This is a genomic window from Candidatus Pelagibacter communis (assembly GCF_001179845.1).
Classification (GTDB): domain Bacteria; phylum Pseudomonadota; class Alphaproteobacteria; order Pelagibacterales; family Pelagibacteraceae; genus Pelagibacter; species Pelagibacter ubique_Q.
This window is the reverse complement of record NZ_CVSB01000057.1, coordinates 1-45104: the sequence shown is the minus strand read 5'-3', so window position 1 is coordinate 45104 and position 45104 is coordinate 1. Positions and strand designations below refer to the sequence as shown.

The 45104-nt window shown below is 28.8% G+C and carries 37 protein-coding genes, 1 tRNA gene and 1 pseudogene; 12 read left to right on the top strand and 27 right to left on the bottom strand.

Translation table 11 applies throughout. The features are described 5' to 3' along the window. Nucleotides 1-55: 55 nt before the first annotated feature. From AMN81_RS05845 to AMN81_RS05830, 4 genes and pseudogenes are all read left to right on the top strand, one after another. A pseudogene (locus tag AMN81_RS05845) lies at nt 56-724 on the top strand (2,3,4,5-tetrahydropyridine-2,6-dicarboxylate N-succinyltransferase); the annotation flags it as partial. A gap of 4 nt (nt 725-728) precedes the next feature. Beyond that, nucleotides 729-1871: a succinyl-diaminopimelate desuccinylase gene (gene dapE / locus AMN81_RS05840; protein ID WP_072091151.1), complete on the top strand. Its 1143-nt coding sequence runs from the start codon at nt 729-731 to the stop codon at nt 1869-1871. After that, on the top strand, nt 1868-2797 hold the full coding sequence (locus AMN81_RS05835; protein WP_072091149.1) for a histone deacetylase family protein: 930 nt from the start codon (nt 1868-1870) through the stop codon (nt 2795-2797). Before dapE ends, AMN81_RS05835 begins: the two co-directional genes overlap by 4 nt. A 33-nt stretch (nt 2798-2830) precedes the next feature. Beyond that, nucleotides 2831-3322: an SET domain-containing protein gene (locus AMN81_RS05830; protein WP_023854413.1), complete on the top strand. Its 492-nt coding sequence runs from the start codon at nt 2831-2833 to the stop codon at nt 3320-3322. On the opposite strand, the gene truA is transcribed toward AMN81_RS05830, so the two are convergent. From truA to AMN81_RS05805, 5 genes are read right to left on the bottom strand one after another with little or no spacing between them, the layout of a single operon-like run. Then, entirely contained in the window at nt 3302-4042 is a 741-nt protein-coding gene (gene truA, locus AMN81_RS05825) for a tRNA pseudouridine(38-40) synthase TruA (RefSeq protein ID WP_072091147.1), read from the bottom strand. The two genes, AMN81_RS05830 and truA, sit on opposite strands and share 21 nt — an antisense overlap. Next, the gene (gene fmt, locus AMN81_RS05820) at nt 4042-4965 is read right to left on the bottom strand and encodes a methionyl-tRNA formyltransferase (RefSeq protein ID WP_072091146.1); all 924 of its coding nucleotides are present in this window, start codon (nt 4963-4965) and stop codon (nt 4042-4044) included. The genes truA and fmt overlap by 1 nt, the downstream gene beginning before the upstream one ends. A 3-nt stretch (nt 4966-4968) precedes the next feature. Continuing rightward, nucleotides 4969-5487, bottom strand: coding sequence for a peptide deformylase (gene def, locus AMN81_RS05815; protein WP_072091137.1), 519 nt, complete (start codon nt 5485-5487; stop codon nt 4969-4971). Nucleotides 5488-5508: 21 nt separating this feature from the next. Then, on the bottom strand, nt 5509-7272 hold the full coding sequence (locus AMN81_RS05810; RefSeq protein WP_072091135.1) for a hypothetical protein: 1764 nt from the start codon (nt 7270-7272) through the stop codon (nt 5509-5511). Then, nucleotides 7247-7429, bottom strand: coding sequence for a hypothetical protein (locus AMN81_RS05805; protein WP_072091133.1), 183 nt, complete (start codon nt 7427-7429; stop codon nt 7247-7249). The genes AMN81_RS05810 and AMN81_RS05805 overlap by 26 nt, the downstream gene beginning before the upstream one ends. A gap of 57 nt (nt 7430-7486) precedes the next feature. On the opposite strand from AMN81_RS05805, the gene AMN81_RS05800 reads away from it, so the two are divergent. Both AMN81_RS05800 and aroB read left to right on the top strand, forming a co-directional pair. After that, entirely contained in the window at nt 7487-7999 is a 513-nt protein-coding gene (locus AMN81_RS05800) for a shikimate kinase (RefSeq protein WP_072091131.1), read from the top strand. Beyond that, nucleotides 7986-9092, top strand: a complete 1107-nt coding sequence (gene aroB / locus AMN81_RS05795; RefSeq protein ID WP_072091129.1) for a 3-dehydroquinate synthase — start codon at nt 7986-7988, stop codon at nt 9090-9092. Before AMN81_RS05800 ends, aroB begins: the two co-directional genes overlap by 14 nt. Here the strand turns inward: aroB and AMN81_RS05790 are convergent. Further along, on the bottom strand, nt 9081-9341 hold the full coding sequence (locus tag AMN81_RS05790) for a BolA/IbaG family iron-sulfur metabolism protein (protein ID WP_072091127.1): 261 nt from the start codon (nt 9339-9341) through the stop codon (nt 9081-9083). The genes aroB and AMN81_RS05790 overlap by 12 nt on opposite strands. A gap of 17 nt (nt 9342-9358) precedes the next feature. Here AMN81_RS05790 and AMN81_RS05785 point away from each other — a divergent pair, with 17 nt between their 5' ends. Genes AMN81_RS05785 through AMN81_RS05775 form a run of 3 tightly spaced genes read left to right on the top strand, consistent with a single transcriptional unit; the run spans nt 9359 to nt 12649 of the window. Continuing rightward, a complete protein-coding gene (locus AMN81_RS05785; protein ID WP_072091125.1) occupies nt 9359-9892 on the top strand; it encodes a J domain-containing protein in 534 nt (177 codons plus the stop codon). Continuing rightward, on the top strand, nt 9876-10850 hold the full coding sequence (gene cobS / locus AMN81_RS05780; RefSeq protein ID WP_072091123.1) for a cobaltochelatase subunit CobS: 975 nt from the start codon (nt 9876-9878) through the stop codon (nt 10848-10850). Before AMN81_RS05785 ends, cobS begins: the two co-directional genes overlap by 17 nt. Next, nucleotides 10850-12649: a cobaltochelatase CobT-related protein gene (locus tag AMN81_RS05775; RefSeq protein ID WP_072091122.1), complete on the top strand. Its 1800-nt coding sequence runs from the start codon at nt 10850-10852 to the stop codon at nt 12647-12649. Before cobS ends, AMN81_RS05775 begins: the two co-directional genes overlap by 1 nt. Here the strand turns inward: AMN81_RS05775 and AMN81_RS05770 are convergent. The 5 genes from AMN81_RS05770 to AMN81_RS05750 all read right to left on the bottom strand — a co-directional run bounded on the left by AMN81_RS05770 (nt 12646) and on the right by AMN81_RS05750 (nt 18152). Further along, nucleotides 12646-13926 (bottom strand): ActS/PrrB/RegB family redox-sensitive histidine kinase, encoded by a 1281-nt coding sequence (locus tag AMN81_RS05770; RefSeq protein ID WP_072091121.1) that lies wholly within the window; start codon nt 13924-13926, stop codon nt 12646-12648. The genes AMN81_RS05775 and AMN81_RS05770 overlap by 4 nt on opposite strands. 2 nt (nt 13927-13928) lie before the next feature. Next, nucleotides 13929-15998: an ATP-binding protein gene (locus AMN81_RS05765; RefSeq protein WP_072091120.1), complete on the bottom strand. Its 2070-nt coding sequence runs from the start codon at nt 15996-15998 to the stop codon at nt 13929-13931. 162 nt (nt 15999-16160) lie between these two features. After that, nucleotides 16161-17009, bottom strand: coding sequence for a hypothetical protein (locus AMN81_RS05760; protein ID WP_072091118.1), 849 nt, complete (start codon nt 17007-17009; stop codon nt 16161-16163). 109 nt (nt 17010-17118) lie between these two features. Further along, nucleotides 17119-17208, bottom strand: a tRNA-Ser gene (locus tag AMN81_RS05755). A gap of 83 nt (nt 17209-17291) precedes the next feature. Further along, nucleotides 17292-18152, bottom strand: a complete 861-nt coding sequence (locus AMN81_RS05750) for a glycosyltransferase (protein ID WP_072091116.1) — start codon at nt 18150-18152, stop codon at nt 17292-17294. Between the two features lie 101 nt (nt 18153-18253). Here AMN81_RS05750 and AMN81_RS05745 point away from each other — a divergent pair, with 101 nt between their 5' ends. Further along, on the top strand, nt 18254-19060 hold the full coding sequence (locus AMN81_RS05745; protein ID WP_080986927.1) for a glycosyltransferase family 17 protein: 807 nt from the start codon (nt 18254-18256) through the stop codon (nt 19058-19060). Here the strand turns inward: AMN81_RS05745 and AMN81_RS05740 are convergent. Genes AMN81_RS05740 through AMN81_RS05695 form a run of 10 tightly spaced genes read right to left on the bottom strand, consistent with a single transcriptional unit; the run spans nt 19055 to nt 30800 of the window. After that, nucleotides 19055-20164 carry a glycosyltransferase family 61 protein gene (locus AMN81_RS05740; RefSeq protein WP_072091112.1) on the bottom strand — a complete coding sequence of 370 codons (1110 nt, stop codon included), beginning with the start codon at nt 20162-20164 and terminating at the stop codon, nt 19055-19057. The two genes, AMN81_RS05745 and AMN81_RS05740, sit on opposite strands and share 6 nt — an antisense overlap. Before the next feature lie 37 nt (nt 20165-20201). Continuing rightward, nucleotides 20202-21230, bottom strand: a complete 1029-nt coding sequence (locus AMN81_RS05735) for a Gfo/Idh/MocA family protein (RefSeq protein WP_072091110.1) — start codon at nt 21228-21230, stop codon at nt 20202-20204. Nucleotides 21231-21233: 3 nt separating this feature from the next. After that, nucleotides 21234-23039: a translation elongation factor 4 gene (gene lepA / locus AMN81_RS05730; protein WP_023854432.1), complete on the bottom strand. Its 1806-nt coding sequence runs from the start codon at nt 23037-23039 to the stop codon at nt 21234-21236. Between the two features lie 8 nt (nt 23040-23047). Continuing rightward, nucleotides 23048-25456, bottom strand: coding sequence for a phenylalanine--tRNA ligase subunit beta (gene pheT, locus AMN81_RS05725; protein ID WP_072091108.1), 2409 nt, complete (start codon nt 25454-25456; stop codon nt 23048-23050). Continuing rightward, on the bottom strand, nt 25453-26520 hold the full coding sequence (pheS, locus tag AMN81_RS05720) for a phenylalanine--tRNA ligase subunit alpha (protein ID WP_023854434.1): 1068 nt from the start codon (nt 26518-26520) through the stop codon (nt 25453-25455). The genes pheT and pheS overlap by 4 nt, the downstream gene beginning before the upstream one ends. 43 nt (nt 26521-26563) lie before the next feature. Then, the gene (gene rplT, locus AMN81_RS05715; protein ID WP_072091106.1) at nt 26564-26920 is read right to left on the bottom strand and encodes a 50S ribosomal protein L20; all 357 of its coding nucleotides are present in this window, start codon (nt 26918-26920) and stop codon (nt 26564-26566) included. Between the two features lie 2 nt (nt 26921-26922). Continuing rightward, the gene (rpmI, locus tag AMN81_RS05710; RefSeq protein WP_023854436.1) at nt 26923-27129 is read right to left on the bottom strand and encodes a 50S ribosomal protein L35; all 207 of its coding nucleotides are present in this window, start codon (nt 27127-27129) and stop codon (nt 26923-26925) included. Between the two features lie 53 nt (nt 27130-27182). Next, entirely contained in the window at nt 27183-27728 is a 546-nt protein-coding gene (gene infC, locus AMN81_RS05705; RefSeq protein WP_072091105.1) for a translation initiation factor IF-3, read from the bottom strand. Further along, entirely contained in the window at nt 27729-29645 is a 1917-nt protein-coding gene (gene thrS, locus AMN81_RS05700) for a threonine--tRNA ligase (protein WP_072091103.1), read from the bottom strand. Then, nucleotides 29646-30800 carry a glycosyltransferase family 4 protein gene (locus AMN81_RS05695; protein ID WP_072091102.1) on the bottom strand — a complete coding sequence of 385 codons (1155 nt, stop codon included), beginning with the start codon at nt 30798-30800 and terminating at the stop codon, nt 29646-29648. It abuts the gene before it with no gap. Between the two features lie 42 nt (nt 30801-30842). Here AMN81_RS05695 and AMN81_RS05690 point away from each other — a divergent pair, with 42 nt between their 5' ends. After that, nucleotides 30843-31586 (top strand): alpha/beta hydrolase, encoded by a 744-nt coding sequence (locus tag AMN81_RS05690; protein ID WP_072091101.1) that lies wholly within the window; start codon nt 30843-30845, stop codon nt 31584-31586. Here AMN81_RS05690 and gltB read toward each other — a convergent pair. Continuing rightward, on the bottom strand, nt 31583-36088 hold the full coding sequence (gene gltB / locus AMN81_RS05685; protein WP_072091100.1) for a glutamate synthase large subunit: 4506 nt from the start codon (nt 36086-36088) through the stop codon (nt 31583-31585). The genes AMN81_RS05690 and gltB overlap by 4 nt on opposite strands. Then, on the bottom strand, nt 36088-37527 hold the full coding sequence (locus tag AMN81_RS05680) for an NAD(P)-dependent oxidoreductase (protein WP_072091098.1): 1440 nt from the start codon (nt 37525-37527) through the stop codon (nt 36088-36090). Before AMN81_RS05680 ends, gltB begins: the two co-directional genes overlap by 1 nt. 183 nt (nt 37528-37710) lie before the next feature. Between AMN81_RS05680 and AMN81_RS05675 the strand changes: the two genes are divergently transcribed. Further along, nucleotides 37711-38475: an undecaprenyl-diphosphate phosphatase gene (locus AMN81_RS05675; protein ID WP_072091096.1), complete on the top strand. Its 765-nt coding sequence runs from the start codon at nt 37711-37713 to the stop codon at nt 38473-38475. Here AMN81_RS05675 and AMN81_RS05670 read toward each other — a convergent pair. From AMN81_RS05670 to AMN81_RS05655, 4 genes are all read right to left on the bottom strand, one after another. Next, on the bottom strand, nt 38472-39365 hold the full coding sequence (locus tag AMN81_RS05670; RefSeq protein WP_072091094.1) for a DMT family transporter: 894 nt from the start codon (nt 39363-39365) through the stop codon (nt 38472-38474). The genes AMN81_RS05675 and AMN81_RS05670 overlap by 4 nt on opposite strands. A 6-nt stretch (nt 39366-39371) precedes the next feature. Next, a complete protein-coding gene (locus AMN81_RS05665) occupies nt 39372-40634 on the bottom strand; it encodes a 2-oxo acid dehydrogenase subunit E2 (RefSeq protein WP_072091092.1) in 1263 nt (420 codons plus the stop codon). Beyond that, entirely contained in the window at nt 40634-43672 is a 3039-nt protein-coding gene (gene aceE / locus AMN81_RS05660) for a pyruvate dehydrogenase (acetyl-transferring), homodimeric type (protein WP_072091091.1), read from the bottom strand. The genes AMN81_RS05665 and aceE overlap by 1 nt, the downstream gene beginning before the upstream one ends. A 128-nt stretch (nt 43673-43800) precedes the next feature. Then, nucleotides 43801-44988: an acetyl-CoA C-acetyltransferase gene (locus AMN81_RS05655; protein WP_072091089.1), complete on the bottom strand. Its 1188-nt coding sequence runs from the start codon at nt 44986-44988 to the stop codon at nt 43801-43803. Nucleotides 44989-45104 lie beyond the last annotated feature (116 nt).

Genomic DNA, 45104 nt, shown 5'->3' with positions numbered 1-45104 from the left:
TTTAGGTATAAGGGGGACAGATTAGAAAAATTATATGTAAATTCAAGTTCATTATCATCAACATCTAAAAAAAGCTATCATGTTAAGTTTTAGAATGTATCCAATGGAAAATTTAAATGGCCCATACAGTAGTTGGTATGACAAAGCTCACTTACTTAAAGGAAAAACAGCAGGATGGACAAAAGAAGATCATGAAAAAGCTGGTTTTAGAATGGTGCCTAATTCACCAGTAAGAAAAGGATCATTTGTTGGAAAAAATGCAGTTTTGATGCCGTGTTATGTAAATATCGGAGCATATATTGATGAAGGGACGATGATGGACACGTTTAGTCGTGCTGGAAGCTGTTGTCAGATTGGAAAAAATTGTCATATATCAGCTGGCACTGGAGTTGGAGGTGTATTAGAACCTGCTCAAGCATTACCAACAATTATTGAAGATAATGTTTTCTTAGGAGCTATGTCTGAAGTAGTAGAAGGCGTAATAGTTGGAGAAGGCTCTGTTCTAAGTATGGGAATGTATATTGGACAATCAACAAAAATTGTGAATCGAAAAACCGGTGAAATAACTTATGGAAAAATTCCACCTTATTCAGTAGTAGTTCCAGGATCCTTGCCAGATAAAAACAATCCACAAGCACCATCTTTATATTGTGCGGTAATAATTAAACAAGTTGATGAAAAGACAAGATCAAAAACGTCAGTTAATGATCTTTTAAGAGAATAGATTAATGAAAACTTATAATGAAATAAAATTAGCTCAAGAGCTAATAAGATTTCCTACGATCAAAACAGAGGATAGGGGTATAATGAAATTCTTATCTAAAAAATTAAGTGCTATTGGTTTTAGATGCACAATAATTAAATCAAAAGGAACAGGGCCTAAACCAGCGCTCAATCTATATGCAAGATATGGTAAATCGAAACCCCACATTATGTATCTAGGTCATACAGATGTTGTTGCTAATCTTAATAACTGGAAACTTCCACCTTTTAAAGCTGTTGTAAGTAAAGGATATTTAAATGGTAGAGGCGCCCAAGATATGAAAGGTGGTATAGCTTGTTGGATAAGTGCAGTAAGTAATTTTATAAAAAATAATAAATTTAATGGATCCATTTCAATCATTATTTCAGCAGATGAAGAAACTACAGGCTATGGATGTCCAGCAGTTATGAAATATTTAAGAAAAAAGAGTGAAAAAATAGATTTCTCTTTAGTTGGAGAACCTTCTTCAAATAAGTCAGTTGGAGATGAAATAAGAATTGGAAGACGTGGTTCTATGAACGGGGTTATAACTGTATATGGAAAAAGTGGTCACTCAGCATTTTATGGCTCTTATATCAACCCTTGTACAGCTTTAGCTAAAATAATTGCAAAGCTAAAAAGTTCTCCTTTAGATAATGGCACTAAGTATATGCCACCATCTAATTTAGAATTTACAAAAATGAATGTTGATAATTTATCAGAAAATGTAGTTCCTCAGTCTGCAAGCGCAAAATTTAACGTAAGATTTAACACTAAATATAAATCTTCTGCCTTAAAGAAAAAATTAAACAAAATAATTAATGCAGTTGCAAAAAAACAAAAATGCAAAACCAAGATAGAATATAAAGTAAGTGGTGAAGCCTTTTATACTGAGCCAAATAAGGATATTCATATGGTTAAAAAAGTTGTTAAAAAAGTAACTAAACTTACACCAAAACTAAATTGTAGAGGTGGAACTAGTGACAGTCGTTTTTTAGGTTCGATCCCAAGACTTGAACTTGGTTTAAGAAATAACAGTATTCACCAAGTAAATGAAAGAACTTCAATTTCAGATTTAAAAAAATTAACTTTAATTTATACTAAAATCTTAGATAATTACTTTAAGTGAAAACTGGTTTAATTACATCAGATACATCTGAAAATCATGATACAGGTCCTGGGCATCCAGAACAAATAGCAAGGGTATCAGTCATAGTAGAAAATTTTAAAAAACTAAATAATAAAAATCTTATATGGAAGAAACCATCTAAGGTTTCAGATGATATTCTATTAACCACACATGAAAATAATTATTTAAATTTAGTAAAAAGTTCTTTCCCAAAAAAAGGTTTTTCTTCACTTGATGGTGATACAATCATTTCACCTGGAAGCAAAGATGCAACTTTCGATGCAGTTGGATCAATAATTGCTGCAATTGATGGAGTAGAAAAAAAAGAATTTAAAAATGCATTTTGTGGTGTTCGACCTCCTGGACATCATAGTTCACAAAATAAAGCAGCTGGTTTTTGCATTTTAAATTCAGTGAGTATTGGTGCAAATTATTTGTTGAAAAAATATAAATATAAAAAAGTTGCAATAATAGATTTTGATGTACATCACGGTAATGGAACACAGGATATTTTTTATGAAAATGAAAATGTTCTTTTTATATCAACTCACCAATATCCCTACTACCCAGGAACTGGTTCTGAACAAGAAAGAGGTAAATTTAACAATATCTTTAATATACCTTTGCCAGCTGGCATAAGTTCAGAAGAATATTTAAACGTATTTGAACATGTATTAAAAAAATTAGAAGAGTTTAGACCAGAGTTTATATTGATTAGCGCTGGTTTTGACGCCCATGAAGATGACCCTCTCGCTCAATTTAATTTAAAAACAGAGGATTATTTTACTATTACTAAAAGAGTATTAGAGACCTCTAAAAAGTTTTGTGGTGGAAAAGTTGTTTCAATTTTAGAGGGCGGTTATGACCTAAATGCACTTCGAGACAGCACTAAAAGACACGTTGATGCTCTTTTAGAATTTAATTGATAATTCTTAAGAAAACTCTAAATAAAAAATTTCATGAAGTTATATAAAATAAAAAAATCTGGCATTGATAATAAAGGGAGAGGGCTTTATGCAACTCGTGACATTAAAGAGGGAACAAAAATAATAGACTATGTTGGAAAACTTATAACTAAAAAACAAACACAAGATTCTGATAAGTACGATAATAGTAAACCAATATATTTATTCACAATAAATAAAAGATACGATCTAGATGGAGATTTTCCATGGAATACTGCAGGTTTAATTAATCATTCTTGTGATAATAATTGTGATTACGATGGAAAGGGATTGAAAATTTGGGTTAAAGCAATCAAAGATATTAAAAAAGGTGAGGAGTTTACATGTGATTATGGATTTGGTTATGATGAAAACTACAAACAATTTCCTTGTAAATGTAAATCAAAAAACTGTTGTGGGTATATTGTAAGAGCTGAGTCTAGATGGCGAATAAATAAAAAGTTTGCTATGAGCAATAAAAATAAATTAATAAAGAACTCTAAATAAAAATAAACCACTTGGTGGTGCAGGAGGAGCACACAGTGTTCTTTTTTTTGACTTAAATCTCTTTTCAAAAGTTTTCAAATCCCATTTCTTTTCCCCCAAATATTTTAAACAACCAACCATAGATCTGACCTGATGTTGTAAAAAAGATTGAGAACTAAATTGAAATTCAATTTTGTTTTTTGATGATTTAATATTTATTGATTTTAAAGTTTTAATTGGACTTTTTGCATGACAACTTGATGATCTAAAAGTTGAATAATCATGGGTTCCTAATAACTTTTTTGCACCCTTTTTCATTAATTCTAAATCTAAAGGCTTACGAACATGCCATGCTCTGTTTTTTTCAATTATTGGTTGGCTTATTTGATTAAAAATAAAGTATTTATAAATTCTTTGTTTTGCTGAAAATCTAGCATGAAATTTATTATTTCTTTTTTTAATATTTTTAATTGCAATGTCTTTTAAATTTAAAAAATGATTAATGGATTTTAAAAATTTAATTGTATCAATTATTTTATTTTTACAATCGAAGTGTGCAGATTGCTCAAATGCATGAACCCCTGCATCAGTTCTTCCTTGACCATGTAAAACAATTTTTTCTTTTAATAATTTTGATAATTTTTCTTGAATTAATCCTTGAATTGTTTGGCCCTTTTTTTGAATTTGCCATCCTCTAAAATTTGTCCCTACATATTCAATAAGTATTTGGTATCTATTCATTATAAAAATGAACCCTTTTTAATTTGTGTTCCTAAAACAAATTCTCCAATACTTTGAGGCTTTTTTCCTTGTCTTTGTATTTCTTTAATTTTTATTGATTTTTTATCTCCACATGAAATTTCTAAATGGTCAGATAAAACCTCACCTGGTTTTCCTTGTGCTTGTCCAATTTCTGCTTTTAATATTTTATATCTCTCACCGTTAAACATGAAATAAGCGCCTGGAACTGGATAAAGTCCATTTATTTTGCCAATTATAATTTTAGCATCTTCTTTCCAATTAATCTGCCCCTCTAATTTTTGAATTTTTGATGCATATGTAGCTGATGAGTGATCTTGTTCTATAAAGTTTGCTTTATCCTCATATATATCATCTATATTATCTAAAATTTTCTCTGCAGCCAAACTTGATAACTTTTCATTAATATCTTCAGCATTTAAATTATTTTCTATATTAATTTTATAAACATTGCATACTGGGCCTGTATCTAGTTCCTCCCCTATTTTCATAATACTAATTCCTGTCTCTTTATCTAAATTCATAATTGATCTTTGAATAGGAGCAGCGCCTCTCCATTTTGGAAGAATAGATGCATGTATATTAATAAATCCTTTTTTAGTTAAATTTAAATATGACTTTGGTATAATTTGACCATAAGCAACAACTATTGCCAAATCTGCCTCTAAAGATTTAAAATATTCTAATTCATCTAAATTTTCTTTTAATGAATTTGGTGTTCTAAATTCTATATTTAAAGTCTCTGAAATTAATTGAATTGGTGACTTGTTAATTTTTTGACCTCTTTTAGATTTTTGAGGTGGTTGTGTATAAACACAAGAAATAGGATATCCATTTTGATAAAGTGATTTTAAAATTGGAACAGCGAACATGGGAGTACCCATAAAAACTATTTTTTTTAACATTGATTAAGCTTCTACAGAAGTAGATTTTAATTTTGATAATTTTTTAATTATCATTGACCTTTTTAATTTTGAAAGATAATCAATAAATAGGATTCCCTCTAAATGGTCCATCTCGTGCTGAATACATGTTGCCAGAAGACCATCGGCCTTTAGCAATTTCTTTTCTCCATCATAATCAAGATATTCTACTTCACACTTACTAGGTCTATCAATTTCTGCAAACTGATTTGGTACAGAAAGACATCCTTCTTCATAAGTTGCTTTTTCTGGATCTTTATTTTTAATAACTGGATTTACGAAATATCTTGGCTCTTTTTTATTCTCATCTTTACTTATATCCATAACAATAATTCTCTTTGGTACACCAACTTGTATGGCCGCGAGACCAATTCCATTTGCGTCATACATTGTCTCCAGCATATCATCCATCAATTTTTGCTCTTCTTTACCAACGCTATTGACTGGTTTAGATATTTGCCTAAGTAATTTATTAGGTTCTGTTATTATAGTTCTGATGGCCATAACTTGATTTTATTATAATTTTTATACTTTTAAAGGAAGAACTTTTAGCAATAGTTTGTTTCTAATTAAATCAACATTTAATTGATTTAAAGTATTGATAATAAAATAAACTGTATCTTCATCAATATTTTCAATTTTATCAGGTCCAATTACCTCAATTATTCTCAACAATGCGGCACCCATCTCATTATTATCTATCATTGTTTGAATATCGGCAGGCATTTCTGATTGCTTCACCTCATAAAGACCATCATATTTTTTTGAAATTTCAACTCCATCAGATTTAAGTGCCTCTATAAAAATTATATCTTTTTTTGATAAAAAATATTTTTTATCTTTTTTAATTTTCTTTAAAAATTTATCTAGATCCTCTTCAATTTTAGATTTTGCATAGTCCCCATTAAAATAATTTATAAGTTTTGATTGATGTAAAATTTTACTATTATATTTAATCTTTTTATCTGCTGTCTCTTTCTTGTTTAGATTGCTATTATAAAATGTTGTAAAATTTGAAGGCACATCCTCAACATTAATTTCACCTAAAAATTTTTTTAATTCTAAATCAAAGGCATCACCTATTTCATCAGATATAAATAGATCCTTTAATATCTTTATAAATTCTAATTTGATTTTTGGTTCTTCAGCTAAAAGAGTTCTTTGATATAAAAGAGCGCGTCCCTCGATTGAAGATAGGGATTTATATGCCTCTTTTGCATTTAAAAATTGATTAATATTAAATTGGAATTTTTTATAAAATTCAAATAACTCCTCTTCAGAATAATTTTTATCATTAACAGCTTTTTCTATTGTAGAAATTTTTTCTACATCCGTAATCTCTATATCTTGAATTTTAAAAAGTAAATTAGCAGCTGAAAGATATTTCCAAATTATTTTAGGTGTATCTTCGCTTGGTTCATAAGAAAACTCAGGGTTAGTTCTATGAGCCAAATGAAAATCTAAAATTGAATTTATTGATATTTCTTTATCTGCCTCATCTAAATATCCAAATAAATAATTTATTTTGTTTTCGTAATAACTATCTTCAAAACCTAACTCTTTTTTTAAATCTAAGATTAGTTGTGCTTCTTCATTTTTTCCATAATTGATTAAACAATATAAATTAAATTTTGATAAATATTCATCTTGAATGGGTTCAGAATTTTTAGAAAAAATCTCACATGATTTTTTTACGTTTGATACCGATAAATAAGTATCTACCAAATATCTTGTTAAATTTGGATGCAAATTTATTATTTGGTTTTTAATTAAATATTCTTCTATTAATTCTAAGTTTGCATCTTTTATTAACCAATCAGATTTAAAGCTCATAAATTCTTTCTCAGTAATATTTTGAGTTGGAGAATAAGCGTTGGTTAATAAAGATATGTGCATTATATCAGATGCATCCTCTGAAAGATTAAACTTATTAATCTTCTGAAATAAATTTTTTAATTTAGTTCCATCAGAATTTGACCACATATCCATACTCAAACCGTATTCACTAGGATCATATAGTCCAACAATTTTAATTTCTTTTGATGAAAATTCTTTATCAAGTTTAATAGTATCTGTTTGTTTATTTGTTTGTAGTTCATAAACGCTATTCTGAGTAGTGCCGCTAGAATTTTCACTTGAAATATTTGTTTCTGAAATAGCTTGATTATCTTTTTTTTCTATATTCCAAATATCAATCGGTTTCTCTTCTGCAAACACAGGTGTAAAAAAAATAAGACAAACTAATTTAATTAAAAGAATTTTCTTATTTAACAATTTTAAAATTTTCATTTGGAATAATTTTTTCAATTTCTTTTTTAGGTGCAGGAAAATCAATTGTACTTAGAAAAAAAATAATACCTAAAATAACCCCTAATCCGATTATAGATTTAATCACAAGTCCTATGATACTTGCTTTGCCTGAACTTGTGTTTTTAATGAATTGCATATACTTTTAGATAATTTCAAATTAAGACATATTTATGTTTTTTCAATAAAGAAACTTATGAAATCAAAAGAAAATCTAGTTTTTTTGGGGATGATGGGTTCTGGTAAGACCTCTATTGGATCCTTAGTAGCTAAGAAATTAAAATTAAAATTTGTAGATATCGATAAAGAAATTGAAAAAAATTTAAACATTACAATAAAAAAAATTTTTGAAGTTAAGGGTGAGAATTATTTTAGAAAAATTGAGGAGCAAACAACTTTAAAAAAACTTAAATTAAACTCTACTGTGATTTCACTTGGTGGGGGGGCTTTTACAAATAACAATATTAGAAAAGAAATTTTAAAAAATCATTTATCTTTTTGGCTAAATTGGGATGATAAAACATTGTTAAATAGAATTAAAAACAGTAAAAAAAGACCGTTGGCGATTAATGCAACCGATGCTGAATTAATTGATTTAATTAAGAAACGATCTAACATTTATTCTAAAGCTTTATATGAGATAAAGTGTGATAATCTTACTAAAAGTGAAATAGTAAATAAAATTGTAAAAATTTATGAAACAAACTAAATTAAATATAGTAACTAAAACCGAAAAATATCCAATAATTATTGGATCAAATTTAACCTCAAGCATATCAAAAATTTTTAAATCAAATTCAATTGATTTTGATAAATGTTTGATTGTTGTTGATAAAAATGTTCCAAAAAAATTTGTTTCAAATATTAAAAGGTCTTTTAAAAATAAAAGTATTTTTGTGTTATTTTTTAATGCTAGTGAAAAAAACAAAAATATTAATAGCGTTAATAAAATTCTAGAAGTTTTATTAAATAAAAACTTTTCAAGAAATGATGTTTTAATTTCTTTAGGAGGAGGAATTACAGGCGATGTAAGTGGTTTTGCAGCTAATCTTTTCAAAAGAGGACTTAAGTTTGCAAATATTCCAACAACTCTTTTAGCTCAAGTTGACTCATCAATCGGGGGAAAAACTGGAGTTAATTCTAAATATGGTAAAAATTTAATAGGAAGCTTTTATCAACCATCACTGGTTCTCTCAGATATTCAATTTCTTAAATCTTTACCAAAAAGAGAAATAATTTGTGGATATGGAGAAATATTGAAGCATTCATTAATTGATAACAAAAAATTATTTAATTTCTTGAATAAAAATCTTAAAAAAATTTTAAATCTTTCATCTCCATTTATTGAAAAAGCTATCTATGAAAGTTGTAAAATTAAAAAAAAAGTAGTCGAAAAAGATGAAAAAGAAACAGCATTAAGAAAGGTATTAAATTTTGGTCATACATTTGCCCATGCTTATGAGGCAGGCTTAGGGTACAGTCATAAACTTAATCATGGTGAAGCCGTGATACTTGGAATGAAGACAGCGCTTAATTTTAGTTTAAAAGAAAATATGCTAAGTAAAAATGAATATAATTTAATTATAAATCATATTGATAACTCTAGTCTACCTTCTTCTATAAAAAAATATTTTACTATCAGAGATTTAAATAAGATTTTATCTTTTATGATCAAAGATAAAAAAAATAATTCTGAAAAAATTAACTTAGTTTTGTTAAAAAAAATTGGTAAGCCAATTTTCAACAAACAATACTCCAAAAAAAAGTTAAATTTATTTTTAAGAAAATTTTTAACTAATTAAAATTTGGATTGAGTGAATAAATTCTTTTAATTCTTGGTCTAAAATCTTGTAAATTTTTTTATTACTTTCAATTTTATTCATTTTTTTTAGTTCTTCAGAAACAATAATTAATTTTAAATGATATTTTCCTTCTTGATTTCCTTTATGATTTTTATGAAGAAAAGATTTATCTTCAATATTTATACTTTCAATATTTATTTGATTTAATAATTTATTTTTTACAATTGTAATTAACTCATTTATATCCATATATGTTATTATATATCATGAAAAATATTTGTGACTGGAATAATTGTAATGAAATAGGTGAATATAAGGCACCAGTTGAAAAAGATAATAGCAGAAAATTTAGAATGCTTTGCCTTGAGCATGTAAAAGAATTTAATAAAAATTGGAACTATTTTTCAGGAATGAATGATGACCAAGTAATGGATTTTTTAAAATCTGACATGACTTGGCACAAACCCACGCAAAGCTTTAGCTCTTCAGATAATTTTTTCAAAGTGTTATGGAATACAACTTTGAGAGATGAGTTCGATAAAGAAAAAATAAATGGAGATTATAACCATATGCGTCAATTTAAATTCGATCATAAAGATATAAAAGCTTTTGGAATATTGGGGGTTTCTGTGGGTTTAAAGTGGAAGAAAATACAAGATAAGTTCAAATTACTTGTGAAAAAATTTCACCCTGATATGAATTCTGGGAATAAAAAATACGAGGAAAAACTTAAACTTATAACATTAGCTTATACCCAATTAAAAAATACCTATAGAGAAAAAATTGACACCAAATCTTAACACAGAACCAGATATTAAAGTTTCACTAAAACAAACTTTTGGAATTGATTCAGAAATGGAAGTTGACGCATTTTCAAAAAAAAATGAATACGTTCCTGAGATTGATAAAAACTACAAGTTCGATAGAGATACTACTTTAGCTATTATTTCAGGATTTGCGTTTAATAAGAGAGTTTTAGTTCAAGGGTATCATGGCACTGGAAAATCTACTCACATTGAGCAAATAGCTGCAAGATTAAATTGGCCGTGTATCCGTGTAAATTTAGATAGTCATGTTAGTAGAATTGATTTGATTGGAAAAGATGCGATCGTTCTTAAAGATGGTAAACAAGTAACTCAATTTAACGAGGGAATTTTACCATGGTCTATACAAAATCCAGTTGCACTTGTTTTTGATGAATATGATGCTGGTAGACCTGATGTAATGTTTGTAATTCAAAGAGTTTTAGAAGCTGAGGGAAATTTTACATTACTAGATAAAAACAAAGTAATTAAACAAAATAAATTTTTTAGATTATTTGCTACTTCAAATACTGTTGGACTTGGTGATACGACAGGTCTTTACCATGGTACCCAGCAAATTAACCAAGGTCAAATGGATAGATGGAATATTGTTGCAACTTTAAACTATCTTAGCCTAGATAGGGAAATGGACATTGTTTTGTCTAAAAATAAAAATTTAAATAATGCAAAAGGTAAAGAGAAAGTTGCTAACATGATAAAAGTAGCATCTTTAACGCGTAAAGGATTTATTGCTGGAGATATTTCAACAGTGATGAGCCCAAGGACAGTGTTACATTGGGCAGAAAATGCAGAGATATTTAAAGACACTGGTTACGCTTTTAGAGTAACTTTTCTTAATAAATGTGATGATATTGAAAAAAATACTATCGCAGAATATTATCAAAGATGTTTTGGTGAAGAGTTGCCAGAATCTTTGATTAATATTCAAATCTAATGAGCACTAAAGAAAATAATTTAAAAGAAAAATTCAAAATTGCTTTAACTTCTACAGCAAAAGTAATTGCTGATGATTTTGATGTAAAAAAAACAAATTCTGAAGAAAAAAAAATAAAAGAATTTAATTTTTTAGAGATTGATAATTTAACTAGTCCAGCTGATTTTATAAGGTTGCGTGCAGAAACAGATTCCTCTGCTTTGAAAAAAAAATTTTGTAATGAAACAATTTACAAAAAAAACCTTCCTTCAAACACTTCTTCTAGATCTCTTTATAATATCGCTGAAAAAATACGTTATGAGACTTTGGGAGGAAAAATGTTAAAAGGAATTGAGAAAAATTTTCAAGAAAATTATCATCAAATAATAAATCGTAAACGCAAAGATCAATTAAAAACTAAAGAAGATGTATCTGTATCAGAGGCATTCGAGCTATATATGCTTAAGAATTTTCATAAAATTAAGCTAAATCCTCTAACAACAAAAATGCTTAATTTTTGGGAAAAAGACTTTGAGGACGCTATAGAAAAACATAAAGAATTTTTACTTAAAAATCTTGAAGATCAAAACATTTATAGTTCAAAGTTTTCAGAAATATTGGAAGAAATGGACATTTTTCAAAGTGAAGATGAGGATGAAAGAAAAGAAGAAAATCAAGATCAAGGACAAGATAATCCATCAAATGAAGATGAAAATAATGACAAAGAAGATAATAAAGACGAAAAAGATGAAAATGTATCTGAGGCTTCACTAGATGCTGATTTTAGTGTTGACGAATTTAACTTTGACGAACAGTTATCAGACACTGAGTCAGATGAACAAAGTTCAGAACAAGTAGCTCAAAAAAAAATAGATAATATCAATTTAGATTATAAAATATTTACAACTCAGTTTGATGAGGTTGTAAAGGCTGAAAATCTAGAAAATGCAGATGAAGCAACGAAACTAAGAAAAAATTTAGATCAACAATTAATCGGCTTTCAAGATATTATAACAAAGCTTGCTAATAAACTTCAAAGACAATTGCTTGCAAAACAAAATAGAGCATGGGAATTTGATTTAGAGGAAGGATTATTAGACAGTTCAAAACTTCCAAGAATTATTATGGATCCATATAATTCTTTGTCATTCAAAAAAGAAAAGGATTTAGATTTTAAAGATACAGTAGTGACTCTACTGATAGATAATTCTGGATCTATGAGAGGAAGACCAATCACTATTGCGGCTATTTGTGCAGATATTTTATCCAGAACACTAGAAAGGTGCTCTGTTAAAGTCGAAATTTTAGGTTTTACAACTAAAAATTGGAAGGGTGGACAGAGTAGAGAATTATGGACCAAAAATTCTAAACCTAAAACACCAGGAAGATTGAATGACCTAAGACATATAATTTATAAAGGAGCAGATACCCATTGGAGACAAGCAAAAAATAATCTAGGACTAATGCTTAAAGAAGGATTGCTTAAAGAGAACATTGATGGAGAAGCTATATCTTGGGCATATAACAGAATAAAAAAGAGAAAAGAAGAAAGAAAAATATTAATGGTAATTTCTGACGGAGCCCCTGTAGATGACTCAACACTTTCTGTAAATTCAGGTGATTTTTTGGAAAAACATTTAAAAAAAATTGTTAAATTTATTGAAAATAAATCGGATATTGAAGTTTTGGCTATAGGAATTGGTCATGATGTTTCAAGATATTATAATAAAGCTATCAAAATTACTGACGTTAATGAATTAGGAGATGTTATGATATCTCAATTAAGCTCATTATTCGAAACAAAGAACAAATACCATTAAATATTAAATAATTCTTTATTCTTCCATCTAATAATAACTTCAGCACCACTACGTGTTTTCGAATTTCTACAATTAACGGATGCAAAATTTTTTTCTAACAAAGTTTTTCCAATAAACAACCCTAGTCCTAAACCCTCTTTAGACTTATCTTTTGAATAATTTGATTTTAAATATGGTTCTCCAATTTTCGATAATATATCTCGTGGATAACCATTACCGTCATCTTCTACTGTGAGCTCTGTAAATTCACTATCACTTATTAAATTAATAAAAATAGAATTTTTGGCAAATTTATTCGCGTTTCCTATAAAGTTTCTTAATCCATAAACTATTTCAATAGATTTACTTATTTTTTTTGGGTTTGAGTCTTGATCAAAATTGAAGACAAATTCCTTTTTACTTATTTCTTTAAATGAAGAGATAATTTCATGTAAATAATCTCTAATATTAATGTCTTTATCAATAAATTCATCTTCTTCCACAGGATTTAAAGTTAATCTCTTTAAAATTTCATTACATCGCTCAACTTGGCTATTCAATAACTCAATATCTTTTTCTAAATCTTTTTGCCCCTTAAATTGCTTCATTAAATCATGTGCAATTATTGTTATCGTGGAAAGTGGTGTGCCTAAAGAATGTGCAGCGGCAGCAGCTTGACCACCTAAAGATAAAAGCTCGTGTTCTTTAGCCATTACCTCTTCCATTTTTCCTAATGCTTCTTTTCTTAATCTAGATTGCGTGCCAAATGTCATTGCAAAATAATTTAAAAATACTAACGCAATAATCAAAGAAATTGGGATGGAATAATAAAAATAATGATTGTTATGAAAATCACTATTTAAATTAATTGGCAAATCTTGATAATTAAAAGTTAAAAATACAACTATAATTATTGTTAAGATTACTAACAAAGTATTAGTTCTTAAGCTTAAATTTGATGAAGAAAAAACACTTGGTATTAATATAAAAATTACAAATGGATTGGTGATTCCACCTGACAAATAAAGAAGGACACCTAATTGCAAAATATCTATAAGCAGGAAAATAAAAGCAGATCTATCTGATAATTGTGTTTTTTTATAAATAAAAATTAAATATAAATTACTTAATATTCCTAAAAGTATAACTAAATTTGAGGTAATATGATCAAAACCAGGATTTAGAAATAAATATACAAAATTTACTGCAATTAATTGTCCAATAATTCCAATCCATCTAAGGGTTATATAAGTTGATTTTTTAAAAGAATAATATTTTGAAGTTTCAAAGAACTTCATTTTTAAATGTCAAGATTTCTAACATTTATAGCATTAGAAACTATAAAATCTTTTCTTAATGCTACATCGTTACCCATCAATGTATGAATTAAACTTTGATCTTTTTTCAAATCTTTTGAGTATTGTACTTGTAGTAAATTTCTTGTTTCTGGATCTAATGTAGTGCTCCATAATTCCTCTGGGTTCATTTCCCCGAGACCTTTGAATCTTTGGATATTCATTTTTGATTTTTCTTCATCAATTTTTTCTAAATAATCTTTAGATCCCTTTTTAATTTTTCTTAACTCCTTATTATTATTTATAATGTAATCTTCTAGCTCCTTCTCATCTTTTATATAAATTCCTTTTGAGCCTTTGTTAATTTTAAATAACGGCGGTTGCGCTAAATAAACATGACCATTTTCAATTAACTTATTAAATGGTTTATTATTGAAAAAAGTTAAAAGAAGCGCTCTTATATGAGAACCATCTACATCAGCATCCGTCATAATAATAATTTTTCCATATCTTAAATCTTTTAAATCAATCTCCTGTGCTTTTGGGTCCAAACCTAAAGCATTAATCAAGGTAACGATCTCATTTGAAGAAATCATTTTGGACAAAGCCTTTGTTCTATGATCAGAACCATTACCATTGCCATTGCCATTACCATTTTTTTTGACATTAAAATCCTCTACATAAGTATTAAGTATTTTCCCTCTAAGTGGTAAAACTGCTTGATTTGCTCTATTTCTTCCTTGTTTAGCAGATCCGCCCGCTGAATCCCCCTCTACAATAAATAGTTCTGTTCCGTCTTGTTTGCCAATTTGACAATCAGCTAATTTTCCAGGAAGACCGCTTAATTCAAGGGCTCCTTTTCTTCTTACATTTTCTCTTGCTTTTCTAGCAACATCTCTCGCCATTGCAGCTTGAATAACTTTAGCTAAAATAGTTTTTGCAATAGACGGATTTTGATCAAACCAAATTGATAATTTTTCATTTACTAATGTTTCTACAATCATCCTTACTTCTGATGAAACTAGTTTATCTTTTGTCTGAGACGAAAATTTTGGATCAGGGATTTTAGTTGAAAGTACACAAGTTAGACCTTCCTTAATATCATCACCTGAAATTGCCAATTTATTTTTCTTAAGTAAATTATTTTCATTTGCATATTTATTTATTACTCTTGTTAATGCACTTCTAAATCCCAACAGGTGGGTTCCACCATCTTTTTGATAGATATTATTTGTATATGGAAATATATCCTCTGAATATCCTGCATTCCATTTTAAAGAACACTCTAATTCTATATTATTCTTTTTACCTTCAATATAAATTGGTCTTCTAAATAAATCATTACCATTTTTATTTTGCAACTTTTCTCTTTTTTCATCTAAAAATTCTACAAATTCAAGAACACCACCATCAAACTTAAACTCTGATGTTTTCTCTTTTTTTTGACTTGCGTCAGTAAATATTATTTTAATTCCTTTATTTAAAAATGCTAATTCTCTCATCCTTTTAATCAAAATATTAGCACTAAATTTTATTGAAGAAAAAATTTCTTTAGAAGGTAAAAAAGTTATTTGAGTTCCTGTACTTTTTGCTTTTCCTACCACCTTTAAAGGAGCTTTAGCTTCACCATTCTGAAATTCTATATAGTGTTTTTTTCCATCTCGAAATATCTCTAGCTGTAATTTTTCTGAAAGCGCATTAACAACTGAAACACCCACACCATGTAGTCCGCCTGAAACTTTATAAGAGTCATGGTCAAACTTACCACCAGCATGTAGTTGAGTCATAATTACTTCAGCTGCTGATTTTTTTTCCCCTTTATGGATATCAACAGGAATACCTCTTCCATCATCTTTAACAGTGATAGTTCCATTAGAATTAATTATTACATTAATATTTTTACAATAACCTGCTAACGCTTCATCTATGGAGTTATCAACAACCTCATAGACCATATGGTGTAACCCAGTTCCATCATCTGTATCTCCAATATACATTCCAGGTCTTTTTCTTACTGCTTCAAGACCCTTTAAAACTTTGATGGAGTCTGCCTGATATGTATTTTTATTTGCCATTTTTTAATTTATTGGAAAAAAAAATTATAACATTTTTTAAAAAAAAATGCTGATTTATCTTTACAAAAATAACCAATAAAACGCTAATTAACCGCTTTAATTAAGCCTTTTTTAAAAGTTGATATAATTGGACTAAATTCTATGAAAGGAGGCTTTATAATTTTAATTTTTTTTTATTATAGCTATTTCATTCATATTTCCTTTAAAAATTTTAATAGAATCTACTTTATTTAAAAAATATTTTTTGGTTTTTTCGTCGATATATGGTGAATTAAAGTCTTTTTTTTGTAAAACACTAAGCAGAATAGTTTTTAAATCAGGAGGATAATGATTTACTCTCATATCTTCTCTAGTTTCAGGAAAATCTAATTCTTCAATAATAAAATATCCTCCTTTGTTTAAAGAAGGAAACAAATAAAACAAAGAAATTATTTGATCTTTAAGCATATGACTTGCGTCTTCAATAATAATATCAAATTTAATCTTTTTATTAATAATCTCTTTTTGAATTGATGATAATGAACTTGAATTTACATATAATTTTTCTAATCTGTCCCCCTTATACCTAAACATATCTGGATTTATGTCTGCTCCATAAATTTTTGATTTTTTAAAATAAAAAAATAATGCAGCTGATGCATTTCCGTAAAAAGAACCTATTTCCATAATATTTAACACTTCATCTTTTATTGGATTAAAAATATCTTCATAAAATCTTGAATAACCATGAGCTTGAATTTTAAATTTATTTTTTTTCGATGGGTGAGTATATTGATTAATATATTTTTCAGCTTTATCACTATTGAAGTATTCAAATAAAAAATCTAAACTTTTATTAAATAAAAAAGGATTTTTAATAGCATATAAATTTAAATCTTTTTTTTTTTCTAAAAAAAAATAATTATATGTATATTTAAAAGGTAAAATTATTGATAAAAAAAATTTTCTTAAAAAGGAAGCTTTTTTAAATCTATGTTTATAAAATAAAGAATAAAATGTTTTAAATTTCATTATGTGTCTGGTTATATCAAAAAAAGACTATTGCCAAAAGTTTGGTTTAATATCAATAATATACACTTAATATATATTAATCTTGTTTTCAATAAAATAGATTTTGGTTTGGCGGAGAGAATGGGATTCGAACCCATGAAAGGATTGCTCCTTTACACACTTTCCAAGCGTGCGCTTTCAACCACTCAGCCATCTCTCCAAAGTTTAAATATACAAAATATAATTTATAAAAAATCATATTAAAACATTTTAGGTTTAAAGATAAGTGTGATAATTTTGTACTTAATTAATTTTTCTTAGAAATTTATAATAAGCTGAAATTCTTGAATAATAATATATAGATTTATTAAATCTAAATAAAAATAAATTTAAAATTATTTTAAATAAATAATTTAAATGTTTTTTCTTTAACTTTTTTAATAAAATATTTTCAAGTTTATTAATGTAAAAATAATATAACTGATCATAAGTCATATTAAATTCTCTTAAATAAGTTCTTTTTAGGATGTTCTTTACCTTGCTATTTCCATGCATATGAATAGCTTTTGCTGACTCACTTTGAATTACGGATTTATTTAATTTTCTAATTTTCTTACAAAGATCATCATCTGAAAAGAACAAAAACATATTTTCATTAAATTTACCAATACTATAGAAAAAATTTTTTTCCATTAACATTGCAGCACCTAAAATTGTTTGAAAACACGTATCTCCATTAATTTTAGTAATATAACGATGATTTTCATTTTCAAAAAATGGCCCTCCGTTATAAGTGTGCTGAAATCTATTATTAAATGTAGTTGGGCTTATAACTCCACAGTCAGGATATTTTTTAAAAGATTGTAAAAGATTTTTTATATTTTCTTCATTAATTTTACAGTCTGCATTAAGAATCAAAAAATATTTAGTGTCAACTTTATCAGATAAATAATTATGACCTTTACTGTAACCCAAATTTTTATTTAAAATAATATACTCTTTAATATTAAATTTATTAAGTATTTCCTCTCTAAGTTTTCTATTATTTGAATTATCTAAGATTAGTACTTGAAAATTTTTTAAATTTTCTAAACATTCAAAAATTAAATCTTTACTTTCTTCATATAGAACAATTTGTATTGTTAATTCTTCAGTAATTATCATATTATCGAATTAATAAAATTTTTTAAATTATTTATAAATATTTACTTCTTTTGATAATATAAGTTAATATTTTATTTTATTAAAACCTTAAAAATTAATTGATGAGACCAAAAATATTTGATTGTATAACTTTTTTTCAAGAGAATATGATTTCAAATATAAGATTTGAAATTCTAAATAAATGTGTCGACTACTTTGTTGTTTGTGAGTCTAAATATGATCATAAAGGAAAAAAAAAGAAGTTAAATTTCAGAGTATTAAACAAAAAATTTAAAGACAAAGTAATTTACATAGTTCTTGATAAACCATTCGACTCAAATAACTCCGCATGGGAAAACCAGGCAGTTCAAAGAGAATTTATCTTAAAAAGTTTAAAAAATATAGATCTTGAAGATTATATAATGTTTTCGGACCCTGATGAAATACCTAATCCTAAAACTTTAAAAAATTTAAAATTAAAAAAAAAATACGGTATCTTTCTTCAAAAGATGTACTGTTACAAGTTTAATCTTTTCAATAAAGAAGAGAGTCCCTGGGAAGGAACAAGAATTTGTAAAAAAAAAAATTTAGAGTCCATTGATTATATGAGACAAAAAATTTTAATGAAAAATTTGAATAAATCTTTTCTTAAATTTTATATAGAAAAAGATATAGAAATATTTCAAAATGGAGGCTGGCATTTTAACTCTATAATCTCGCCGTCAGATATCTCAAAAAAACTTAAAACTTTTGCACACGTTGAATTTTCAAAAAAAAAATATTCAGATATAAAAATTATTAAACAAAATATTAAAGACCATAAAGACTTGTTTGGAAGGAATATCTATTACAAAAAAGAAAGTTTAAATAATTCTTTTCCAGATTACATCCTAAAAAATAAAAAAAATCTTAAAAAATGGATTTTATAAAACATTTTTTAAAATTTCACTTAAATGAGTGATAGAAATTTTCATATCTCCTGTTTTATCTCCTTTTTGATTATTTATTAAATCTAAATTAACTCTAGTATATTCAAAACCTAATAAATCAGAAAATTTTTTACACTTTATACTGGGGTGATTTTTTGGAATTAGCTCTATAATCTTTAAACCCGGATTTGAAAATATAATATTTGAAAATGCAGCACCATGAGGACCTATAATAATTTTTGCATTTTTAAACAAGTAAACCTGCTCAAAAAAATTTAATTTACTTACTTGATAACTTTTAAAGTTATTTTCAGTCAAAAAATCTATTATTTCTCTATTATTTGTGAGTTTACAGTGATTATATATTGAGTCCGAGCGGTCTATAAAAATTTTCTCTGCTACAGGTATTTTTTTTGAATAATTTAAAAATTTTTCTCTTAAAGAAAAAACTACCCACTCTGGTATGTTTTTAATTTCATAATTTACGAATCCTTTCGTATACCACGGATGATCTACTGCATAAATTTTCTCTGCTTCTACGTGTCTATTTTTGTTACTATTTAAAAGTTGCTTTTCTCCAATACCAAAACTTGATAATATTGTTTTTTGCCAGTCTTTTATATCTGGTAATAAAAATAAATTAATATCTTTTAACAAATTTTTTTTTTCTAATAATATTATCTTGGGAATTATATCAAATAAAAAATGAAAATAATTGTTTCCACTTGACCCCTGTAAAAGTGAAAATATATTTCCTTTTATTTTTTTTTTAAATCTATTTGTTCCACCTATCAAAACCCTATTACAAGATGAGTCTTTTAATTCATTATTAATTTGTTGGTATGAAATTTTAGGTATAATAAAATTATCTTTTATAATAGCTACATGTTCAACCAAATCTGTATAAACTCTAGCATTTTCTATTTCATACACATTTTTTTCTACTTCATAATTTTTTCCATTGATATTTATTTTATCTATTTTATTTGTTTTAAAAAAATTTCTATGATTATCATCTAATAATTTTATCTTGCCATAAATTATTATGAATACGTATTGAAAAATTTTTTTGAATAAGTTTTGAAAAATTTTTTTTAATTTCATTATTTTATTTTTAATCCTAAAAAATCTTTTAAAAAATTTAATAATTTAACCAATTTTCAACCACTTTTATATTTTCTACAGTTTCATTTAAACTCATTACAGGAAAGCTAAGACTATTTTTTTTATTCAATATTCTCTCGCTTATTTCTTTAATCTGGTAAGAATAAATATTTATATTTGAATCTCGTTTAATGATTTTATTGCTATTATTTTTGAATTTTAAAATTATATCACCTCCAGCCCATGTATTGTTCAAAATTATTTTTCCTTTATCTCCTTTAATTATACTACTGTAACCCAAATTATTTTTAAAAGAGGAAAATATCTTAGATTTAAAACCACTTTGAAAATATAGCTCAGCTGATGACTCAATATCAACTCCAGTTTCGCCTATTTGCCTTACAACATTTTGTAATTTTAAATTATCTATGTTCACTTTACTAATTAAAGAAGCAATTAATAAGCTAAAAGAAGAAGTATAACATCCCAAATCTAAAATACACCCTCCACCTAATTCTCTATTAAACAGTCTTGATTTTGGATCTATTTTTCTTTTTTTATTAAAAAAGTAAAAAATTTTTTTTGTAAGAATATTTTTTCCATAAAAAGATTTCATAGATATTAAGTTTCCAATATCGTTTTTTCTTATAATATCTATAACCAGCTTAATTTGTGGATGATACCTGTACATAAATGCTTCAGAAAAAAAAAGATTGCTCGATACTAAGTAATTTTTTATTTCATTTGCTTCGGCAAAATTAATTACTGCAGGTTTTTCTACTAGGACATTCTTATTACACTTAAGAGCTTGTAAAATCCAATTTTTATGTAAGGAATTTGGTAGTGCTATATACACAATATCTACCTCGTTACAATTAAGCAGATTTTGATATTTTTCAAATTGAAATTTTTTTTCTATATTAAATTTTTCACCAAATTTTTTTAATTTTATATTTTCCTTACTTGCTATAGCAATTAATCTTGCATTTTGAATTTCGTTAAATGCCTTTGAAAAATTGTAAGCAATATTTCCAAGACCAATAATACCCCAATTAAGTTTCTTCATGTGCTATTCTTTTGTAATCTTAAGTACACCGATAAAAGCCTCCTGAGGAATTTCTACCCGTCCAAATTGTTTTGATCTAGCCTTACCTTTTTTTTGTTTTTCAAGAAGTTTTCTCTTCCTGTCTGTTGCGCCACCACCATGAATTTTAGTTAAAACATCTTTTTTAAAACCTTTAATCGTTTCTCTTGCAATAATCTTGCCTCCTATTGCCGCTTGAACTGGAATCATAAAATTATGTCTAGGTATTAAATCTTTTAATTTTTCACAAACTTCTCTCCCCGTTTTTTGTGCAAAATCTTTATGTATCATCATTGCTAAAGCATCAACTGGTTCCCCATTAACTAGAATACCAAGTTTTACCAAATCTCCTTCCCGATGCTCAATAATTTCATAGTCAAAACTAGCATAGCCACTAGTCATAGATTTTAGTCTATCATTAAAATCAAAAACAACTTCATTCAATGGTAACTCATAATTCACTACAGCTCTATTACCTGAATAGCTTAAATTAGTCTGAATTCCTCTTTTATCCTGACACATTTTTATAATCGAACCTAAATATTGGTCAGGAGTAATAATTGTTGCTTTTATCCAAGGCTCTTCAATATATTTTATTACCGTTGGATCAGGTAAACTTGAAGGATTTTGAAGATCAATTATGCTTCCATTATTTAGATGAACTTTATAAACAACACCAGGTGTAGTTGTTAATAAATTAACATCAAATTCTCTTTCTAATCTTTCTGTTACAATTTCCAAATGAAGCAAACCTAAAAATCCACATCTAAAGCCTAATCCTAAAGCAGATGATGACTCAGGTTCAAATGAAAAACTGGCATCATTTAATTGTAATTTAGCTAAACCATCTTTAAGTTTTTGAAACTCAGAACTATCTACTGGAAATAACCCACAGAACACTACCGGCTTACTTGGTTTAAATCCTGGTAAAGCTTCTTTTAAAGGTTTTGAAGCATCACAAATCGTATCTCCAACTTTTGTTTCGGACAAAACTTTAATTCCTGTTGTAATAAATCCAATTTCACCTGTTTTTAGTTCATTTATATCTACCGGTTTTGGTGTAAAAACCCCAACTTTTTCAACAACATACTCCTGATTAGTAGACATCATTTTTATTTTCATATGTTTTAAAAGTTTACCATCTATCACTCTCACCAAAATCACTACACCTAGATATGTGTCGTACCAACTATCAACCAATAAACATTTTAGATCTGCAGAACTTTCTCCTTTTGGCGCTGGTAATGTTGTAATAATTTGCTCTAAAATATCTTCTATTCCTTCTCCAGTTTTGCCTGAACACGGAATTGCATTTTCTGTATCAATTCCTATAACTTCCTCAATTTGTTTTTTTGTTCTATCTAAATCCGATGCAGGTAAATCAACCTTATTTAAAACTGGTACTATCTCATGGTTAGTGTCTAAAGCTTGATAAACATTTGCTAGAGTTTGAGCTTCTACACCTTGTGTACTATCTACTATCAAAATTGAACCTTCACACGCATATAAGGATCTACTTACTTCATAACTGAAATCTACATGACCTGGGGTATCAATAATATTTAAAATATAATTTTTTCCATTTTTAGCTTTATAATTTAATTTTACAGTTTGAGCTTTAATTGTGATTCCTCTTTCTCGCTCAATATCCATAGAATCTAAAACTTGAGCTTTCATTTCTCTTTCAGTTAATCCACCACAACTATGAATAATTCTATCAGCAATAGTAGATTTTCCATGATCAATATGCGCAATTATTGCAAAATTTCTTATATTATCAATTGAGCTCATTAATTATTTTAGGAACGAATTTTAGCACCAGTTTTATTTTCAACTGTTTCTATTATCAAATTATTAGTTTTTTCTAAATCGTTATCCGTTAATGTTTTTTCCAATGATTGAATAGTTACGCTTATAGCAACTGATTTTTGATTTTCAGGAATATTGTGCCCTTCGTAAACGTCAAACACTTTAATATTTGAAATTAAATTTTTATCAATACTTGATATGACACTCACTATATCTTGCACACTTATTTTTTTATCAACAATAAATGCAAAATCTCTTTCAGATTTTTGAAAGTCGGATACTGAATATTTTGTTTTTTGATCTTTTAAAGATTTTTTTGGCAGTTTTAAATTATCTAGAAATATTTCAAATCCTACTAAAGACTCTGTTTTAATATCTAGCGTTTTAATGATGTTTGGATGAATTTCACCAAAATAAGCAGCCACCTTATCTTTTCCCTTATTTAAAAATATTCTACCTGATTTTCCTGGATGATAATAATTGGGACTTTCATCATCTATATAGAATTTTTCAGCGTTAAAGCCAGCTTCTGCTAAAGTTTGTATAACATCTCTTTTAATATCAAAAACATCTACATTTCTCTCTTTTTCAATCCATGAAAGTCTAGATTTTTTTCCAGCTGACAGCCCGCAAACAACTGTGTTCTGTTCTCCAGGTTTTGGACCATAAAATATTGGCCCTATTTCAAATATTGATAAATCTTTAATTCCTCTATCTAAGTTTTTGCTAATATACATTGCTAAATTTGAGAAAATAGAATTTCTTAATACTCCTAATTCAGAGCTAATTGGATTTACAATTTTTATTTCTTTACTGGCTTCTTTAAAGTGATCATTATATTTAGAATCTGTAAAAGACCAAGTAATTGCTTCCAAATACCCTTTGGATGCTACTGATCTTTGAAGAAAATGAAATAACTTTTGAGTTGGATTTAAAGTATTTTTTAATCTTTCTTTAATAGGATTTTCTATTTTTATTTTTTCATAGCCACTAATTCTTGCAAGTTCCTCAACTATATCAATTTCTTGAACAATATCTGGTCTCCAAGATGGAACTGATAATTTAAAGAATTTTTTTTCTTTTTTTAATTTAAAACCAAGTTTTTCTAAAATGATTATCATTTCTTTAGTTGAAATTTTAAAACCAGTAATTTTTTCAAATGTTTTTGGTTCAAATTTTATTACTTTGTTTTTATAAGATTCAATTTTTTGAATATCTATTTTACTAATTTCACCACCACAAATTTCCTTAATTAAAAAAGCTGCTTTATTTAATCCATCTTCAATAGATAAATGATCAATACCTCTTTCAAATCTAAATTTAGCATCTGTATCGATATTCAATTTTTTAGCAGTTTTTCTAATTGATCTTGGATCAAAATAAGCCGATTCTAATAAAACATTTTTTGTATCTAACTCTGTACCAGATCTTGTTCCTCCAATAATTCCACCTAAGCCTAAGACACCTTTGTTATCACTTATCACACACATTCCATCATCTAGTTTATAATTTTTATTATCTAGAGCGGTAAATTTTTCTCCTGATTTTGAATTTCTAACAATTATTCCTTTATCAATTTTGTCAGAATCGTATGCGTGCAAAGGACGATTAATATCTATCATGACATAATTTGTAATATCTACAATTGCAGATATTGGTTTTTGGCCTATAGAAATTAATTTATCTTTCAACCATTGAGGGCTTTCTGTATTTTTGACGTTAGTTATCAAACAACTACCAAAAGATAAACAGCCTTGATTTTTTTCTTTTGTGATCTTTACTTTTAAGGTCTGTTTTTTATTAGATTTAATTTTTTTATCTTTTTCTGTTTTTAAATTTCCAAAACCTGCGGCTGATAAATCTCTTGCTATCCCCCGAACTCCAAGACAGTCTGGTCTATTTGGTGTAATTGATAAATCGATAAGATTAGAGCTTGATTTAGAAAAATAACTTTTTCCAATACTTTTTGCATATTTAGTTGGTGACAGCTCTGTAATTCCATCACTTTCATCTGATAAATTCAATTCAGATTCAGAACAGAGCATTCCATATGATGTAACGTCTCTGATTTTAGCAACAACAAGTTTGGTTTTGTTTTTGGGGATTATTGCACCTGGTGGGGCATATACAGAAAGAAGACCCTCTCTTGCATTTGCAGCACCACAAACAACTTTTTTGATTTCTTTATCACCAACATCAACATCACAAACTTTAAGTCTGTCTGCATTTGGATGTTTTTCTGTTTTTACAATTTTTGCTACCTTAAATAAATCTAACCCCTCAGATAAGTTTTCTATACTCTCAACCTCAAGACCTATGTCTGTTAGTTTCTCAAGAAGTTTATCTTCTTTAGCACTTACTTTTAAATGATCTTTTAACCAATCATATGTAATCTTCATCTGCTTAAACCTCTGTAATTTGAAGGAACATCAAGTGGATCAAAACCAAAATGATTTAGCCATCTATAATCACAATCAAAAAACGCTCTTAAATCATTAATACCGTATTTAAGCATTGCTAATCGGTCTATACCTATGCCAAAGGCATATCCTTGATATTTAGAAGGATCTACTTTTACATTTCTTAAGACATTTGGATGCACCATACCACAACCTAAAATTTCAAGCCACTTGTCTCCCTCTCCGATTATTATTTTTCCATCTTTTATTTCATAACCAATATCTACTTCAGCAGATGGTTCTGTGAATGGAAAATGACTAGGTCTAAATCTCATTTTAATTTTTTCGACCTCAAAAAATTCTTTTATGAAATAGTTCAAGCATCCTTTCAAATGCCCCATATTAATATTTGTATCAATATGCAAACCTTCTACTTGATGAAACATTGGTGCGTGTGTTTGATCACTGTCAGATCTATATGTTCTTCCAGGAGCAATGATCTTGAATGGAGGTTTGTCTTTTAGCATAGTTCTGATTTGAACTGGTGAAGTATGAGTTCGTAACAAAACCTCTTTGTTTTCATTTAAGTAAAATGTATCATGCATATCTCTCGCAGGATGATTGTCTGGTGTGTTTAGGGCAGTAAAGTTGTTATATTCATTTTCAACATCAGGGCCTTCCTCAACACTAAATCCTATTTCAGAGAAAATAGAGGAAATTTCATCAATAGTTTGTGATACTGGATGAACTTTTCCTCTAACAAATGGTCTTTCAGGTAAAGTTATATCAACTTTTTCCTTTTCTAATTTTTCGTTTATTTTTTTTCCTTCTATCTCACTAATTTTAGAAGTTATCAAATTCTGAAGTTCGTCTTTAACTTGATTTAAATCTGATGCAAATTTTTTTCTATCAGTCTCTGGAATTGAACCTATTGTTTTAAATTTTGATGAAATTAAACCATTTTTACCAAAGAGCTCGGTTTTGATTTCATTTATTTGATCAATACTTAAATCATTTTCTAGTTTTGATATAAACTGATCTCTAATATTTTTTATCTCTGACATATTAGTAGATTATTTCCTTAAGAAATAAAAACAATAGCGAAGATTAATTTAAAGCTGATTGAGCTTTTTGTACAATTGTTTTGAATGCTTCTGGGCTATCGTAAGCAATTTCAGCAAGAATTTTTCTATCTATTGCAATACCACATTTATTTAATCCATTGATAAATTTCGAATAAGTTAAGCCTTCAACTCTAACTCCAGCATTGATTCTCTGTATCCATAATGATTTAAAATCTCTTTTTTTATTTCTTCTGTCTCTGTAAGCATATTGCATGGATTTTTCCATAGCTTGCTTAGCAACTCTAATGGTATTTTTTCTTCTGCCCCATTGACCCTTTACAGCTTTTAAAACTTTTTTATGTTTAGCTTTGCTAGTTACACCTCTTTTTACTCTTGCCATTATTAACCTCTTAAACTGTAAGGCATGTATGACTTAACAATTTTTCCATCTTGTTTAGACAATGTTGTGGTGCCTCTTAGTTTTCTTATTTGTGAATTCGTTCTTTTAATCATGCCATGTCTTTTACCTGCTTGAGCAGAAATAACTTTACCCTTAGCAGATATTTTAAATCTTTTTTTTGCTGAGCTTTTTGTTTTTAGTTTTGGCATAATTCTGCGGACTTATACAAAGAAAGATATAATTTTACAACCTCTATTAAGGCTTATAAAGGCTGAATTACCATGATCATTTGCTTACCATCAAACTTGGGATGCAATTCTACCTTACCAATATCCTTCATATCTTCTTTAATTTTAACCATTAGTTCATTCCCTAAATGAGAATGCTGAAGTTCTCTACCTTTAAATCTTATTGTGAATTTGACTTTATCTCCTTTTGCTATAAATTTTTTAGCATTTTTAACTTTAAACTCATAATCATGAGTTTCCGTAACAGGTCTCAATTTAATTTCTTTTAAAGAAACAATTTTTTGTTTTTTCTTTGCTAGATTTGCTTTTTTCTGGGCATCATACTTATATTTACCCATATCCATTATTTTACATACAGGAGGATTTGCATTAGGTGCTATTTCAATTAAATCTAAACCTTGATTTTTTGCCATGGAAATAGCTTCATTGGTATTCATCACTCCAAGATTTTCTCCATCACTTGCTATAACTTGTACGTCAGGAGAAGAAATTCTATTATTAGATCTTGGACCTTTGTCCCTAGTTCTTTTTTGAAAATAATTTTGTTTGAAGTCTGCCACTTAGTTTGATGACGCTTTATTTAAAGCAGAGAATGTTTTTAAGAATTGATCTATACCCATATTTTCTTGTTTGTTAGAGTCTAATCTTCTAATCGTTACTGAATTAGAGTCAACTTCTTTTTTACCACAAATTAATAAAAGCGGTATTTTTGCTAAAGAATGATCTCTAATTTTGTAATTTAAATTGTGATTTTTTAAATCTACTGCAGAACTTATTCCTGAATTTTTAATTTTATTTGATACCTCGACTGCATAGTCATTAAATTCTTCTGAAATAGGTATTACCATAGTCTGTAAAGGAGATATCCAAAATGGAAACTTGCCTGCATAGTTTTCAATTAAAATTCCAATAAATCTTTCTAGAGAACCAAATAATGCTCGGTGCAACATAACAGGAACTTTTTTAGTACCATCTTTATCAACATAAGAAGCATCTAATCTTCCAGGTAAATTTAAATCTACTTGCAAAGTTCCACATTGCCAATCTCTGCCAATAGCATCTCGTAAAACAAATTCAATTTTAGGACCATAAAATGCTCCCTCACCTTTATTAATAGTATATTCTAATTTAGAGGCTTTAACGGCTTCAAGCAAAGAGGCTTCTGCTTTATCCCATACTAAATCATCACCAACTCTTACTTCTGGCCTATCTGCATATTTTAGAATCACATTTTCAAAACCAAGGTCCTTATAAATATCTAGTATTAGATTTGTAACAATTAAACATTCGCTAGTAATTTGATCTTCAGTGCAAAATATATGGGCATCATCTTGCGTAAAGGCTCTTACTCTTAATAACCCATGTAAAGCGCCTGATGGCTCATAACGATGAACTTTCCCAAATTCAGCGAAACGTAACGGAAGATCTCTGTAACTTTTTAAGCCTTGATTAAATACCTGGATATGACCAGGGCAATTCATTGGTTTAATTGCAAAAACTTTCTCATCTGGTGTTTCAGAAGTATACATGTTTTCTCCATATTTTTCCCAATGCCCAGATTTTTCCCATAGTTGTCTATCTAGTACCTCTGGAGTATTGACCTCTTTATAACCAGCTGCGTCTTGTCTGCTTCTCATGTAGTTAATGAGCTTTTGAAACAAACCCCACCCTCTTTCATGCCAAAATACTGATCCAGGGCTTTCTTCTCTAAAATGAAATAGATCCATTTCTCTACCTAGTTTTCTGTGATCTCTTTTTTCGGCTTCTTCTATTCTTTTCAAATATTCATCTAGATCTTTTTGACTTGCCCAACTCGTACCATATATTCGTTGCAACATTTCATTATTAGAGTCTCCTCTCCAATATGCTCCTGATACTTTTGTAAGTTTAAAATATTTCCCTATTTTACCTGTAGAAGATAAATGTGGGCCTCTACATAAATCATACCATTCTCCGTGAAAATAAATTGATACATCTTCATTTTCAGGTATCGCTTCTATTAGCTCGGCTTTATAAATTTCTCCTTTTTTTTTAAAATGGCTAATTGCTTTGTTTCTATCCCAAACTTCTCTTTTTGTTGTTTCATTCCTATCAACAATCTCTTTCATTTTGTTTTCAATTTTAACAAGATCATCCTCTGTAAATGGTTCTTTTCTAGCAAAGTCATAATAAAATCCATTTTCAATCACGGGTCCAATTGTAACTTGTGTACCAGGAAACAATTCTTGAACAGCCATAGCTAAAATATGAGCTGTGTCATGCCTTATAGTTTCCAAACCCTCAGGATTTTTTGAAGTAAAAATTTTTACAGAACAGTCATTTTCAATTTGAAAATCAAGATCTTTAAGCTCACCATCAACACTTATGATAATGGCTTGCTTGGCTAATGATTTGCTAATTTTTTCAGCTACTTCAAGTCCAGTAACTTTATTAGGAAAATCAATATTGTTTCCGTCAGGTAATGTTATTATCGGCATTTAATTTAATAATCTCTTATACTCTGAATAAGTAGAAAAGCACATTTTTTCAACATTAAATTTTTGAACTATGTTTTTTCTTCCCTCATAACCAATTGATTTTAATAGAGTTTCATCCATGTTAAGAGTTTTTAAAATTTTATTTCTTAATGATTTAGCATTTCCTGCTTCGTATAAGAAACCAGTTTTTTCATCAATTATCGTTTCGTTAGAACCTCCAATGTTACTTGCTATTATTGGTTTTTTCATTGATTGTGCTTCGACAGCAACTCTGCCAAAAGCCTCTGGTTCGGTTGAGGCTGAAACAATAATATCAGAAACTTTATAAGCCAAGGCCATGTCCTTGCAATGATCTATAAATCTTATTTGTTTAGACAATCTATATTGCTCTGAAAGTCTTATTAATTTTTTCTTATATAAATCTCTACCTTGATCACTACCTAGAATAACAGCATAAAATGCTTCATAACCCAATTCTATATTCACTAAGTTAATTGCCTCAATAAATACTTCCTGTCCTTTCCAAGAAGTTAACCTACCGGGTAATAGTATAATTTTTTTATCTTTTTCAATGTTCCATTTTTTTAATAATTTTTTCTCATCAATTTCGATTTTGGTTGTTGGATCAAAGTAGTCAACATTTATTCCTCTAAAAATAACCATTAATTTTTTTTTCTCATTTAAATATTTTGAATAATTTTTTTTAATATGAGAAAAAATAAAATTAGATCCTGCAATAATTAAATCTGCTCTAATCATTACTGAATTATAAATTTTTTTTATATTACCCTTAAAATTGTATGTTCCATGAAATGTAGTTACGAATTTTCGTCCAGTGATTTTTGTTGCTAACAAACATGACCAAGCAGGTGCTCTACTTCTCGCGTGAACAAGAGAAATATTATAAACTAAAATTATTCCAATTAAGATAAAAGCATTAATTAAAATTAGCAAAGGATTTTTACTTTGCACCGGAAGTCTAAATATTTTAACTTTTTTTCTATCTACAAATTTAAGTAATTCGCCACCACTTGTTACAATAAATGATTTACAATTATTTTCTGATAAATAATGCGCAATATCATAACAGCCTGTTTCAGCTCCGCCATAACCTAATTTTGGAATTACTTGTAAAACTTTTAAATCAGATGACATTTGATATGATTATATATTAATAGACAAAACTTATAAACGATTATGGCAAATTTCAGATTTCATCAAATATCGAATACACAGAAAATTAGACATATTTCCAAAATTTTTAAGAATAGTTCTTTTATAGTTTTTTTGCATGGCTTTATGTCAGATCTAGAAGGAAAAAAACCAAATGCATTTTTGAAATTTGCTAAAAAAAATAAAATTAGTTTTTTGGCACTAGAATACTCTGGTCATGGAAAATCTTCTGGAAAATTTGTAAATGGAAATATTTCAAAATGGAGTAAAGAGACATCAATTTTAATAAAAAAATACGTTAAAAAAAAAGAATTTATACTAATTGGCTCAAGTATGGGCGCATGGATTTCGCTCAATCAATTCAAAATTTTCAAAAAACAGATTAAAGGATTTTTAGGAATAGGGGCTGCTCCTGAATTTTTAGAAAATTTAATGTGGAAAAAATTTACTAAAAAAATGAAAGAGGAAACAATACGTAGGGGTATTTATCAATTAAAACATGGCAATTATGAATATCCAATTACTTTACAATTAATAAAAGATGGAAGAAAAAACAAAGTCTTAAATAAGAAAATTAATTCAAAAATTAAAGTAACAATGGTACATGGTGAAAAAGATGAAGCAGTTCCTGTCTCATATTCAAGAAAAGTTTTAAAATTATTTCCAAAAGCTAAGAAAAAATTAAATATTATAAAAAAAGGTGATCACAGTTTATCAAATAAAAAATGGCTAAATATAATTTTAAAAGAGCTTCAATTATTAATTTAGCTTACTTTTTTTATATCTTTTTTTAAAGTAATTGGATTTTTTAATTTATCCAACATTTCTTTAGGACACACCTGAACAAAATTATTTACTTCATCATCAAAGTTCTCAATTATTTTTTTCGATAATTGAGATTCAGTTTCTTTAAAGTGCTCACTCACTAAACTTTTTAGATATTCTTTCCAATAATCTGTTTCTACATTTTGCCAAACTACTGATTCTGGATTTACTTTCTTTTCAAACTGTTGAGATTTGTCATATATAAATGCCATTCCACCTGTCATACCAGCTGCAAAATTATCACCAACATCTCCTAAAATTACTACAGTTCCACCAGTCATATATTCACATCCATTAGAATCGCATCCTTCAATTACAGTAACTGCACCAGAATTTCTTACAGAAAATCTTTCACCAGCTTGGCCAGCAGCAAAAAGTTTTCCTGAAGTAGCTCCGTAAAGAACAGTATTTCCTAAAATTGTATTCTCGTTTGAAACTAAATTGCTCTCTTCAGGTAATTTTATTGAAATAGTAGCTCCTGATAAACCTTTGCCAACATAATCATTAGCATCTCCCTTTAATACAAGTTTTAACCCTTTAGAAGAGAAAGCACCAAATGATTGACCTGCTGATCCTTTGAAATTTAAGACTAAAAAGTTTTCATCAAGTTTTTCATAACCATATTTTTTATATAAATGATGAGAAATTCTTGTTCCTACTGCTCTGTGAGTATTTTTAATTTGATATTCTTTCTCAATTTTTTCAGAATTATTTAAAGCTTCTTCAATTTCTGGCCAAATTTCCTGGTCAAGAGTATCTGGTACACTATTTATTTCTTGATCCTCACAATACCTTGGATTACTTCCAGTGTCAGCTTGAACAAATAAAGGATTTAAATCTAAATCGTCTAAATTTGGAGAACCCTTACTAATCTGTTTTAACAAATCTGTCCTACCAATCACCTCATTTAATGATTTAAAACCTAAATTTGCTAATATTTCTCTTACTTCAGTAGCTATAAATGTGAACAAATTAACTACTTTTTCTGGAGTTCCAGTAAATTTTTCTCTGAGCTTTTCATCTTGTGTACAAACGCCTACAGGACACGTATTTGAATGACACTGTCTTACCATTATACATCCCATTGCAACTAATGCTGTTGTAGCAACTCCATATTCTTCAGCACCCATCATTGCTGCTATCACCACATCTCTTCCAGTTTTAATTCCACCATCTGTTCTCAATGTAACTTTGTGTCTAAGATTATTTAAAGTTAATACTTGGTTTGCTTCTGTCAAACCCATTTCCCATGGTATTCCAACATACTTAACACTAGTCTGTGGTGTTGCTCCTGTTCCACCATTATGTCCAGAAATTAATATTATATCTGCTTTTGCTTTAGCTACACCAGCTGCAATTGTTCCTACTCCTGAGGAAGCAACAAGCTTAACTCCAATTCTTGCTTTAGGATTTATTTGTTTCAAATCATAAATTAGTTGTGCAAGGTCTTCTATTGAATAAATATCATGATGTGGTGGTGGTGATATTAAAGTTACTCCTGGAGTTGAATGTCTAAGTTTGGCAATTTCTTCAGTAACCTTAAATCCTGGTAACTGACCCCCTTCACCAGGCTTAGCGCCTTGTGCAATTTTAATTTCTATCTCATTACAATTATTAAGATAATTAACTGTAACTCCAAATCTTGCAGAAGCTATCTGTTTAACTCTTGAGTTTGCACTATCACCATTATCTAAAACTTTAAATCTACTTGAATCTTCACCGCCCTCTCCGCTACATGAAGCACCTTTGATCCTATTCATACCAGTTGCCAAAGTTTCATGTGCCTCTTTCGATAAAGCTCCATGAGACATGCTCCCACTTCCAAATCTCTTTAAAATATTTTCTATTGGCTCAACCTCAGAAATATCTATTGGCCCACTTAATTTTTTTTCTCTGAAATCAATTAAGTCTCTAAGATTTATTGGTGGTAAACTATAAATACCATCCGCATATCTTTTATAAGCATCATAAGAATTAGATCCTACTGAACTTTGAAGTAAATGAATTAATTTTCCTTGATATTGATGTGTTTCACCATTTTTACGATATCTATATATACCGCCTATCGGCAATATGGTTTCAGAACTTTCAAATGCCTCTTTATGAATTTCTCTAATTTTTTTCTCTATACCCGTAAGTCCAATACCTGAAATTTTAGAGACCACTCCTGGAAAATAATCTGCAACAATTGTTCTACTTAAACCTACAGTTTCAAAGTTACATCCACCTCTATAAGAACTTAGAACTGAAATACCCATCTTAGACATGATCTTTAATAAACCTGCGTTTACTGATTTTATGTATCTCTCTACACATTCATCAAAGCTAAATTTTCCAAATAACTTCTTTTCATGACGCTGAAATAAACTATCAAATGCTAAATATGGATTTACAGTAGTTGCTCCAACTCCTATTAAGGTTGCAAAAGAGTGTGTATCTAAAGCCTCTCCAGATTGTACATTTATTGATACATATCCTCTTAGTTTTTTTTCAATAAGGAACGAATTAATTGATCCAACTGCTAAAAGCATTGGTATTGGAAGTTTTAAGCTAGAAAGCTCTTTGTCACTTAAAATCAATTGAGTAACTCCCTGTCTTACTGCAATTTCAGCTTCTTTTTGAATTTTTTTAATTGAGTCAAACAAAGTCTCTTCTTCAGAAAAAGTACAATCAATTATAGATGAATTGTTGCCAAAAAAATTTATAAATTTTTCAAACTGTGAATTTGATAATATTGGACTATTTAAAACATAAATATTTTGCTTTGTTAAATTATCAAAATTTAAAATATTTCCAAGATTTCCAAATCTTGTTTTCAAACTCATAACCTTGTTTTCTCTTAAAGAGTCTATTGGTGGGTTGGTGACTTGGCTAAAATTCTGTCTAAAAAAATGGTATAACGGTCTATATCTATCTGACAAAACAGCCAATGGTGTATCGTCACCCATAGATCCAGTTGCTTCTTTAGCATCTTCTGCCATAGGATGCAGTATGAGCTCAAGGTCTTCTAAACTTATTCCAAAAGTATATTGCCTTCTTCTCAAATCATCTCCCGAAAAAGAATTTTTTTCATCTGAAATGGTTAACTTATCATCTAGGTCGATAATTTGTGAATTAAAGTGTTTATACTCTTTGGCTAAATAATCTTTTATTTGCTTATTAGTAAATACTTTACCTTTTTCTATTCTAACTCCAATTATTTCCCCAGGACCCAATCTTCCCTTTGACAAAATTCTTTTTTCATTTAATTCAATCATTCCTGTTTCAGAACCTGCAAATAATAATTTGTCTTTAGTAATTGCGTATCTTAAAGGTCTTAATCCATTTCTATCATTTGCGGCTATAACCCACTCATTATCAGTTCCAGCAATAGCAGCTGGTCCGTCCCATGGCTCCATAGTACTGTTTAAAAAATTAAATAATTGTTGGTGATCTTTTGGTAGAGTTTTATTTTTTTTAGACCATGCGTCTGGAACTAACATAAGCTTCGCCAAAGGCGCAGGCTGACCAGATATATTTAATAATTCAAAAACATTGTCTAATGCAGCAGAGTCTGATGCTCCCTGTTGTATAACAGGTTTTAAGTTCTCAACATCGTCGAAAAGGGGACTGTTCATCTCTTGTTCATGAACTTTCATCCAGTTTTTATTTCCTCTATAAGTATTAATTTCTCCATTATGTGCTATAGCTCTAAAGGGTTGAGCTAAATTCCAGCTAGGTGCTGTGTTTGTTGAAAATCTTTGATGAAAAATAGCAAACCTTGAAACAAATCTTTCATCTTTTAGATCAAGGTAGAAATCTGAGATAGCTTCAGCTAAAAACATTCCCTTGTAAATGATAGATTTAGAACTCAATGAGCAAATATAAAAATTGTTTAAAGACTTTTTAAAAGCTTCATTTTCTATCTTTCTTCTAGTTTCATAAATTTTTCTCTCTAAATCTTTATTTGTTAATTCTGGATCATAAGGTTTAAACAATACTTGAATAATTTCAGGCATTGTTTGGAATGCCTTTTCTCCTAAAACTTTTGGATTAACCGGAACTTGTCTCCAGCCATAAATACTAAAATCATTTTTTGTTAATTCACTTTCAACAATAGTTTTGCAACTTTCTTGTGCTGCGTAATCATTCCGAGGTAGAAATATCATGCCCACACATATTTCAGAATTATCATGTGTGTGTCCTGTCACTTCTATCTTTTCAATGAAGAAATCTTTTGGTATTTCAACATGAATCCCAGCTCCATCACCAGTTTTCCCATCGGCATCTACAGCACCTCTATGCCAAACTGCTTTTAATGCTTCAATACCATACTCTACAACTTTACGAGATTTTTTACCTTCAGTTGATGCAATTATACCAACACCACAAGCATCATGCTCCATGTCTTCTGAATAAACATTATTTTCTTTTAAAAGGTGAAGGTTTTTTTTATAATTTTCCATTAAGCCACTCTTTTTTCCACTTTAGATTTACTCTCTAGATAAGTTTTAATTGAAGCTGCTGCATCTCTTCCATCTTTTATCGCCCAAACAACTAATGAAGCTCCTCTAACTATATCACCAGCAGCAAACACCCCTTTTATATTTGTTTCCATAGTATCAAAATCTGTTTTAATAGTTCCCCACTTTGTTACTTGTAATTCACTACTATCAAATAAATTTGGTAAATCCTCAGGATCAAAACCTAGTGCTTTGATAACCATATCTGCTTTTGTTTCGTAACTTGAGCCTTCTTGTACTTGTGGCTTCCTTCTTCCTGTCTCATCTGGATCACCTAATTTAATTTGATCTACAATTATTTTTTCTACTTTATTTTTACCTTTAAATTCTTTAGGACTTGATAACCAAACAAACTCAACACCTTCTTCTTCTGCGTTTGCAACTTCTCTAGCAGATCCTGGCATATTTTCTTTATCTCTTCTATACAAACATTTAACAGATTTTGCCTTCTGTCTTATAGAAGTTCTTACACAATCCATTGCTGTGTCACCTCCACCGATTACAACAATATCTTTACCTTCTGCGTTTAAAATTCCCTTATCAAACAACTCAACATCATCTCCTAGACCTTTTTTATTAGATGCTGTTAAAAAATCCATTGCAGGAAAAATATTATCAAGATCATTTCCAGGTAAGTTTACTTCTCTTGCTTTATAAACTCCTGTTGCAATTAAAATTGCGTCGTGTTTTTTTCTCAATTGATCTAGGCTTGCATCTTTACCAACTTCAAAATTTTGAACAAATTCAATTCCTCCATCCTTTAATAGTTTTGTTCTTCGCTCTACAACTTCTTTTTCTAATTTAAAATTTGGAATTCCATAAATTAATAATCCTCCTGCTCTATCATATCTATCGTAGACAGTAATTTTATATCCATTTTTTCTTAATTGCTCTGCAGCAGCTAAACCAGCAGGACCTGCTCCTATAATTCCTACGCTTTGTTTTTTTTCATTCGTTACCTTAATTGGTTTTACCCAGCCCTCAGCCCAAGCATTATCTGTGATATATTTTTCTACTGATCCAATAGTTACTGTTCCATGACCAGATTGTTCAATTACACAATTTCCCTCGCATAATCTATCTTGGGGGCAAATTCGGCCACACACTTCAGGCATATTGTTTGTGCTTTGGGATAATTCATATGCTTCTTTTAATCTTCCCTCAGCTGTCAGTTTAAGCCAATCTGGTATGTTGTTACTTAAAGGACAATGAACTTGGCAAAAAGGTACTCCACATTGCGAACACCTACTTGACTGTTCTTTGGCTTTTTCATTGATATACTCGTCATAAATTTCATTAAAATCTTTCTTTCTCGTATCAACTTCTCTTTTAGGTGGAGTTTGTTGACCTATTTCAACAAATTTGAGCATTTTATCTGGCATAATATTATTTAAGTTTTGGCAAAATATACCCTGATTTATGTATATAAAGCATAAAATAGGTCATATATATTGACCTTAATTTTTAAATTATTACCGTCAACTAACACGTTTTTAATTATTGCATAGCTATTATGCTTAAATCGAATTGTTTTAAATAAATACTTTATAAGTTACGAAGAAACAATGTTTCAAAATATTATAGAAGTTTTAATTCTCTCCGCAATTCAAGGAATATCTGAATTTCTTCCTATTAGTTCTTCTGCTCATTTAATTTTGGTTTCTACTTTATATGAATTTAAATCTAGTTCTTTGCTTATTGATATCAGCCTCCATCTAGGTTCACTAATAGCTATAATTTATTTTTTTAAAGATGAATTGTTTGATATCAGAAAAAATAAAAGAATTTTAAATTTAATTGTATTAGGATCTATTCCATTAATAATTGTTGGATACATACTTTATAGTACAAATTTAATTTATCAGTTAAGAAATTTAGAAGTCATTGCTTGGACTACTTTAATATTCGCAATTATTTTATACATCTCAGACAAAAATCGATTTGATAAAAAAATTTCTTCAAATTTAAATTTTCAGTCAATAATATTTATAGGTGTTTTCCAAATTTTCTCTCTTGTACCCGGAGTGAGTAGGGCAGGAATTACTATAACAGCTGCGAGAATTTTAAAATTTAATAGAGTAGATTCAAGTAAGATATCTTTTTTACTTTCAATCCCAGCATTAGCTGGAGCTAGTGTCTTAAGTTTAAAAGATGTTTTTGAACAATCAATTCAGTTTAATTACTTAGTTGTTATCGCAATTATATCTTCTTTTATTTTTTCTTTTCTAACAGTTAAATTTTTTTTAATTTATATAAATAAATTTTCAATGAATGCGTTTGTAATTTATAGAATAATAATTGCTTTGATTTTATTTAGTTTAGTTTATTAAGTATATTTCTTCTTAATTAAAGGGAGTAATTGAGATAGGAGAACTCCACATAGAATAAAAAAGCATCCAAGTAAATTATTAACATCTAGAATTTGATTTAAAATAAACCAAGCAGCTATAGTCGCAAATACACCTTCAAGTGAAAATATAATAGCTGCTGGTGCAGGTGTAATATTTCTTTGTGCATAAATTTGTAGAACAAATGCAAATCCGCCAGATAATATACCTGCATATAAAATTGAATAAATTTCCATTAAAATATTACTTAAAATAAATTCTTCATAAATAATTCCAATTATAAATGAAAAAATAGCCACTATTAAAGTCTGTGCAGCTCCTAAGGTAAGTGGAAGATTGTATTTAGTTATAATGATCCCAGTAAAAATAATATGAGTGCTCCAAAATAAAGCTCCTAGAACAACTAAAGTATCTCCTAATCTTACTGTTGCATCATGAAAATTTGTTAATAAATATCCTCCAATTAAACATAGAATTACAGAAGGCCATACACTCCAATGCATTGATTTTTTACCAAACAAAAAAATGATAATCGGTACCATTGGCACATAAAAAATTGTAAAAAAAGCAGCATTTGCAACATCTGTATAAAGCAAAGCAACTTGTTGAAGTGCAGAGCCTAAAAATAAAGAAATTCCAATTAACAATGAATAAATTATGAAAGTTTTTTTATCTAATTTAAATTCTGATTTAAAATTTTTTAATTCAAACAAAATCAAAAGTGGAGTTATGGCTAAAAAACCAACAAAAAACCTCACAGCATTAAACGTAAAAGGGCCAATATTATCCATGCCTGTGTCTTGGGCAATAAAAGTTGTTCCCCAAATGAAAGTGCACAATAAGGCACTAAATAATGATATGGATTTACTCATTTTTAATTAGACAGCTAGTTTATAAGCAAAATTTTTCCCTAAGTTTTCTTTTAGATCATTATTAAACCTAGCTGCTTCTGCACCATCAATAATTCTGTGATCATAAGATAAAGAAATTGGGAGCATAGTCCTGGTTTGAAACTTACCATTCATAAAAATTTGTTTTTTTTCTGATCTTCCTACTCCTAATATAGCAACTTCAGGATAATTAATTATAGGTGTAAAAAAAGACCCTCCTATACCACCTAAACTCGTAATTGTCATCGAGCCACCAAACAATTCTTTTTTATCAATTTTTAAATTTCTGCAAAGTTCACTTACCTCTTTTAACTCTTTGCTTATCAGAGAAATTTTTTTGTTATTTGCATTTCTTATTTTTGGAACCATCAATCCATTTGGCGTATCAACTGCTATCCCAATATGGTAATATTTTTTTAAAGTCATTTTTCCAGTCTCAATTTCGTCAATAGAGGAATTAAAGCTAGGAAATTTCTTTAGAGATGCAACCAAAGCCTTTATTATAAATGCTAGAGGTGTAATTTTAATTTTTTCTCCAGTATACATATCGGTTAAGGAACTTCTAAAACTTTCCATCTCTGTTATGTCGGCTTCATCGTGATTTGTAACATGAGGAATTGTTGTCCATGAATTTGTAAGATATTTTGATGATAATTTTTTTACTCTTGGTATGTCTTGAATTTCTATTTCACCAAAATCAGAATGTTCAAATTCGTTTTTAATTTTATCTGGTTTACTATCTTTTACTACAACGTTGTTTTTTGAATTAGATGAAACAAATTTTTTAATATCATCTTCAACAACTCTGCCATCTTTCTGACTTCCCACTACTTGATTAATATCTACACCAAGTTCTCTAGCAAATTTTCTAGCTTTTGGACTTGCAGATGAAATTTCTGAAAAATTATTTTTAGAAAATGTTTTTTCTTGGATTTCAGGTTTTATTACCTCAATATTTTTTGACTCTTTTTCAATTTCTGGTTTTTCTTTAACCTCTTGCTTTTTAACTTTTAAATCACTTTCTATAGTTAAAATTAAGTCGCCCTCAGAAACTTTGTCTCCTACTCTTATTTTTAAATTTTTAATTTTACCTTCTAAATTTGATGGTATTTCTACACTAGATTTATCACTTTCGATTGTTATTAGAGCATCATTTTTTTTAATTGATTGACCTTCTGTAACTAATACCTCAATAACCTCAACATCTTTAAAATCTCCAATATTAGGTACTTTAATCTCAGTTTCTGACATTATAATTTTGTTGGCATTGGTTTGTTAGTATCAATATTATACTTCTTCATTGCATCTTTTGCATATTTAGAAGTTATAAGCTGTTCTTTTGCTAAAATACTTAAACCATAAGCAACCAAATGTTCTTTATCTACCTCAAAAAATTTTCTTAAATTTTTTCTTGTATCACTTCTTCCAAAACCATCTGCTCCTAATGAATAAAAGCTTTTATTAGTATAAGGTCTGATTTGATCTGAATTCATTCTCATATAATCAGATGCAGCCATAATTGGGCCCTCTGTTTGGCCCAAGCATTGCTCAACATAAGATTTTTTAGGTTCTTTATCAGGATTCAAAAGATTAAATCTTTCTACCTCCATTCCATCTTTTCTTAATTCATTAAAACTTGTTACACTCCATATCTCGCTATCAATTTGATAATCATTTTGCAAAATCTCTGCAGCAGACATCATTTCCCTTAAGATTGTTCCTGATCCTAAAAGTTGGATTTTAGTTTTTTTGTATTTGTTAAATTCTTTTATTTTATACATACCCTTTAAAATGCCTTCCTCACAATTTTTATCTTTCGGCATTTCTGGATGTGTGTAATTTTCATTCATTGTTGTAATATAATAAAAAACATTCTCATTTTTCTCATGCATTCTTCTTAGACCTTCTCGAAAAATTACAGCTAACTCATAGTGAAATGTAGGATCATAAGTTACACAATTTGGAATAGTTGATGCAATTAAATGACTATGTCCATCCTGGTGTTGTAAGCCTTCTCCAGCTAATGTTGTTCTTCCAGCTGTTGCACCTACCAAAAATCCTCTAGCCTGACTATCCCCGGCTGCCCAAGCTAGATCTCCTATTCTTTGGAAACCAAACATTGAATAAAAAATATAAATTGGGATCATTTCGATATCATGATTAGTATATGCAGTGGCAGCAGCAATCCATGAAGACATAGCACCTGCCTCATTGATACCTTCTTCTAAAACTTGACCACTTTTATCTTCTCTATAAGAACTTAATTGAGCAGCATCTTCAGGTTCATATTTTTGCCCCTCATGTGCATAAATTCCAATTTTTTGAAAAAAACCTTCCATTCCAAAAGTTCTGGCTTCATCAGGAATAATTGGAACTAATCTAGGAGATATATTTTTATCTCTTAATAAATTAGTTAGCATTCTCACAAGTGCCATAGTAGTGGACATTTCTTTTTCACCAGTCGATACTTTCATAAAATCAAAAATATCTTTGGTTGGTGCTTTTATTGGTTTTGCAAAAGTAGATCGCTCAGGTAAAAATCCACCTAATTTAATTCTTCTTTCTTTAAGATATTTTATTTCGGGTGATTTTTCATCAGGCTTAAAATATTCAATATTTCTTACCTGTTCATCTGTTAAAGGAACATCAAATCGATCTCTATAATACATCAAGTCATCAACATCTAATTTTTTAGTTTGATGAGTAGTATTTACACTTTCACCGGATTTTCCCATTCCATAACCTTTAATAGTTTTAGCAATAATTACTGATGGGCTTCCTTTATTTTTAGTTGCCTTATCATATGCTGCAAAAACTTTATGAGGATCATGTCCACCTCTATTAAGTCGCCATATATCTTTATCAGACATGCTTGAAACTAATTCTAATGTTTCAGGGGATTTTCCAAAAAACTTTTCTCTTACATAAGCACCATCTCTTGCTTTCATTGCTTGATACTCACCATCTACGGTTTCATTCATAATTTTTACTAATTGACCAGTTTTATCATTAGCAAGCAATGAGTCCCAATACGATCCCCAAATTACCTTTATTACATTCCACCCAGATCCTCTAAAACTTCCTTCAAGTTCTTGAATAATTTTTCCATTACCTCTAACTGGACCGTCCAATCTTTGAAGATTGCAATTAATTACAAAAATTAAATTATCTAAATTCTCTCTTGCAGCCAGCCCAATTGCTCCCATCGACTCTGGCTCATCCATTTCTCCATCACCTAAAAAGGCCCACACTTTTCTTCCTTCATCTTTAATCAAACCTCTATTGATTAAATATTTCATGTATCTGGCTTGATATATAGCAAGCATGGGGCCTAACCCCATCGATACTGTGGGGAACTGCCAAAATTTTGGCATTAACCATGGGTGTGGATATGACGATAGACCTCCAGGCTTTACCTCTTGTCTAAAACTATCTAATTGTTTCTCATTTAATCTACCTTCTAAGAAGGCTCTTGCATACATTCCCGGAGCACTATGCCCTTGGAAATAAATTAAATCTCCACCAAATTTATTATTTTTTGCTCTCCAAAAATGGTTCATGCCAACATCGTATAATGTTGCAGCAGATGCAAATGTACCAATGTGTCCACCAAGTTCAGGGTGTTTTTTATTTGCTCGAACTACCATTGCTGCTGCATTCCATCTAATTAACGATCTAATTCTTCTTTCAATATTTTGATCACCACTAGACTTTACTTCAGCCTCTGGGGGTATTGTATTAATGTAAGGTGTATTTTGAGTATAAGGAATATTCGCTCCTTCTCGATAAGCTTTGTTAATTAGTTCTTTAATCAAAAAATGAGCTCTTTGATTTCCATCTTTTGAAATAACTGCTGATAAAGACTCCAACCAATCTTGAGTTTCAAGCGGATCAATATCAGTCCCATTAACTACTTGTATTGTAGATTGTTTTTTCTCAATTATTGGTTCAGATATAATTTTTTCTTCCTCTTTTTTTTCAGCCATTGCTTCTTCAGCTTGTTTAATTATATTTTCTGTATCTTTTGGAAGAGTGCTTTCTAGTGATGTTTTTGGTGATGATGTAAGATTAAGCAATAAATCACCTTTAGAAACTTTATCACCAACTTTAACTCCTAAACTATCTACTTTTCCAGCAATTGTAGAAGGGATTTCAACACTTGATTTGTCACTTTCAATTGTAACTATTGGATCATTTTCTTTAATTTGATCACCAGGTTTTACAAGTATCTCTATAACCTCAACATTTTCAAAGTCACCAATGTCAGGAACAAGTAATTTTTCGCTCATTTATTAAAATGTTATATATACCCAAAAAAACATTATTGAATTTTATTTTAACACATTAATAAGGTTTTTTCGTTAATCTTGTGTTTTTATTGTACAAAAAATAAAAAAATAAATGAATTTTACGCTTTTTAGCTTCTCTCAATACACATAGCTATCCCCATACCACCACCAATACAGAGTGCCGCACAACCTTTTTTTTTATCTTGCTTGATCATTTCATGGATAAGTGTAACCAAAATTCTTGCCCCAGAAGCTCCAATCGGATGACCTAGAGCGATTGCTCCTCCATTAACATTAACTTTTTGTTCAGGGATTTTTAATTCTTTAATTACCGCAACACTTTGTGCTGCAAAAGCCTCATTAATTTCAAATAAATCCACTTCATCTATTTTCCAATTTGCTTTAGATAATGCTTCTTGAATTGAAGGTATGGGTCCTAATCCCATTAATGAAGGCTCAACCCCACAAGTTGCCCAAGATACAATTTTAACCAATGGCTCTAATGATTTTTTTTCTGCTTGCTCTCTAGACATTAAAACTAAGGCCGCAGCACCATCATTTATACCTGAGGAATTTCCAGGTGTTACAGTCCCATTTTCTTTAAATACTGTTTTTAATTTTCTTAGATCGTCTATACTTAAATTTTCTCTAGGATGTTCATCTTTTTCAAAAATTAATTTTTTGTTGCCATCTTCAATTTGTAATTTTATCAGCTCATCTTTAAATCTATTTTGACTATAAGCTTTTTCTGTTTTTTTCTGAGAATTTAAAGAAAAATTATCTTGTTCATCTCTAGAAATTTTATATTTTTTAGCAACATTCTCAGCTGTAACACCCATATGATAATCATTAAATGAATCGAGTAGACCATCTTTTATCATTGTATCTACTAATTTGTTTTCAGAAAATTTTTTATCTTCTCTATAATAAATTGCATGAGTTGCTCGAGACATATTTTCTTGACCGCCTGCAATGACTATTTTAGTTTCTCCTAAACTTATTGATTGATATCCTGAAACAACAGATCTTAATCCAGATCCACAAACCTGATTAACAATATGAGCAGGTTTAGAAACCGGTACTCCTGCACCGATTGAAGCTTGTCTAGCAGGATTTTGACCAAGTCCAGAAGTTAAAACGTGCCCCATAATTACTTCATCAATCTCCTCTAAATCTAATTTTGATTTATAAATTACCTCTTTAATTGCTATTGATCCTAATTTTGATGCGCTAAGATTTTTTAACGACCCTTTGTATCTTCCAATTGGAGTTCTTAGTGCTGAAGTAATAACAACATCGCTAGAATTTTTGCTCATAAAGTAGTTAACATAATATTTTATAAGTTAAATTAAATCAAAAACTTTGATATATGAGATATATTATTTAAAAGGACCGCTGGCCAAATTGGATAAGGCGCTCGGCTACGAACCGG

Coding starts and splice junctions, on each gene's coding strand:
- gltB (WP_072091100.1), bottom strand. CDS start 36,088: ATGGAAAATTATAAAAAAAACCTTCACCTTTTAAAAGAAAATAATGTT.
- rplT (WP_072091106.1), bottom strand. CDS start 26,920: ATGGCAAGAGTAAAAAGAGGTGTAACTAGCAAAGCTAAACATAAAAAA.
- AMN81_RS05695 (WP_072091102.1), bottom strand. CDS start 30,800: ATGTCATCTGATTTAAAAGTTTTACAAGTAATTCCAAAATTAGGTTAT.
- AMN81_RS05745 (WP_080986927.1), top strand. CDS start 18,254: ATGAGACCAAAAATATTTGATTGTATAACTTTTTTTCAAGAGAATATG.
- truA (WP_072091147.1), bottom strand. CDS start 4,042: ATGAATAGATACCAAATACTTATTGAATATGTAGGGACAAATTTTAGA.
- AMN81_RS05830 (WP_023854413.1), top strand. CDS start 2,831: ATGAAGTTATATAAAATAAAAAAATCTGGCATTGATAATAAAGGGAGA.
- fmt (WP_072091146.1), bottom strand. CDS start 4,965: ATGTTAAAAAAAATAGTTTTTATGGGTACTCCCATGTTCGCTGTTCCA.
- AMN81_RS05675 (WP_072091096.1), top strand. CDS start 37,711: ATGTTTCAAAATATTATAGAAGTTTTAATTCTCTCCGCAATTCAAGGA.
- pheT (WP_072091108.1), bottom strand. CDS start 25,456: ATGAAGATTACATATGATTGGTTAAAAGATCATTTAAAAGTAAGTGCT.
- lepA (WP_023854432.1), bottom strand. CDS start 23,039: ATGAGCTCAATTGATAATATAAGAAATTTTGCAATAATTGCGCATATT.
- AMN81_RS05740 (WP_072091112.1), bottom strand. CDS start 20,164: ATGAAATTAAAAAAAATTTTTCAAAACTTATTCAAAAAAATTTTTCAA.
- AMN81_RS05680 (WP_072091098.1), bottom strand. CDS start 37,527: ATGCCAGATAAAATGCTCAAATTTGTTGAAATAGGTCAACAAACTCCA.
- AMN81_RS05670 (WP_072091094.1), bottom strand. CDS start 39,365: ATGAGTAAATCCATATCATTATTTAGTGCCTTATTGTGCACTTTCATT.
- AMN81_RS05760 (WP_072091118.1), bottom strand. CDS start 17,009: ATGAAATTTAAAACATTTTATTCTTTATTTTATAAACATAGATTTAAA.
- AMN81_RS05785 (WP_072091125.1), top strand. CDS start 9,359: ATGAAAAATATTTGTGACTGGAATAATTGTAATGAAATAGGTGAATAT.
- def (WP_072091137.1), bottom strand. CDS start 5,487: ATGGCCATCAGAACTATAATAACAGAACCTAATAAATTACTTAGGCAA.
- AMN81_RS05805 (WP_072091133.1), bottom strand. CDS start 7,429: ATGCAATTCATTAAAAACACAAGTTCAGGCAAAGCAAGTATCATAGGA.
- aceE (WP_072091091.1), bottom strand. CDS start 43,672: ATGAGCGAAAAATTACTTGTTCCTGACATTGGTGACTTTGAAAATGTT.
- AMN81_RS05765 (WP_072091120.1), bottom strand. CDS start 15,998: ATGGCAAATAAAAATACATATCAGGCAGACTCCATCAAAGTTTTAAAG.
- rpmI (WP_023854436.1), bottom strand. CDS start 27,129: ATGCCAAAACTAAAAACAAAAAGCTCAGCAAAAAAAAGATTTAAAATA.
- AMN81_RS05810 (WP_072091135.1), bottom strand. CDS start 7,272: ATGAAAATTTTAAAATTGTTAAATAAGAAAATTCTTTTAATTAAATTA.
- AMN81_RS05665 (WP_072091092.1), bottom strand. CDS start 40,634: ATGTCAGAAACTGAGATTAAAGTACCTAATATTGGAGATTTTAAAGAT.
- AMN81_RS05690 (WP_072091101.1), top strand. CDS start 30,843: ATGGCAAATTTCAGATTTCATCAAATATCGAATACACAGAAAATTAGA.
- pheS (WP_023854434.1), bottom strand. CDS start 26,520: ATGTCAGAGATAAAAAATATTAGAGATCAGTTTATATCAAAACTAGAA.
- AMN81_RS05790 (WP_072091127.1), bottom strand. CDS start 9,341: ATGGATATAAATGAGTTAATTACAATTGTAAAAAATAAATTATTAAAT.
- dapE (WP_072091151.1), top strand. CDS start 729: ATGAAAACTTATAATGAAATAAAATTAGCTCAAGAGCTAATAAGATTT.
- AMN81_RS05775 (WP_072091122.1), top strand. CDS start 10,850: ATGAGCACTAAAGAAAATAATTTAAAAGAAAAATTCAAAATTGCTTTA.
- AMN81_RS05655 (WP_072091089.1), bottom strand. CDS start 44,988: ATGAGCAAAAATTCTAGCGATGTTGTTATTACTTCAGCACTAAGAACT.
- thrS (WP_072091103.1), bottom strand. CDS start 29,645: ATGCCGATAATAACATTACCTGACGGAAACAATATTGATTTTCCTAAT.
- AMN81_RS05800 (WP_072091131.1), top strand. CDS start 7,487: ATGAAATCAAAAGAAAATCTAGTTTTTTTGGGGATGATGGGTTCTGGT.
- AMN81_RS05735 (WP_072091110.1), bottom strand. CDS start 21,230: ATGAAGAAACTTAATTGGGGTATTATTGGTCTTGGAAATATTGCTTAC.
- AMN81_RS05750 (WP_072091116.1), bottom strand. CDS start 18,152: ATGATAATTACTGAAGAATTAACAATACAAATTGTTCTATATGAAGAA.
- AMN81_RS05770 (WP_072091121.1), bottom strand. CDS start 13,926: ATGAAGTTCTTTGAAACTTCAAAATATTATTCTTTTAAAAAATCAACT.
- aroB (WP_072091129.1), top strand. CDS start 7,986: ATGAAACAAACTAAATTAAATATAGTAACTAAAACCGAAAAATATCCA.